Here is a 52,383-nt window from a genome sequence, read left to right on the forward strand (position 1 = left end):
ACGTCTTCGCGGGACACCAGCAGTTCGCCGGTGCCGGCGTCGAAGAGCCCCGCCGCATGCAGTCCGCCCGTACGGTCGAACACCGCCTGCTGCGCGCGCAGCGCGTCGGGAAACCCGACGAGTACCTCGGCATCGAGGCGGGCTTGGTCGTCGGCGACGGTGTGGCGCGACGCGGTGCGCACCGAGTCGATCGTCGCCTTGCCGCACAGCCCGCACGCACTCGTCGTGGCGAAAGCGCGTGTGAGGCTCGGATCGGGCGGCGCGACGCCGGGTGCCAGTGACACGTCGAGGACGTTGTAGGTGTTGAGTCCGTCGGCGGTCGCGCCGGCGCAGTAGCGGGCGGAGGCGAAGTCCTCCGAGGCGCCGATTACTCCCTCGGACACCAGAAACCCCGCGGCGAGCTCGACATCGTGGCCCGGCGTGCGCATGGTCACCGCGAGCGAGCGTCCGGCCACCCGGATCTCGAGGGGTTCTTCGACCGCGAGGAAGTCGGCGCGCTCGGATCGCGACCCCGGGCGGTCGGCACTGCCGACGGTGAGACGAGAGATTCTGCGGCGAGCCGTGATGCGGGACACACTTCCTGGGTAGCACCGACCGACCGCGCGGGCAATAGGATCGGCCGCATGCCTTCGATCCGACCTCGTGAGTGGCTGCTCGCCGGAGTCTTGTCGAGCACGGCCGGGTACCTGGATGCCGTGGGCTTCCTCAACCTGGGGGGCTATTTCGTGTCGTTCATGAGCGGCAACACGACCCGGATGTCCGCGGAGGCGACCAACGCCGACCTCGTCGGGGCCGGCAAGGCGCTCGGCCTGATCGGACTGTTCTTCGTCGGCTCCTTCTTCGGCGCGGTGGTGTCGCGGTACCGCGACGGTCGCGTCAGCGTGCTCGCGGCGACCTCGGTGCTCGTCGCGGCCGCGGTCGCAGCGTCGTACCTGAGCTGGTTCCCGGTCCCGTCGATCCTCATCGTCGTCGTGGCGATGGGCACGATGAACGCGACGTTCCTGCGCGACGGCGAGGTCGCGGTCGGGCTCACCTACATGACCGGCGCGGTGGTGAAGGCCGGACAGCGGCTGGCCGACGCCGTATTCGGCGGCCCCCGGTGGATGTGGCTGCGGCCGCTGGTGCTGTGGGCGTCACTCGCGCTCGGCGCGCTTCTGGGCGGCTGGGCGTACTCGGCGATGGGGCTGGCCGCCCTCTGGCCGGTTCTCATCCTGCTCGTCGGCACCACCGTTGCCACGTGGTCGGTGCGGCGCGCCGACGCTAAACCGTCACCGGCACGCGGGTGACCGCGGATTCGGCACGGCGGCACGCCAGTTCGACGACGGCCGGGTGCAGTCCCAGCGGAGCTGCCACGGCATCGGCCCCCGCCTCGTGGAGACGCCGGGCGAACAGACCGTCGGCCAGCAGGTAGGTCGCGATCGCGACGCGCGCCCCCGGTCGGCACTGCGACCGGAGTTCGGCGACCACGTCACCGACGGCCGGATAGCCGGAGCCGTCGTCGGCGGGGATGACGAAGCCGATGCGCACGGGCGCGCCGACGCGCTGGGCCAGCAACCTGCCCATGGTCGCGACGTCGGCCTGGGCACGCCGATCGCGTGATCCCGCCGCGGCTAACACCACCGCGTCGCCGGGGTGCCAGCCGGCGATGAGCAACCGGGACAGCAGCGCGTCGGCCAGTGCGGCGTCCGGGCCGAGCGCGGGTGCGAGGAGCGTGGGCCGCTGCGCTTGGCGCAGATAGACGGGGAGGTCGGATCGGACGTGGTAGCCGCTGGCCAGGAAGGCCGGAACCACCCGCACCGGGTCGGCGCCGCCGATCCCGTCGAGGGCCTCGGCGGGATCGGGGCCCAAGACGTCGACGAACGCGGACCGGACGTCGTCGTTCAGGCGCTTCGACATCGCTTGGGCGAGATCACCGATCATGGCGACGCCGTGCGGGTTGCGCGTGCCGTGGGCCACCAGCAGCGTGGTCATGACGCACTCGGCAGAGGTTTGCGGTAGCCGTCGGGCCGATAGCCGAACCGGATCTCCGGCGAGTTCGCGACGAAGACGGTGCCGTCGAGTCCGATCCTGGTGTCGTACACCGGAATCCGGACGCCCTCGACGTCGAGGCAGCGACCGTCGATGAGGCTGAAGGCCTGCTTCTTCAGTGGCGACTGTACGGTCGGGAAACCGTTGCGATCGCCGACGATCCCGCGCGACATCACGGCGGCGCGGCCGATCGGATCGATGTTGCCGATGGCGCGGATGCTGTCGTCGGCCAGCCGGAACAGCGCCACCTGGGCGTTGTCGGGCAGCAGCACGGCTACGCCGCGCAGCGGTTCCAGGCGGGAGAGCGGGCATGCCGCCGTCCAATCGCGGGTCCAGCGATGCAGGTCGAAGTTGAGGCTCATCGGATTCTCCGTTCAGGCGTTGGGCTCGGCCGCCGCGACCGGGGCGTTCGGCATGGGCGGTGTGCCGAGAAGCACCGGAACCTTGCGGCCGTTGTTCTCGGCGAAACTCACCGTCGGGTCGGGCGTGCCGGGGGCGTTGACGAAGGAGACGAAGCGCGACAGCTTGTCCGGGTCGTCGAGCACGCCCTTCCACTCGCATTCGTAACCCTCGACGTGGCGCGCCATATCCGCCTCGAAGTCGGCCGCCAGGCCCAGGCTGTCGTCCACCACGACGGCTCGCACATGGTCGAGGCCGCCCTCTATGCGCTCCATCCACGGTGCGGTGCGCTCCAGACGCTCCGCGGTGCGGATGTAGTACATGAGGTAGCGGTCGATGTACCGGATCAGCGTCTCGGTGTCGAGATCGCCGGCCAGCAGTTGCGCGTGGCGCGGGGTCATGCCGCCGTTGCCGCTGACGTAGAGATTCCAGCCTTTGTCGGTGGCGATGACGCCGACGTCCTTGCCGCGCGCCTCGGCGCATTCGCGGGCGCAACCCGAGACGCCCATCTTGATCTTGTGCGGCGAGCGCAAACCGCGGTAGCGCAGTTCGAGATCGATCGCCAGCTGCACGGAATCCTGCTGGCCGTACCTGCACCAATCCGAGCCGACACAGCTCTTCACCGTGCGCAGCGATTTCCCGTACGCCTGCCCGGACTCCATCCCGCCCTCGACGAGGCGCCGCCAGATCTCCGGCAGCTGGTCGACCGTCGCGCCGAACATGTCGATGCGCTGGCCGCCGGTGATCTTCGTGTACAGGCCGAAGTCGCGGGCGATCTCGCCGATCAGGATGAGGTGTTCGGGAGTGATATCGCCGCCGGGCACGCGAGGCACCACCGAATAGGTGCCGTTGCGCTGGATGTTCGCCAGGAAATGGTCGTTGCTGTCCTGCAGCGAGGCCTGCTCGCCGTCGAGGATGTGGTCGGAACTGGTGGAGGCCAGGATCGACGCGACGGTCGGCTTGCAGATGTCGCAGCCGGTGCCCGACCCGAATCGCTGGATCAGGCCGGAGAAGGTACGGATCCCGCTGGCTTGTACGAGCTCGAACAGCTCGGCCCGCGAGACGTCGAAGTGCTCGCACAGCGCGGTGCTCTGTTCGACCCCCGAATCGGCCAGCACCTGCGAGAGCAGCGGCACGCACGAGCCGCACGCCGTGCCGGCGCCGGTGCACTTCTTCAGGTCGGCGACCGTGCATGCGCCGTCGGCGATCGCCGAGCACAACGTGCCCTTGCTGACGTCGTTGCAGGAACAGATCTGCGCGTCGTCGCCCAGGGCGCCGACACCGATGGCCGCCGCACCGTCGGTGGCCGGCGAGATCAGGCTGACCGGGTCGCCGGGCAGCGTCTGGCCGACCAGGGGACGCAGCAGCCCGTATGAGCTGGCGTCACCCACGAGGACGCCGCCGAGCAGCGTTTGCGCATCGTCGGAGAGGACGAGCTTGGCGTAAGTGCCGTTGATCGGATCGCTGACCACCACGTTGAGTGCGCCATCGGTCTGACCGTGGGCGTCGCCGAAGCTGGCGACATCGACGCCGAGGAGCTTGAGCTTCGTCGATAGGTCGGCGCCGGGGAACTCCGCGTCGCCGCCCAGAAGCCGGTCGGCGACCACCTCGGCGGTGGCGTAGCCGGGCCCGACGAGGCCGTAGCAGCGGCCTTGCACGGCCGCGACCTCGCCGATCGCGAAGATCGCCGGGTCTGAGGTCGCGCAGCCGAGGTCGGTGAGGATTCCACCGCGTTCCGCGACGTCGAGCCCGGCGTCCCGGCCGAGCTCGTCGCGGGGGCGGACACCGGCCGCGAACACGAGCAGAGCGGCGTCGACGACGGTGTCCTCACCAAGCGTGACCCGGAGGCCACCGCCGTCGACGGTCTCGATGTTCGACGTGGCGACCCCCAGCGACACGTCGATCCCGAGCTCGCCCACCATGCGGGCAAGATGTTCGCCGCCGGCCTCGTCGACCTGCTGCGGCATGAGTCGCGGGTTGTACTCGACGACGTGGGGACGCAGGCCGAGCTGACGCAGCGCGTTGGCGGCCTCCAACCCAAGGAGACCGCCGCCGACGACGATGCCGACGGCATCGGGGTTGTTCGCCAACGCGCGCTGGGCGTCGTCGCGGATCGCGTCGAGGTCGTCGAGGGTGCGGTACACGTGGCAGGCGTCGGCGTCGTGGCCGGGAACGGGAGGGACGAAGGCGTAGGAGCCGGTGGCCAGCACCAGCGCGTCGTAGGCGACGGTCTGTCCGTCGGCGAGCGTGACGACGCGGGCATCGCGGTCGAGACCGGTGACCGCGTTGCCGAGGCGCAGCTCGACCTGCTCGTCGCTGCCGTAGTCGTTGCCGGTGAGGGCGAGCGCCGAGCGCTCCCACTCGCCGACGTAGCTGCTCAACCCGACGCGGTCATAGGCGGCGTCGGCCTCCTCGCCGAGGATGACGACGCGCCAGCGGTTGTCCTGGTCGCGGTTGCGGAGTGCTTCGACGAAGCGGTGGCCCACCATGCCGTGGCCGACGACGACCACGGTCCGTGGCTGCGCGGGGGGCTGGGGCTGTGCGGGCGCGGATGCCATGACGTTCCTCCTTGGGGCGTTGGGACCAAGGTAGGAATCGGGTGTTGCGCGAGTGTTGCCAAGACTGTTGCGCAGACATGACAAATATGGCTGCCGTGTTTCGGCCCCGTTCGCAATAGCGCACAGCCCGCCGACGGGTGCTGTGAGATGACGTCAGACGAGTCGGCGGACGGCGCCCTCGCCACCGGGCGGCAGCAGGGCGAGGGCGCGGGCCCCGACGAGAGATCGCAGCTCAGCGGTACTGGTGACGGTGTTCGCCGACCAGTGTCCGGCCCCGTCGGGATGTACCGGCACGATGCGCCACAACTCGTGATGAGCCACCGCGACCGCGTTGGTGACGGTGATTCGCTCGGCCGGGGCCGCGGTCGCGGCGAGCAGCGCATCCCGCAGCGCCGGAACGGTCAGCGCGGTGCCGGCGACCGCGGCGACCGGGTTGCCGCCGAGGCCCAGCAGAAGGCCGCCGTCGGGCAGCCGGGCGAGCAGCAACGAGCCGCCTGGCCGCACGGGCAGGCCGTCGAGCAACGTGGTCGCCCCGGCCTCGTCGAGCGCGGTACGCAGATGATCGGCGCTGCCGCGGCCGGTCGCGCCGATGATGACGACGAGTTCGCCCGGGCGCCGCCGGGAACCGAGCGCGTCAGCTATCGAAGAAGGAGAATCCGGGAGGTGCTCGCCTCGGCCGACCCGCACGCCGAGCCTGGCCAGGAGTGCGTGCACCGGCAGGGAGGCGGTGTCGGTGATCGCCGCCGATCCGGCGGCACCCACTTCGTCGCCCGACGTGTGCAGGGACGCCCGAAGGGGCCCGCGGACGTCGAGTCGAGTGATTCCGGCCGCGCGGGCGGTCCCGAGCAGCGCGGCATCGACGACGGCGCCCGTTGCGACCAAGCGGTCCCCGGTCTGCCATGAACTGCCCCGGCGTCGGGTGTCGTCGCGGCCGTCGGTCGTTTCGGTCACGCGGCCGTCGTCGAGCGTGGACGTTTCCTCGACGCGGATCGTGCGGTCGGCGCCGGGCGGCAGACGCGCGCCGGTGGCGATCGGCACCGCGGTACCGGGCTCGGCGAGCGGGTCGCCGTCGTGGCCGGCGCGTACCGCCGGTCCGACGACGCGCCACGGGCCCGGGCCGCGAACGGCGTAGCCGTCCATCGCCGCGGTGTCGAAAGCGGGAAACTCCGCGGCGGCGGCCAAGGGCCGCGCCAGCACGGAGTCGAGGCAACGATCGAGATCGTCGGCGGGGAGATCGCCGAGGTCGACGCTGTGCGGGTCGACGGGGGATATCGAGTGCAGTGATGCCGCGACGATGCCGACCGGTCCGGCGCGCTCCCGCGCGGCGGCCAGGTCCGCGGCGGTGTCGACATCGGCGATCCCGGCGATCGGCACGCCGAGCGCGCCGCCGGGGATCATCGACTTCATGGAGGCATCCGCGGTCCGTAGCGCCTGTCGCAGGGCATCGGCGCGCCACACGCCCACGAGATACTGAAGGCGTTCCGACTCGTCGAGGGCAAAGGCGGCCGGGGCGTTCGCGGACGTGCGGCGCTCGGCGAGTTCGGCGACGGCGGCGGCGGTCAGGAACGGCAGGTCGGCGGCGAGCACCGCGACGTTGCGGTCGTCGTCGAGGGGGCCGAGCGCGGCAAATCCGGCGGCGACGGCGGCCGCCGGCCCGGCGAACGGCGGCTCCTCCTGTACCTGGATCACACCGTCGCCGAGGTCGCGTTCCGGGCCGACGACGACGATCCGCCCGGCGCGCGATGCCGCGTGCAGCGCGATGTCGATCAAGCGCCTGCCGCCGACGCGGCTGGCCGGTTTATCGGCGCCCGCGAGCCGCCGGGCTCGGCCGCCGGCCAGGATCACGGCGTCGAAATCGATCGCTGCGCTCGACCCGTCCACCGCTCTACCGTACTAATACACATCCCGCACATATCGGTGTTCGGCGGCGAGGGCGGCGACGTAGGAGTCGGCCATGTGAGGGGACATGCGTCCCTGTTCGGCGACGATTTCGCGCAAGGCGTCGTCGACGTCGCGGGCCATCTGATCGGCGTCGCCGCACACGTAGACGTGCGCGCCGCGGTGGATCCAGCTCCACAGTTCTTCTGCGTTGGCCCGCATCCGGTCCTGGACGTAGACCTTCTCCTCCTGGTCGCGGGAGAACGCCAGATCGAGCTTGGTGAGCACGCCGGTCGAACGCATCTTCGCGAGCTCGTCGCGGTACAGGTAGTCCGTCGCCTCGTGGCGCTCGCCGAAGAACAACCAGTTCTGCCCGGTGGCCCCGGTGCGTTCGCGGTCGTGCAGGAAGCCGCGGAACGGGGCGACGCCGGTGCCCGGACCCACCATGATCATCGGCGCGCCACCGTCGTCGGGCGGGCCGAATTTGGCGTTGGGTGCCACGAAGATCCGCATCGGCGAGCCCGGTTCGGCATCGGCGAGGTAGGTCGAGCACACGCCGTGGCGTTGAGTGGCCGCCGGTCCGTCGGGCGTCGTGGGTGTGAAGCGAACGGCGGAGACCGTGATCTCCACGCGCGTGGGGTCGGCCAGCGGCGACGACGAGATCGAGTACAGGCGAGGCGTGAGCGGCTTCAGCACGGCGAGCCAGTCGTCGAACGGCGCGTTCACCGGGTGCTCCGCCAGCAGGTCCACCGCTTGGCGCCCCCACGACCACGCACGCAGGTCGGCGGGGTGTGCGGCGAGTTCGGCGAAACCCTCGTCGGGGTGGTGCCGATGGAGCCACCGCAAGAGATCCGGCGTGATCCGGGTGATGTCGAAGTGGTCGGTGAGGGCATCGACGAGCGGGCGGGTCTCGCCCTTGACGGTGACCGCCTGTTCGGCGTCGAGCCCGGTGCGCGCGAGCCATTCCTCGACTACGGCCGGCCTGTTCGTCGGCCATACGCCCAGCGCGTCGCCCGCGCTGTAGGTCAGTGTTCCCTCCGGGAGGGCGAAGGCGAATCGGCGCACGTCCTTGTCGGATTCCGGTCCGGTCAGCCGGGTGTTCTCGACGAGTTCGGTGGACAGCGGGTGTTTGCGGGAGAAGGTCGTCGGCACGGCGGCCGCGGGAAGGGCCGCGCCGGCGGTTGATGACTCGGCTTCGGGGCCGTCATCGCCCGCAACTGCCTCGTCGGCGCCCGCAAGTGCTTCGAGGACTCGCCGCTGCCAGGCGGCGGCATGGTCCTCGTAGTCGGGTTCGCAGGAGGCGCGGTCGACGACCCGGGTGGCGCCGAGGTCGTGCAGGCGCGCGTCGAGCTTGCGGGCGAATCCGCAGAAGTCGGCGTAGGAGGAGTCGCCGAAGCCGAGGACCGAATACCGCAGATCGGACAGTTCGTCGTCGGACTCGACGGACGCCAACGAATCCCACAGGGCCACACCGGAATCGGGTGCGTCGCCGTCGCCGGTGGACGCGACGACGAACAGTACGTCGCCGGTCAGAGCGTCGATCGACACCTGGTCCGCGCTCGACTCTCGCACCGCGAGACCTGCTTCGCCCAGGGCGGCCGTCAGGGTCGGAATGTACTCCTCGACCGTCCCGGTCTGCGACGCCCACACGACGCTGACGGTGCGCTGCGCGGGCCCGGGTGCTGCTTCCGCGCCGACCGGCGGTGTCGCGGCGCTCGGCCCCTCGGGCACGGGCACGCGGGAGAAGATTCCGGCGAGCACGCCGTCGATCCACGCACGGGAGGTGTCCGAAAGCGGGGCGTGCGCCGGGACGGCGGGCACCTGGCCGTCGGGCGGGCTGGTGCGCAGGCCGGCGAGCAGCCCGGTGAGGTAGGCGCGCTCGGCGACGGTCAGAGTCACCGGCTCGTCGGCGACCTGGGAGCCGAACGCGGAGGCGAGGAGGGCGGTGGTGTCGGTCAAGGGCTCTCCAGAGGCAGCAGCAGCGGGGAGGGGTGCAGGGGCCAGCGCGACCGCGCAGGCTTTGAACTCCGGTTGAAGGGAATCTGGGTCGACGGCGTCGTTGGTGACGGCGTTGATCGCCAGGTCGGCCCCGGTCGCGTCGGCGAAATGCATGGGGACGAAGCAGGTTCCAGCGGTGATCTTCTCGGTCACCACGGCCGGTGCGTAGGCGACCCCGCGCCGCGACCGGATTTCGACGCGGTCGCCGTCGGCGATGCCGAGGCGCTGCGCGTCGACAGGATGCACCTCCACAAAGGTCGACGGGTTGAGCTTCATGAGCTTGGCGACCTTGCGGGTCTTGGTCATGGTGTGCCACTGGTGCGGCAGGCGGCCGGTGGTCAGCGTCAGGGGGAAGTCGTCGTCGGGCATCTCGGCCGGCGGCAGATAGGGCCGTGCGAAGAACTGTGCACGACGCGACGGCGTGGCGAAGGCGAGTCGGGGAGTGTTGCCGTCCTCGTCGACGAACAACTCCTGGCTGACTCCGTCGTTGAGGTAGCGGATCGGATTGCGGTCGGGTCCGCCGGGTGCCGCCGGCCATTGGACGGGACCGCTGCGCAGTCGCGAATAGTCGACGCCGCGCAGGTCCCATCCGGTCCGCGGGTTGTGGAAGCCGGTGATCTCGTCGAATACGGCGGAGGCGTCGGGGAAGTCGAATCCCTCGTCGAAGCCCATCTCTTGAGCGATCCGGCAGATGATCTGCCAGTCGGGGAGAGCCTGGCCGGGGGCGTGCAGCAGTGGGGTGGTCAGCGTGAGGTTTCGCTCGGAGTTGATCATGACGCCCTCGGACTCCGACCACAGCGCGGCGGGCAGGACGACGTCGGCGTAGGAGGCGGTCTCGACGTCGGCGAAGGCATCCTGGACGACGACGAACTCGGCATTGGTCAACGCCTTGATGACCTTGTCGCGGTTCGCCATCGACGCGACCGGGTTGGTGCAGATGACCCACAGAGCCTTGATCTTGCCCTCGCCGAGTTCCTCGAAGAGGTCGACGGTGCCTCGTCCGAGGTTGGTGTGGAGCGTGCCCGGCGCGACGCCCCAGCGCTCCTCGACCTCGGTGCGCTGCGCCGGGTCGAGCACGGCGCGCTGGCCCGGCAGGCCCGGGCCCATGTAGCCCATCTCGCGCCCGCCCATCGCATTCGGCTGCCCGGTCAGCGAGAAGGGGCCACTGCCCGTGCGACAGATCGCGCCGGTGGCCAGATGCAGGTTGCACAGGGCGTTGGTGTGCCACGTGCCGTGCGTCGACTGGTTGAGGCCCATCGTCCACAGGCTCACCCAATTGCCGGCGGTGCCGATCCACTCGGCGGCCTGCCGCAGATCGGCCTCGGCGATCCCGGTGATCTCGGCCACCCGGTCGGCCGGGTAATCGGCCAGGTGCTCGGGCAGCGCGTCCCAGCCGTCGGTGAACTCGGCGATGAACTCCTCATCGGTGTGCCCGGCGTCGACGATCAGCCGCAGCAGCCCGTTGAGCAGCGCGAGGTCGGTACCGGGACGCACCGGCAGATACAGGTCGGCCTTCGCGGCCGTGGCGGTCCGGCGGGGATCGACGACGATGAGCTTCGCACCGGCCTTGACGCGGTCCATCATCCGCAGGAACAGGATCGGGTGGCAGTCGGCCATGTTGGCGCCGATGACCAGGAACACGTCGGCGTGGTCGAGGTCGTCGTAGCTGCCCGGCGGGCCGTCGGCACCCAGCGACTGCTTGTAGCCGGTCCCGGCGCTGGCCATGCAGAGTCGCGAGTTCGATTCGATGAGATTCGTGCGGAAGTAGCCCTTGCAGAGCTTGTTGGCGAGGTACTGCGCCTCCAGCGACATCTGGCCGGACACGTAGAACGCGACCGCGTCGTCGCCGTGTCGTTCGCGGAGTTCGACGAAGCGGCGCGCGACCTCGGTGATCGCGGCATCGACGTCGACGGGCACCTGCTCGTCGTCGCGGTCGGTGCGGTGCAGCGCCGTGGTGAGGCGGCCGGCGGCGTTGAGCATGTCCGCGGTCGTGTTGCCCTTGGTGCACAGTCGGCCGCGGTTGGCCGGGTGACTCGCCGTCCCTTTGGCGCTCGCGACCGTGCGGTCGGACCCTTCCTTCACCGTCAGTGTGAGTCCGCAACCCACGCCGCAATAGCCGCAGACGGTGTCCACGGTGGTCGGCAGCGGTGCGGTCCCCATGTGCGCCAATGGTCGTGTCGGCGTGTTTCGCCACCGTCCACGCCGTGTTACGCGCTGGTCAACTTGCCTAATGCGGCCCATCTCACACTTGCGGGCGCCGACGGTCGGCGGGGGAGGTGCGAGTGCTTGTCGACACCGTCGGCGGGTCTCGCCGGATGGACCGTGGCCGGGGTCAGCCGCCGCCGTTCGTCGCGGAGTAGACCATGAGGGCCGCTATCGACGCGAGTAGACCCAGTATGCCGCCGATGAGCGCGTCGGAGCGGTTCGTCGCGATGCCCCGATCCGCCCGGTCCCACCCGATGAAGCCGGCGACCACGGCGGCGATGCCCACCGCCGCCGTCACGATCTCGGTCGAGAACGGGATGAACACGAGCGCGACCGCGACGATACCCAGGGTCAGGGCTGCCAGGCCGACGCCGTTGCGCGGCGGTGGACCCTGATCACGGCTTGATGGCATAGCGTCGAGCCTATTCGCGTCGTCCCGGCGTCCCGCTGTCGGACGCCGCCAGAGGCGCCCCCGGCAGGAATCGAACCTGCGACCAGATCATTAGAAGTGAACTGCTCTATCCAACTGAGCTACGGAGGCTGGTGGCCGAGGGCCGCCTGAGAGTATATCCAGCGGCGGGTGCGGTTGGTCGGCTCACTAGGCTGTTGGGCATGACCAGCCACGACGAGATGGACGACCGCAGCCCGGTCGTCCGGGCGCTTTCCGCTGTCCTCGCGGCGGTCGCCGGCATCGTCGCCGTCGTGGCGTTCCTGCCCTCGGCGCCGACTGCCCGCGCGCTTCTCGGTCTGCGGGACCCGGGTGACGTCACGACGTTCGGCGTCCCCGCGATCACCGCGATCGGCTATGTGGCGGTCGCGCTCGCCGTCGGATCGGCGATGTTCGCGGCCTTCTTCGTTCCACCGCAGAAGGATCGGGTGCTCGACATCGGCGGCTACCGGGCACTGCGGTGGGCCGGCAAACTGTTCGGGGTCTGGGTGGTGTGCTCGATCGCCATGATCGCGCTGTCGGTGTCGAACCTGGTCGGCAAGTCCGTTTGGGAATTGGTGAGTTCAGGGGACTTCTTCACCGCCTATTCGACCGTGGCCGATGCGCGCACCTGGACGGTAACGGCGGCGTTCGCGCTGATCGCGATGGGTTTCGCGAAGTTCGGCATGCACTGGGGCTATGTCTTCGGTGCCCTGGGGTTCGGCGTGCTCTCGCTGATGCCGCTGGCACTGACCGGGCACTCGGCGGCGGGCGGCAACCATGACGTGGCCGCGAACAGCCTCATTCTGCACATCGTGGCAGCGGTCGCCTGGCTCGGCGGGCTGTTCGCCGTCGTGACATACGCGCTCGCGGGCGGGAGGTGGCGCGAACTCGCCGTACGCCGATTCTCGCGGACGGCCTTCTGGCTGATCCTCGTCGTCGGCGTTTCGGGAGTGATCAACGCGGCCGTGCGTGTCGGTCTCGCGGACCTGTTCACCAGCACCTACGGGCTCATCGTCGTCGCGAAAGTCGTGGCGCTGGTGGTACTCGGTGGTTTGGGGGCGCTGCATCGCCGCCGGACCATCGCGTCCCTCGACGACGAGAGCGATCCGCCGCGGTCGTTGTTCGTACGGTTCGGGCTCGTCGAGTTGCTCGTCTTCGCCATCACCTACGGCATCGCGGTGGCCCTGTCGCAGACTCCGCCGCCGGAGGGGAGCGTCCGGCCCGACATCACGCCGATGGAGGAAACCCTCGGCTACCGGCTCGACGGTCCGCCGACGCTGGCCAGGATGATGTTCGACTGGCGGTTCGACCTGATCTTCGGCACGGCCGCGATCGTGTTGTGCGTCGTCTACCTGCGCGGCGTGTGGCGCCTGCGACGACGCGGCGACGAGTGGCCGGTGGGTCGCACCGTCGCGTGGGTGCTCGGCTGTGTCGCGTTGTTGATCGCCACGTCGTCGGGGCTGGGCCGCTACGCGCCGGCGATGTTCTCGATCCACATGATCAACCACATGATGCTGTCCATGCTGGTGCCGGTTCTCTTGGTGCTCGGCGGGCCGATCACCCTCGCGTTGCGCGCGTTGCCCGTCGCGGGTCGGGGCAACCCGCCTGGGCCCCGCGAATGGGTGCAGTACGCGGTGAACAGCCCGGTCGCGAAGGTACTCGGACACCCGGCCGTCGCCATCGTCATGTTCGTCGGCAGCTTCTACGTGCTCTACCTCGGTGGCCTGTTCAGCGTCGTCGCGCGCTATCACGCGGCGCACCTGCTGATGAACTTCCACTTCCTCCTCGCCGGCTACCTTTTCTATTGGACGGTGATCGGCATCGACCACGCGCCCTACCGGCTCACCCCCCTCGGCAAGCTGGGCGTCGTGTGGGGAACACTGCCGTTGCACGCGTTCTTCGGCGTCGCCCTGATGATGACCTCCGCGGTCATCGCCGAGCAGTACTACCGCGGCTTGCTCTTGCCGTGGAACGCCGATCTTGAATCCGACCAGCGCGTCGGCGGCGGAATCGCCTGGGCGGCAGGCGAGATCCCGCTGGTGCTGGTGATGCTCGCGCTGCTGTTCCAGTGGAGGCGGGAGGACGCCAAGGAGGCCAGGCGCTACGACCGCAACGCCGAGCGCGACGACGACGCCGAGTTGCGTGAGTACAACGAGATGCTCGCGACGCTGCACCGCGACCGGTAGTTCTCCACAGGCGCCGGCGTTGTCCCCAGCTTCCGCGCACGGCCCTGGTGTTCCATCGGCCTGACGCGCGAGGGTGAACGGACCACTGTTTCTCGGCTGGGGAGGCCACCATGTTCGAAACGCCCATGACCGTCGTCGGCAATGTGATCAGCGAGCCGAAGGTGCGTGTGACGTCGGCCGGGGAGGTGGTGTCCTTCCGCATGGCGAGCAACTCGCGCCGCCGTGATCCCGACACCGGCGAATGGGTCAACGACAAGACGCTGTACCTCTCGGTGTCTTGCTGGCGCAAACTCGCCTCCGGTGTGGCGGCGTCGTTGGAGAAGGGGCGCCCGATCGTCGCCCATGGCACGGTCCGGACGTCGGAATACGTCACCGGTGAGGGCGAACACCGCTCCACACTGGAGATGACGGCCACCTCGGTCGGGCTCGACCTCAGTCGCTGCATCGTCAAGGTCGTCGGCTTCCCCAACGGCGGTGCAGCACCCGTGGTGGAGGTGGTCGATCCGGAGTCGCCGTCGTCGGACGGTGCCGCGCCGGCGGAGGTTGTCGCCGCGGTCGCCGGGAGCGAGGCAGGAGCCGACTAGAAGGAATGCAGTCCCTTGCTGAAGACCATGGCGCCGATGATCAACAGAATGACGACCATGATCACCGAGTTGTTGGCGATCAGCCAGGCTTTGGTCTTGGTGAGCGGCTGGCCCATCCGGTCCGGCGCCAACAGGTAGGCGCCCAGCAGGATGATCACCGATGAACTGGCGATGAGGACGTAGACGGCCGCCGGGACAACGAGATCGGCGCCCCCGAGTCCGGTCCTGTTCAGCGCGAGACCGGCCGCGATCGTGATGAACAACCCTTTCGGGTTGATCGCTGCGAGAGCGAAGCCGAGCACGGCCGACTTGGCCGGGGTCAACGCGTCCACCGAAGCCAGCCATCGCGGCATATGCGGTTCTTCACCGGCCCCCGGGCGGCTCTGCCACTGCTGGAACGCCAAGGCGATCAGTGCTACGCCGAGGATGAGCCGGATGACACCGATCGTCTTTCCCGGCTGGCCGTCGTCGCCGAGGCCGGTGGCTCCGGCGACCAGGATGATGGCGACGAGCGGGCCGATCACACCCACCAGCCAGCCGAGCGCGAAGGTGATGCCGGAGCCCCTCGGCTTCGGCGACAGCAGTGTCAGGATCATCCCCACGATGGGGAACGGGCTGATGCCTATCGCCAAAGCGAGCGGAAGAATGTCGCCTATCGCACTGATCATGGCGTCAGACTGCCATGTCGCCGTGAGTTTGGGCGCAGTGTCGCGCGGAACCTCACCCTGGACAGGTGGTGATCAATCGTCGGGGGCGTGCCGCGCCGACGGGATGAGCCGGTACCTGGCCAGGGTGACGGCGACCCGCACGTTCGTCGCCGACGCGAAGGCGCGCAACGCGGCCCGATCGGCGCCGGTCACCGTCACGTCGAGGAGTTCGGCCGCGCGCGGATGGAGCATCGCTCGGATGGCGGGCGCCGGCACTCTGTGCGGAAACCACGTCGGCGGATGAAGGGTTTCGTCACGGAGACGTTCGGCGTCCGCGGTCATCGACAGCTGAGTGGCGCAGAAGTCCTCGAAGTACTCGGCGAACTCGGTATAGGTGGACGGCTGCGCACGGTCGGAGATGTCGTACTTCGCGTACCAGCGGCGGCACTCCTGGTACAGCTGTTCCTTGTCGTCGGCATCGAGGGTGCCGTGAAAGACATCGATGGAGTGCAGGAGCGTGTCGACGTAGGTCGCGTGCTGGAAGAAGAACAGCTCCGGATTCAGCGAGTGGTACCGCGCGCCCCTGCCGTCGATGCCTTTGACGTGGGAGTGGGCGGTGCGCATCACCGACCGCAGGTCGCGGTTGCTGTAGGCGATGTAGACCATCTGTCCGACGGCCCGGCTCTTGTGGGCCCAGAGCCCGCCGTGCACGTGCTGGACCAGGCTGGCGGCGTTCCCTGGGTGCAGAATCTGCAGCGAGATCGCGCGGGGGAGGGTGTAGGCGAACCGCTTGTCGCCGAGGTAGCGGTAGACCATCGGCATCGGAACACGTCGGCGACCATCGCCGTCGGCGCGTTGCACGGTCGGAGTGGCCATGCCGCCAGCGTAATTCGGAGAACAGTCGTTGTCAGTTATCCGCCGACGCTGATTGCCAGGTCGGGACCTACGTCCTGGTGACGGCGGGCTCGAAGGCACGGGCCTGCGCGGGTAGCCTCCGGAAGCAGAGGCTGTGAGAACAGCATTGCCAACGAGGAAGGAGCGAAAGTGACCACCCAACTTGCCGATGCCTACCGCACCCGACTCCGCGAGCACGTCGACATCACGCCCCGGCCCGACCCCGTTGTGTGGGGTAGCGGCAACCCGGGGCCGCTGTCCTTCGGACAACTCGCGGACTATGACCGGCGCGGCTACCACACCGCCGAATCGGTCCTCAGCGACGACGACATCGAGACGTGCCGACGCGAGGTCGCAGTCATCACCGACCGGCTCGGCGACGACGAGCGCGTGATCCGCGAACGGTCCAACGGCGACGTCCGCTCGGTCTTCGCCGTGCACCGCCTCAGCGACGCGATCGCGCGGATCTGTGCCCGCGACGAGGTCGTCGGCGTCGCCCGGCAGATCCTCGATGACGACGTCTACATCCACCAAAGCCGCATCAACCTCAAGCCGGGGTTCGCCGGGGGGCCGTTCTACTGGCATTCGGATTTCGAGACCTGGCACGCCGAGGACGGCATGCCGGTGCCGCGAGCGTTGAGCGTGTCGTTGGCGCTGACGCCGAATTACAGCAGTAACGGGGCACTGATGATCATTCCCGGGTCGCACAAGTATTTCGTCGGGTGCGTAGGGGAGACGCCCGAGGCCTACCATCGCGAATCGCTGGTCTCCTATCGGCCTCCGGTCGGAACACCGGAGGAAAGCGATGTGACCAAGCTCGCGGACGAGTACGGGATCGACGTGATCACCGGGCCGGCCGGCTCGGCGCTGTATTTCGATTCCAACTGCATGCACGCGTCGTCGGGCAACATCAGCCCCTATCCGCGGAGCAACCTCTTCGTAGTGTTCAACGCGGTATCCAATGCGCTCGTCGACCCGTTCGCGGCGGGCCATCCCCGACCCGATCATCTGGCCCATCGCTGACCGAATGACACCGACCGACGATCTCCGCAACGCGCTTGGCGCGCTGTCGGAGGTGGTCGGTCGGATTCGGGGGAACGGCTGGACCATGGATACGCCGTGTGAATCATGGTCGGTGGCCGACGTGCTCGCTCACGTCGTGGTCGTCACGCGCAAGTTCACCGCCTTCGCCGCCGGGCACACCGACTCGCCGCGCGCACGTCCCTTGAAGTACCTCGACGCCGACCTTCCCGGTCTGCTCGAGCACGCGGCACTCGACAGTGCGCGGGCGTGGAAGGACTGCGACCTCGCCCGTATCTGTCACCTGCCGTTCGGTACCTTCACCGCCGGTGAGGCGGCGACGATCAATTCGATGGACGTGCTCGTGCACACGTGGGATATTGCGATCGCGACGGGCATTCCGTACGCAATGCCGCCGCAGTTGCTCGCACCCGCCGTCGAGATGGCTCGTCGGCTCGCCACCGCTGAAGCCGTGGCGGCGAAGCAGTTCGGCCCGCCCGTCCTCGTGGAGGACGACGGGCCGTCGGAAGCGATGCTGTTGGGCTTGACCGGGCGAGATCCGCGACGTTGAGGAGGCTGCGTGCTCGACCCGCGATGGGTGTTCGTAGCGGCGGCACTCAGTCTGATCGGGAGCATCACCTATGCCCGTGCCACGGCAATCGGTGCCGCGCGTCCGAATCTGGTCACTTGGACGTTATGGGCCGCCGTCCCCGCGGTGGCGTTCTTGGCTCAACTGGCTTCCGGTGTCGGTCTGCCGGCCGTCATGACTCTTTCGGCGGCCGTCGGTCCGGCGATAGTCGTCGCGATAGCGGTCACGACGCGGCACTCTCGCGTTCGGCTCGGCACGTTCGACTTCGCTTGCGCGGGCATCGCTGGCTGTGCCGTTCTCGTCTGGGGCGGTTTGGGGAAAGCGCCGGCGGCCGTGCTGCTCGCGATCGCCGCGGACGGCGTCGCGCTGCTCCCGACTTTGAAGAAGGCGTGGGCCGACCCGTCTTCGGAGCGCATCGAGTTCTTCGTGTTGGTGGCGATCGGCGCGGTCATCACGTTGCTGACCGTTGGGTCGTGGGCGATGCAGGAATGGGCGTTCGCCGCATATCAGTTCGTCGCATGTGCCGTCCTGATCGGTGTGGTGTTCGTGCGTCGTCGGCGGTCTCTACACTGGAGTGCTGTTGTGCCCAGGCGCTTGTGAGAAGAGGACTATCCGTTGGCTGGCGAATTCATCTACACCATGAAGAACGTGCGCAAAGCGCACGGTGACAAGGTCATTCTCGACAACGTCACGATGTCGTTCTACCCGGGCGCGAAGATCGGCGTCGTCGGTCCGAACGGCGCGGGTAAGTCGTCGATCCTCAAGATCATGGCCGGACTCGACCAGCCGAGCAACGGCGAGGCCTTCCTCGATCCGGACGCCACCGTCGGCATCCTTCTCCAGGAGCCGCCGCTCGACGAGGACAAGACCGTCAAAGAGAACGTCGAACAGGGCATGGGCGAGGTGATGGTCAAGCTCAAGCGTTACAACGAGGTCGCCGAGCTGATGGCCACCGACTACTCCGACGAGCTGATGGAGGAGATGGGCCAGCTGCAGGAGGCCCTCGACGCCGCCGACGCCTGGGATCTCGATTCCCAGCTCGAGCAGGCGATGGACGCGCTGCGCTGTCCGCCCGGCGACTCGCCGGTCACCCACCTCTCCGGGGGCGAGCGCCGCCGTGTCGCGCTGTGCAAGCTGCTGTTGAGCAAGCCCGACCTGCTGCTGCTCGACGAGCCCACCAACCACCTCGACGCCGAGTCGGTGCTGTGGCTGGAGCAGTTCCTCGCGAATTACCCCGGTGCCGTGCTCGCCGTGACGCACGACCGCTACTTCCTCGACCACGTCGCGCAGTGGATCTGCGAGGTCGACCGCGGCAAGCTGCATCCGTACGAGGGCAACTACTCGACCTACCTGGAGAAGAAGGCTGAGCGCCTGGAGGTCCAGGGCAAGAAGGATCAGAAGCTGCAGAAGCGACTGAAAGAGGAGCTGGCCTGGGTCCGTTCGGGCGCGAAGGCGCGGCAGACCAAGAACAAGGCGCGCCTGGCCCGCTACGAGGAGATGGCCGCGGAGGCCGAGAAGCACCGCAAGCTCGACTTCGAGGAGATCCAGATTCCGACGCCGCCCCGACTGGGCGACATCGTGGTCGAGGTCCACAACCTCGACAAGGGCTTCGATGGCCGGGTGCTGATCAAGGATCTGAGCTTCACGCTGCCGCGCAACGGCATCGTCGGCGTGATCGGCCCCAACGGTGTCGGTAAGACGACCCTGTTCAAGACCATCGTCGGGCTGGAGGAGCCGGATTCGGGCACGGTGAAGGTCGGCGACACGGTCAAGCTCTCCTACGTCGACCAGAACCGCGCCAACATCGACCCGAAGAAGTCGGTGTGGGAGGTCGTCTCCGACGGCCTGGACTACATCGAGGTGGGCCAGAACGAGATGCCGTCGCGCGCGTACGTCAGCGCGTTCGGCTTCAAGGGCGCCGACCAGCAGAAGCCGGCCGAAGTCCTCTCCGGAGGCGAGCGCAACCGACTGAATCTCGCGTTGACCCTCAAAGAGGGCGGCAATCTGATCCTGCTGGACGAGCCGACCAACGACCTCGACGTCGAGACGTTGTCGTCGCTGGAGAATGCGCTCGAGCAGTTCCCCGGCTGCGCCGTGGTCATCTCGCACGACCGCTGGTTCCTCGACCGCACCTGTACTCACATCCTGGCGTGGGAGGGCAACGTCGAAGAGGGCAAGTGGTTCTGGTTCGAGGGCAACTTCGAGGCCTACGAGGCCAACAAGGTCGAGCGGCTCGGGGCAGAGGCGGCGCGTCCGCACCGCGTCACGCACCGCAAGCTCACCCGCGACTGAACCACCGGCTATCCGAGCCGGGCGCGCAGGGTCCGGGCGAGGGCTCGGGCCGCGGCGCCCGGCGCGTTCCGCGTCACCAGCGACAGCGCGTTGGGTGCGGAGTCGGCCAGGCCGATAGCGGTCAAGCCCGCGTCGCTGTGAAGCATCGACGTCGAGAGAACGGCGACGCCGGCGCCGCGACGCGCCAGGGCGAGTGCGGTTTCGGGGGAGTGAACCTCCACGGCCGGACGACATTCGATTCCCGCTGCGGCGCAAGTCTTTTCCAGGGCGGAGCGAATTCCGGTTCCGGCCGGCAGGGTGATGACGTCGAACTCGGCGAGATCGTCGACGGTGATCGACGATCTGCTCGCGAGGGGATGTCCTGGCGCCGCGACGATGGCGAGCGGCTCGTCGACAAACGTGTACGCCTCCAGGCTGTCCGGGAGTGGGTCGGCGTGCGCCACCAGCGCGACGTCGAGATCGCCGGCGAGTAGTCCGTCGACGAGGTCCGCGGAGTTGCCCTCGACGGCCCGCACTTCGACCCCGGGATGCGCGGTGCGGAACTCGGCGAAGCCGGCGAGGTAGCCCGGGATGGTGCACCCGATGACCGTGCCGACACGGACCGCGCCGCGTGTGATGCCGGCGAGATCGTCGGCGACGGTACGGATGCGATCGACCGCCTCGAGCGCCCCCGAGATCGCCGTTAGCAGCGCAGCCCCTTCGGCAGTGGGAGTCGCCAGCCGGGGGTGCCGGTCGAACAGGCGGTGTCCAAGCTCGCGTTCGAGCTTCGCCACCTGCGCCGATACACCTGATTGACTGACGTGCAAGGCGGTGGCCGCCGCCGTGAAGGAACCCTGCCGTGCCACCTCGGCGGCGTAGCGCAGCTGATGCATTTCCATACGCACTAATGCTAGATGACATCGGAACTAGCTGTTGTACATATGGGTACTCCGGCCGGACGATGGACACATGACAACGACAACAGGCCCCACGATGACACCCCGCGAACTCCACGAGCGCTACTTCGCCTGCTGGGCCGCCGGCGACCCCGAGCCGCTGCGCGCGTACCTGGCACCCGACGTGACGTTCGACGGCGCGCTCGGCTCGACGCGCGGACCCGATGAATTCATCGACGGATTGGCCGGGATGTTCGCGGCGACAACGTCCAATGACGTCGAATTGCGGCTGGCCGACGACTCCGACGTCGTGACGTGGTCCACGCTGCGTATCGCCGACAAGGAACCCGTGCAGGTCGCCAATTGGACTCATGTCGTCGACGGCCGCATCGTCGCGGTTCGAGTCACCTTCGACCCGCGCCCGATCCTCGACGGCTGATCCGGCCCGGTTGCTCGGGCGTCGGTCGCACTGATCTCGTCGGTAACTCACTACCATCGGGTTGTGGCCGCGTCAGGGTTGGTTTCCGCCGATGTCCGAGCGGCGCTGCTCGCCACCGGCGCGCGGGTCGTCGAGAACGACCTGACCGATCTCGATGAGCAAGGCCGCCGCCGCCCCGATGGGGAACCGAAGATCGACGTCTCGGCGCGATCGGGCCAACTGACCGCGGTGGTCGTCAATGACGACATGCCGATGATCGTCGAGGCGGTGCTGGCCGCCGCCGACAGCGCCGGGGTGCGAGTCGAGTCCATCAACCATCCGGTTGTGTCGGTGAGCAGGGACGTCGACGGTGATCTGATCGCGATCGCGCCCCGCTCCGGTGCCGGCGACGAATCGTGGATCTGTCTGCGCGGGCGCACGACGGGAACGCCCGACGACGCGGAGGCCGGCACGGTGCTCCGCGATGCCATCATGACGTCGCTGGAACGCGTCGCCGCCGTCGATACGGACCGTGCTGCCATGATCACGGCACTCGGTCTGCTCGCCGACGAGTTCGACGACCCCGCAGTCCACGAGCCGGAGACAGCGGCATTGCTGCGCTGGCTGGCTGCGGGCAACTTCGTTCCGCTGGGCCAATGGGCCGGCAGCGAAGCCGAGGTGGACGTCCGCCGCGGGATCTGCCGTGCCGACACCGCCGACCGTGCCCAGATTCCCGCCGACCGTGCCCACAATCTCGCCGACCGTGCCCAGAATCTCGCCGACCGTGCCCAGGCGCCGATCCTCGCCCGGAGCTTCCTGCCGACCGGCGTCGTGCGCACCGACTTTCCGGTCGTGGTCAATCTCCGGACCGACGACGCGCTGCACTGTTTCGTCGGTCTGCTGAGCACGGCCGGTCTGAGTCAGTCCGTCCTCGACGTTCCCGTGGTGCGCCGAACCGTTAGCGAGGTATTCGACGACGCGGGCGTCGACGTGGACTCGTTCGTCGGCGAGGAGATGACGGCCTACCTGCAGGGATACCCGTTGGCGGAGCTGTTCGCGACGCCGAAGGACGAGTTAGACCGGCAGATGAGCGAGCTGGCCGACTCGTCGACGTCCACGACGCTGGATGTGTTCGTGCGGGTCAGCCCATCGACGCAGACCGCGGCCGCGCTCGTCTACCTGCCGCGCGAGCGCTACAACACCGCGACACGTCTGCGACTGCAGGAGGAGTTGGCCGCCGACCTCGGTGGATCCCAGGTGGAGTACACCGGGCACGTCGGCGAGGGTCCACGCGCGTTGCTCCACGTGCTGATGCGAATCGACCCCGATGATGTGGAGGCGGGCGCCTACGCCACCGGCGGAGCGCGTCGGCAAGCCCTGCAGGACCGTCTGGGCCGACTCATCCTGACGTGGGAGGAACGGCTCGCCGACCACGTCGCCGAGGGAGTCGACGCGGCCGACCTTCTCCGGTTCGCGTCGACCGTGCCTCTCGGCTATCAAGAGCTGCGCGATCCGGCGCGCGCGTACAGCGATCTCGTTCAGTGGCGATCCATGTCGCCTGGAGATGTGGCGGTTACCGCACCCGACGCCCACACCGTCGTGCTCTACCTGTGCGGCGGATCGGCGGATCTGACCGACCTTCTGCCGGTGTTCGACAGTCTCGGCGTTCGGGTGGCAGAGGAGCAGGCATTCCAGATCGAGCGGCCCGACGGTGTGACGTGCTGGGCCTACGAATTCGACGTCGACCTGCCCGCGAACGGATCCGACGATCCCGACGAGGCTCGCACGCAACGACTGATCGAGGCATTCGAGGCGATCTGGCGCGGCGACGCCGAGCTCGACGCCTTCAATGCCCTGGTGCTGAGTTCCGCCCTCACGTGGCGACAAGTGGTCGTGTTGCGCGTCTACCACCGGTATCTGCGTCAATGCGGATTCGCCTATCGGTCGGCCTATGTCGCCGAGGTTCTGGCCAAGCACCGCACGGTCACCGCTGCGTTGCTCGCGCTGTTCGAGGCGACCTTCGACCCCGACCGGGCCGACGACGAGCGCCGGGTATCGGCGGCCGACCGCCTCCACGCGGTGTCGGCCGAAGTGCTCAGTCTCGACGCGGACCGGGTGATCTCGGCGTTCCGGTCCGCGGTTCTCGCTACCCTCCGCACGAACGCGTATGTGACACATGACTATTCGCGCGATGTCCGGCGCGCACTGGTCTTGAAGCTCGCGCCGCCGCAGATCCCGTTGGCGCCGGCCCCGCGCCCCCGTTTCGAACTCTTCGTGTATTCGCCTCGCGTCGAGGGCGTCCACCTGCGGTTCGGCACGGTCGCGCGCGGCGGCCTGCGCTGGTCGGACCGGCGCGAGGACTACCGCACCGAGATTCTCGGGCTGGTGAAGGCGCAGTCGGTCAAGAACGCGGTCATCGTGCCGCTCGGCGCGAAGGGCGGCTTCGTCGTGAAAGAGGCGAGTGCCCCCGGCCGAGAGAGCGTGGTGGCGCGCTACCGCGAGTTCATCGCGGCGCTGCTCGACGTCACCGACAACGTCGATCCGACGACCGGCGACGTGCTCGCCCCTCCGCGCGTGGTGCGTCGCGACGGCGACGACCCGTATCTGGTGGTGGCCGCCGACAAAGGCACGGCGACCTTCTCCGACGACGCGAACGCGGTTGCCGCCGACTACGGTTTCTGGCTCGGCGACGCCTTCGCGTCCGGCGGTTCGGTGGGCTACGACCATAAAGCGATGGGCATCACCGCGCGGGGCGCCTGGATCTCGGTGCAGCGCCATTTCGCCGAGCAGGGCGTCGACCCCCAGCTCCACGACATTACCGTCGTCGGGATCGGCGACATGAGCGGTGACGTCTTCGGCAACGGCATGCTTCGGTCAGAACACATCCGTCTCGTCGGCGCCTTCGACCACCGCCACATCTTCCTCGACCCCGATCCCGATGCCGCCTCGTCCTTCGCCGAGCGGCAGCGGCTGTTCGAACTGCCCCGATCCTCGTGGGAGGACTACGACCGGTCCTTGATCAGTCCCGGTGGCGGTGTTTTCGGGCGTGACCGCAAGTCCATCCCGGTCACCGACGAGGTGCGTGCGGCGCTGGCGATCGACGACGGCATCACCGAGCTCTCGCCCCCCGAGCTGATCCGGGCCATCCTGCTGGCGCCCGTCGATCTGTTGTGGAACGGCGGGATCGGGACCTACGTCAAGGCCTCGACGCAGACGAACGCGGAGGTGGGCGACAAGGCGAATGACGCGGTGCGCGTCGATGCCAATCGGCTGCGGGTCACCGTGGTCGGCGAGGGCGGCAATCTTGGCGTCACCGAGCAGGGGCGCATCGAGGCCGACCTGCACGAGGTGGCGATCAACACCGACGCGCTGGACAACTCGGCCGGGGTCGACTGTTCCGATCACGAGGTCAACGTCAAGATCTTGCTGCAGGCGGCCGTAGCCTCCGGCGCGCTGGCCGCCAACGACCGAGCCGGACTACTCGCGTCGCTGACCGACGATGTCGCGGCCGCGGTCCTGGCCGACAATACCGCCCAGAACAACGAGCTCGGCTTCGAGCGGACGCAGGCCTCGCGCTACATCGACACGCATATGCGGATGCTCGACGACCTCGCGCAGCGCCGGCACATCGACCTCGCCCTCGAAGGTTTGCCGACTCCGGAGCAGCTACAGGCGCGTTTCGCGTCGACCGCGGCGGCCGGTCGTGCCCGTGCGCTGACCTCGCCGGAGCTAGCAACGCTGATGGCCCACGTGAAGCTGGGCCTCAAAGCGGACCTGCTGGAGTCCGACCTGCCCGACAACGACCTGTTCACCGGCCGGCTTCGCGACTACTTTCCATCGGCCGTGGTCGAACGGTTCCCCGAGGAACTCCACGGTCACCGCCTGCGGCGGGAGATCATCACGACGAGCATCGTCAACGACGTGGTCGACCTCGGCGGCCTGTCGCACGTGTTCCGCCTGGGTGAGGGCAGTGCGGCCGGGACGGTCGACGCGGTGCGCGCCTTCGTCGTCGTGACCGATGTGTTCGATCTGTTGCCGCTGTGGTTGCGCGCCGTGGCGTCGGCGGTACCAACGGCAGTCATCGACGACATGCTCTACTATTCCCGGCGCCTGCTGTTCCGGGCGTCGCGGTGGTTCCTCGCGACGCGTCCGCAGCCCCTCGCGCTCGCTGCGGAGGTGGCGCGCTACCGCGAGCGCGTTGCCGACCTTCGAGGCGAGTTGTACGGCTGGCTGGGAGCGGCGTCACGACACGACGTCGACGCGCGGTCGCGGCGGCTGGCCGAACACGGGGTGGAGCCCGGCCTGGCCCGTTCGGTGGCGCTGATCCTGCACAGCTTCGCCCTGCTCGACATCGTCGACGTCGCGGAGATCACCGACCGCGATCCCGAGGTCGTCGGACGCGTGTACTGGGCATTGTGCGAACGACTCGCCGTCGAACAGCTGCTGACGGCGGTTACCGAACTGAGCGCTCGAGACCGATGGCAGGTGATGGCGCGCCTGGCCATCCGTGACGACCTGCACGGTGTGCTGCGGACCCTGACGCAGACCATCCTCGCCCACGGCGATCCGGACGAGTCGCCGCAGGGGCAGATCGCCGACTGGGAGTTGCGCAACGCTGCTCGGCTGGCTCGCGTGCAGACCACCGTCGCGCAGGTGCGGGAGCTGGGCGAGGTCGACTTCGCTTCGCTATCCGTGGCGGCCCGTGCGCTGCGCAGCATCGCCGTCTAGCCGCCGATCGTGCCCACATTCCCGCCGACCGTGCCCAGAATTTCGCCGAGCGTGCCCAGTGCGACAATGGCCACGGAACGAGTGAGTCGAAACGAGAGGCATGCGCGATGGCGATTCCCGAGGAGGGAACCAGGACCGACCGGGGCTACGTGGTCAAGGTTCCGGTGCGATGGTCGGACATGGACGTGTTCCAGCACATCAACCACGCGCGCATGGTGACTCTTCTCGAAGAGGCGAGGATCCCGTGGTTGTTCTACGACGAGCGGCCGACCGCCCAGTTGCGCGAAGGTTGCGTCGTCGTCGACCTGCATGTGAAGTACCAGGGCCAGCTTCGGCACGACCAGTCGCCGATCGAGGTCACGATGTTCGTCGAGAAGTTGCGGTCCGTCGACTTCGTCGTCGGGTACGAGGTGCGTCCGGCCGGGGCGGATCCCGAGTCCAAGCCCTCGGTCGTCGCGACGACGCACCTGGCGTCATTCAGCATCGACTCCCAACGGCCGCGGCGGATGACCGACGAGGAGAAGGACTACCTGCGCGAGTTCCTTCGCGAGGCGTGAGATGGGCGACAGGGAGCTGACCCTCGCCTCGGCGTCGGATGCCGCCGATGTCGCTGCCTTCACCGCGCGCCTGCTGCGGCTGGACGAGGCGGCCGTAGTGCGGCTGCAGCAACGCGACGACGGGCTCGTGGGTCTATGGGGCACAACGGGATTCGAAGTGCTGGCGACTCGGGCGGTATTCGGATCGCTCACGCCGGGTGACGTCGTGTGCGATGCCCGCACGCTCGGCGGCGCGGCCGGGTCGGGCGCGCTGAGTATTGATCCGGGCTTCGCGCTCGACAGTGCGTGGCGCGGCGCTCTGCCGCCGCAGTCGGGTTACCGTCAGGTCGACGACGTGCCGCTGCGCACCATCGTCGATCTGGCCCAGCGCGGTGCCGCGCTGGCCAAAGAACCGATCGGCGGGCACGGTCCGGCGACGTCGCTGCTCGACCAGGTGGTTCTCGAGGTTGCCGATCATTCCGGCGATACCTCCGTCGGAGTCGCGCTCCGGTCGTTGTTCGCGCTGACCGGAATGGGATTCGCCCGCGACCGCAACGGGCGCGCGATCAGCGAGTCATCGACGTTGGACGACATCGACGACGACGAGCCGGTGCGCGTCCGGGCCAGTGGCACGTGGATTCGGCTCGATGCCCGCTTCGGTGCCGTCTACCAGCGTCGCGGCGATCAGTTCGCCGTGACGGTCCTCTAGTGGATTCCACCGCCGGACCGGCTCCAGTCGATCAGTTCGAGGTATCGGTCGGCGGTCCAACACACCAGGCGCCCCTTGGGGTCTTTCACGCGCTTGAGGATCCCGGCGTCGGCCAGTCCGGTGAGCGCCCGGTGTGCTGCTGCCGGCGAGCCGCCGAACCGCGCGGTGGCCAGTTCCGCGGTCAGCTCCGGATTCGCGGCGAGACCGGAGAGGATCTTCAGGATCAGTGAGTCGGCACGAGGCGCAGCAGGCGAGGTGCCGAGTTCGCGACGGTGATCGACCACCTCGGCCAGGCAACGCTGGTCCAGTTCGGCGATCTGGGCAGCGAGTCGGATGGCGTCGCCTGCTGCGACCTCCGCGGCATGCGCGAACCCGATAACCCACTCGTCGAGATCGCCTTCGCGGAATGCGGTCAGTCCCGCGATGTAGCTGTCGGGATCGGCGGCGAAGACCCCGCTGATCGGAATCAGCGTGTTACGCACCGCGTCGGCGCGACGCAGGATCGGATGAATCAGTGCCCGGCCGGTCCGGCCGTTGCCGTCGATGAACGGGTGGATCGTCTCGAACTGGGCGTGGGCGATCGCCGCCCGGACCACCGGATTGCCCGACGTCGCACTGGCGAAGCCGGTCACGTCGTCGACCAGGCGACGCACCTCGGTCTCTGGCGGCGGGACGAAGTCGGCCCGCAACGGACTCCATCCCGGACCTCCGACCCAGTTCTGCTCGGTCCGCAGCCCGGCGGGGAGACGGGGTTCGATGACGTGCTGGAGGTGCTCGATGTCCGCGGTGACGATGGGGCGTCCCGGGTCGGACAATCCGATGATGGCCTCTTCGGTTGCGCGCACATTCGCCACGACATCCAGCGCGGTCCGACTGCCCTGGTTCAGCACTTCGGCAACGGCCAGCCGCTTGGGGCTGATGCGGTTGCCCTCGATCCACGACGACGAGATGCTCTCCGAGCGCACCAGCAGGTGGTTGAGATAGCCCCCGACACCGATCCGTTCGTCGGCGCGCGCCAGAACGGCGAGTGCGTCGGCCGCCGCGTCGGCTGCCCGGATGCCGAGCGCGGGCAGTTCCCGGCCGAGTTCGTCGGGGACGAACGCCCGATATCGGCCCGGCTGGCGGTCGCGGCGGGACAGGCCGCCGGTATCGGCCGGTTGCCAGGACCGTTCAACGTAGGTGACCATGGCGCACCTCCTATTTCTACTTTATCGCATTTAAGTGAGAAATAGGATTTCAGGACAGTTTGCCGGCGTCAGCGGTGCGCCACCAGCCATGCCGCAGAGTCGCCCGGCAACCGACCGTCGACGAGCGGCTTGCTGACCAGCAGCACTTCGCCCGGCGGCAGGGACACGGGATCGGTACCCGTGTTGAGGGCGCAGACCAGGTGCCCCTCCGCTCGCCGGAAAGCTAGACAGCCCTTGGGGGCGCCGTACCACTCGATGGTGTCACCGCGGAATTCCCGCCGGTGGTAGCGCAGTTCGATGGCCCGCCGGTAGAGGGCGAGGGTCGAGTACACGTCCTCGAGCTGCTTCTCGACGGTCAGATCGGCCCAGTCGGACGGCATCGGTAACCACGTGTCCGGGTTGCTGCTGAACCCGAAGGGCGGGGCGTCGCCCTCCCACGGGATCGGGATGCGGCATCCGTCCCGGCCGCGCGCGGTCCGACCGGAGCGCTCCCAGACGGGATCCTGCAGTGCTTCGTCGGGAAGATCGACGTTGGGCAAACCCAGCTCGGCGCCGTTGTAGATGAAGGTCGTGCCCGGCAGGGCGAGTGCGACGAGCAGCATCGCGCGTGCCCGGTCGACGCCCGTAGCGATACCGGCGGGGGAGTCGTCCGGAGCGTAGCGGGTGACCTCCCGGAACACGTCGTGGTTGGACAGCGCCCAGGTCGGGGGTGCGCCGACGGCGGCGACGGCGGTCAGCGAGTTCTCGATCGCACCACGGATCTCGTCGACGGTGAACGCGGCCATGGCCAGTCGGAAGTTGAATCCGAGGTGCAGTTCGTCGGGACGGAGATAGGCGGAGAACTGTGCGTTGTCGTCGACCCAGATCTCGCCAACGGTGAAGGCACCGGGGTATTCGTCGACGACGGCACGGATCCGACGGTGAATCGGATGGACCTGAGGGTTGTTGAACCGCGGGTCGGCGTCGGTGTGCCGCAGGACCTGCGCGGCGTCGAGATCCATATCCGGCAGGCCGGGCGCCTTGGCCAAACCGTGGGCCACATCGATCCGGAATCCGTCCACGCCGCGGTCGAGCCAGAAGCGCAGCGTCCGTTCGAGATCCTCGACGACCTCGGGGTTCTCGAAGTTCAGATCGGGCTGCTCGGGCGCGAACAGGTGCAGGTACCACTGTCCGGGTGTCCCGTCGGGCTCCGTGATACGCGACCATGCGGGTCCGCCGAACACGCTCACCCAGTTGTTGGGCGGCTGCGAGCCGTCGGCGCCGCGACCGTCGCGGAACAGATACCTCGAACGCTCGGGACTGCCCGGAGCGGCCGATAGCGCCTCGATGAACCACGGGTGCTCGACGCTGGTGTGGTTGGGCACCAGATCCATCGCCACGCGGATATCGCGGGCGTGAGCCTCGGTGACCAGGCGGTCGAAGGTGGCGATGTCCCCGAACATCGGGTCGATAGCGCGAGGATCCGACACGTCGTAGCCGTGGTCGGCCATCGGGGAGCGCATCACCGGCGACAGCCAGATCGCGTCGACGCCGAGTAGTTCGAGATGGCCGATCTTGTTGATGATCCCGCCCAGATCGCCGACCCCGTCGCCGTCGGAGTCGGCGAAGGACCTCGGATAGATCTGGTAGACGACGGCGTGGCGCCACCAGTCCAGATCGTCGGGGGCCAGCTGAGTGTTGGGCCGGGTCGTCGACGCGCGGGTGGAACGAACGATGTTCGGTGTGGGGCTGGCAGCAGCCGACCGCACGACATTGCGCGTCTGGCTCATCGTTACAGCGGATCCCTTCGGTTAGAACGCGGCGTTCACCAGCGAGTTCGCTGCCATGTTCAGGTAATCGAGCAGCGCCTTGCGATGATTGTCGTCGAGCACGTCGGAGGGAATGTCTGCGACGGCCGTTTCCATGCAGCGTAGCCACGCGTCTCGTTCGATGGGCCCGATGTGGTACGGGACGTGACGCATTCGCAACCGTGGATGGCCGCGTTCGTCGGAGTAGGCGTGCGGGCCGCCCCAATACTGTTCGAGAAACATGCGCAGACGCCGTTCCGCCGGGCCGAGGTCTTCCTCGGGGTACATCGGGCGCAATACCTCGTCGCGCGCGACCTCCTCGTAGAACCGTCTGGTGATCGCCTCGAAGGTGGCGTGGCCACCCACTTCGTCATAGAAACTGGGCACGCGTCCATTGTCCACGTTCCCCGTCGCCACGCTCTGGTCGGGCGGCGTTCACCCGTTGTACCTGCGGCGACACGCGACAATTGGTGTGCGAGAACGCTCGGTCCATGGTTGTCTGGTCTCTGTGATCGGTATCTCTTGGCAACGGCAGCGGGTGCTGCTGTTGAACGCCACCTACGAGCCGCTCACCGTCGTCTCGACGCGAAGGGCCATCGTCCTGACGATCACCGGCCGCGCCGAGACCGTGCACGAGGATGAGGACCACGCGATCGCGCACTCCGAGCAGCTCGCGGTTCCCGTGCCGTCGGTGATCCGGTTGCGCCACTTCGTGCGCGTGCCGTATCGCGCGCAGATCCCGATGACGCGGGCGGCACTCATGCGTCGAGATGCGTCGCGCTGCGTCTACTGCGGTTCACGCGCGACGACGATCGACCACGTGGTGCCGCGCAGCCGCGGCGGCCAGAACACCTGGGACAACTGCGTGGCGTGCTGCGCGCCGTGCAATCGGCGGAAGGCCGACCGGATGCTCCACGAACTGGGGTGGTCGCTGAATCGTCAGCCGGTGGCTCCGAAGGGCCGACACTGGCGGTTGCTCGCGACCGTCTCCGACATCGATCCGGTGTGGGAGCAGTACCTGGCGGCTTGACCTTGGGTCCGGCGCGGGAATCAAGACGTCTGCTGGCGATCCGATCGGGTGATGAGCAGTGCGACGACGAGCCATGCTGTCGAGATGGCGAGAAAGACGAAGTCGACGACTCCGACCCAGTAGGGGTCGGCCTGACCGATGTCCCACAGGTGGTTGAGCGTGTGCATCCCGAACCGGGCGGCCGTGAACACGAGGGCTGCCGTTCGCCATGAGTGCCACCGCAGCGCCCCCAGCAATAGGACCGCGTTGGCGAGCTCGAAGGTGGCCGCGTCCCGGATGTAGTGGTCGTTGCGTCCGCCGAACGGCCCGACCAGTTCGAAGAAGCTCCCGGGCGAGATGATCTGCCAGGCGCCGAGAACGGCGCAGTAGACGCCGAACACCCACAGCACGGTCGGGACAAGGACGCTTCTGGCGGTGGTTCTCATCGTCATGTCGCCAAGTACACCGCACATCGGCTCGCCAAGGCATCCGTCCCGGGGAGGAGATCAGCCCGATGGCGGCGCAAGGTGTCGTCGCAGAAAGGCGATCTGGTGCTCCGCGCAGCGGTCGAACCAGTTGGTTCCGTCGACGTCCGCGAACACGTCGAAATGATCGCACGGGTAGTGCCGTACTTCGGCCCGGGCGGCGAACGCCGCTTTCGCGGCCGACTGCGGTGGCGCGCCCTGGTCGAGGTCGGCGATCTGGACGAGCATCGGAGCCGTGATCTGGCCGGCGTACTTCGCCGGCCGGTAGGACGCGAGCTCGGTTCCGATGGTGGCGTCGACCTCGTTGCGCCAGGATGGCCCGGCCATTGCCGTGGCCGCCTCGAAATAGCCCGCGGCGGTGAGCGCGCCGAACTCGCCGGGTCGGGCGACGATGGGAATCGTCGCGGGTTCCTTTCCCGCGAGCTGCCGGGCCGAACTGCGCCAACCGGTCGCCGTCGAGCGCAGCAGACTCCTAGCGGAATGGTGGGGAAGGGCGTGCCTGGCCGCGGCGAGCCCGTTGACCATCGGGACGAGGGCGATCACCGCGACCACGTCGTTGCGACTCGCCGCCACCTCGAACACGTGGCCGCCGGACTGCGAGACGCCCCACAGCACAATCGATCTCGGGTCGGCGCCGGGCTGTCGTGCGGCGGCTTCGCAGGCCGCGTGGTAGTCGGCGATCTGGTTCCTCATCGAAACCCGTTGCCGGGGCTGGCCTTCCGATTCGCCGAAGCACCGGTAGTCGAACGCGAACACGGCGAACCCGGCTGCCTGCAGTGCTCTCGCGTACGGGTCGAGACCGGAATCCTTCGTCCCTCCGATCCCGTGACCCATGACGACGACGGGGCCGGGCCCGCCATCGACCGGATACCACCATGCTGCGCACTTCACGCCTCCGCTGACGAACGCGACGTCGGCCCGTTCGCCCTCCGCCGCCGCCGAATCGTCGCGTTGCCCGGTTTGTGACGGGCTCACGCGGTCGCCTCCACGCCAGGCGCCGTGCCAGCGACGCCGGCCCACGCCGGCGGACCGTGCTGTCTCGCGCGCGCTCGACCGTCGGGAATCTCCTTGGTTCGCATGTTGTGTTCGTAGAGGAAGTAGTCGAGTTGCTGGGTGTGACGCGGCCGGTCGAGCATGTGCCCCGTGTACAGCTCCATGTCCTCGACGATCACCCGGCGCATCTCGTCGATCGAGGGGAGTCGGTAGTTGCCGGCCGCGTAGGCCCCGATGAGGCGGGCCTGCGCCTCCACGAACGGAAACAGCGTCGGCGTGGCCTGGGCGAAGCCGTGGAACACCAGATCGTCGATGCCGGGGTAGAACATCCGCTTGTACAGGTCGATGCGATTGTCCGGGGCCGAGATGAACTGCTCGTCGAAGAACGGGAAGGTGATGTTGTAGCCGGTGGCGTAGATGATGATGTCGAACTCGTCGGACGTGCCGTCGTCGAAGTGCACGGTGTCGCCGTCGAGCCGGCTGATGTTCGGTTTGGGGATCACGTCGCCCGACCCGAGGCGCAGCGGCAGGTCGATCGACTGCGTCGGGTGGGCCTCGAAGAACTTGTGGTTGGGCGTAGGCAGCCCGAACTTCTCCGGTCGTCCGGCCATCGGGATCATCATCTGCAGGAACTTGCGCTGCCACTTGAGCGGGATGTGCGGTGAGGTTCGGTAGAACTTGTCCGCCGGAGTGCCGCCGTAGTACTTCGGCACGATCCACGCGCCCGAGCGCGTCGAGAGCGTGAGGGTGTTCTGCAGGGCTTTGGACGACAGCTCGACGGCGATGTCGGCCGCGCTGTTGCCCAATCCGACGACGAGGATGCGCTTGCCGGTGAAGTCGTGCGGCGTCGTGATGTCGATGTAGTGGTGCGCGTGCATCTCGATGCCGTCGAACTCGCCGGGAAAGTCCGGATAGCGGGGATCCCAGTGGTGGCCGTTGGCGACGACGAGGAGGTCGAAGCGGCGTCTGCCGGTCTTCTCGGTGTCGAGTTCCCAGCCGCCCCCGGGCAGTCGCTGCGCGTGAACGACGCCGTTGCGGAACTCGATGTTGTCCTTGAGGTCGAAGGCGTGCGCATAGTCCTCGAGGTACTGCTTGATCTGCGTGTGGTGCGGGAAGTCGGGGTAGTCCTCCGGCATCGGAAAATCCCGGAAGGACAGTTGGTGCTTGGACGTGTCGATGTGCAACGACCGGTACGCGCTGGAGTGCCCGTTCGGATTTCCGAACGCCCAGTTGCCGCCGATGCGGTCCGAGGATTCGAACACCGTCTGCTCGATGTCGTAGTCGGTGAGCATCTTCGACGAGGTCAGGCCGCTGATCCCGGCGCCGATCACCGCCACGGTAGGTGTACCCATGCGCCGAGAGTACACAGATTCAAGATTGTGTCTACCCGCTTGCCGGAAAGTGGGCGGGCATCCGAAGTGATGCCGCCATGTAAACCAGGTACGAAAACCATGTATGCAAGGTCGTCAAAACCCTATTCTGCCAACAGGGTTGATGCGTGCCCGCCTCACCTGTCGAACGTGCGCTAGCCAAGCGCCTCGGCGTGGAAGTCCAACGGCGGCGTATCGAATCGAAGCTCAGCCAAGAGCAATTGGCCAACGCGGTGGGGATCAGCAAGAACCACCTGCAACTGCTGGAAAGCGGATTGAGCGACCGGAAGAAGGGCACACCGGCGAACCCTCGGCTGGGCACGCTCATCGCACTCGGTCGCGAGCTGGGGGTCGACGTCACTGATTTGCTTCGCGCGGCGCGTTCGGCATCCTGAGCCGAGCCGTCTAGCCTGACGCCATGACCCGCACCGACGCCGAGACGACACGTGCGCGGTTGCTCGACGTCGCCGACGAGTTGCTCGCGGCCAAAGGCATCCGGGCGACCACGATGAGCACCGTCGCGGAACGGGCGGCGGTTTCACGTGCGTGGCTGTACCGGCTCTTCCCCGATAAGAACGCCCTCGTTGGCGCCTCCTTGATCCGCATGGTCGAGACGAGCTGGGAGCGAAACCACGCTGAACTCGCCGCGATCGACGGCTTCGAGAACCGGTTGGTGGCGGGAGTGCAGATCGGCCGGCGCGCCTACGACGATCCCGGCGCCACCCTGATGCGACTGCGAACGGCCGAACCCGAGGAGTTCGCGGCCGCGATCGGAGTGGGTGTCGCCGGGCTGGTCCCCGACCTCGCGGCCTTCTGGCGCCGCTATCTCGTGGCTGCTGTCGACGACGGGGAGATCCACCCCGACACGGATATCGACGAGGCCGCCGAATGGGTGGCCCGGGTGCTAATCAGCCTTGGAAGCATTCCGGGCAACCGCATCGACGCCGACGACCCCGAGTCGGTTCGGCGACATTTCCGGCGCTATGTTCTCCCCGCGCTACGGTCGCGGCCCGCGCACTGATAAATTCAAGCCACAGCCAACCGAACAGAGAGGGCAGACGTGGAGAGCCTCATCGTCCCCATCGGGATTCCGGTAGTCGTCCTGGTGGTCATTTCGGTGCTCCTGTGCGTGCTCGCGATGGTGTACCTGACGTTCTTCGGCGTGACCAAGTACAAGGACACCGAGTACTACACGCTCGATCAGCCCTGGGAGCACGAACCGATTCTCTTCTCCGCCACCGAGGTGCCGAATATGGCGCTGCCGGCGCACGCGGAGGAGTCCGATACCGCAGGAGGTGCCGCTCATGGCAAGTGGTGATCAGGTAGTGCCGGCGAGCCCGGTCGGCGATCTGCCCGTGGGCACCGTGGTGACCAACAGCGGGCGCGTGTCGGCGGTCCGGTTCCCCGACGCGGAGGTGCCGGGTTTCCCGTTCACCCCGGACCAGCTGATGACCCTGGACGAGGCGCTCAAGGACTGCTCCGAGAGTGCGCGCGTGCGCTTCTCGGTCTACCTCGGCGACCTCGGATCGGACCCGGTCGCGAGCGCCCGCGAGGTGCTGCTCAAGGCCCCCGAGCCGGCCCACGGCACGCTGATCGCGGTCTCGCCGAACTCGAAGGACATCGCGATCGTCTCCGGCAGCGCCGTCGCAGGCCGTGTCAACGACCGCGTCGCCGCCCTAGGAGTCACCGCCGCGGCCGGCTCGTTCCGCCGTGGCGACCTGATCGACGGCCTGGTCTCGGCACTGCGCGTGATGGCCACCGCCGCGGTCGCGCCGTAACCGCATCGAACCGCAACAGAAGACGCCCCCGGATGAGGGGGCGTCTTCTGTCGTTCAGGTCCTAGTGTTCGCGGTTGTGCCGGCCTGACTCAGCTCGAACGGGATCTCGCCCCGCAACACGCGGTCGGCCCGGTCGGTGTCGAGGGTCTGCGTCCACTTGCCGATCAACAGCGTGCCGACCGCGTTGCCGCTGAAGTTGGTCAGGGCCCGCGCCTCCGACATGAACCGGTCGACGCCGACGACCACCGCGACACCGTCGAGCAGGTCGGGACGATGTGCCTGGAGGCCGCCGGCGAGCGTCGCCAAACCCGCTCCGGTCACGCCGGCCGCACCCTTGGACGCGATGATCATGAACAGCAACAGACCCAGTTGCTCGCCGAAGGACATCGGGTCCCCGGCGGCGTCGGCGACGAAGAGCGACGCCATCGTCAGGTAGATGGCCGTGCCGTCGAGGTTGAAGGAGTATCCCGTCGGCACCACGATCCCGACGGTGGAGGTGTTGACCCCCATGTGCTCCATCTTCGCGATCAGCGAGGGGAGTGCGGGTTCGGAGGAGGACGTCGCGACGATCAGCAGGTATTCGCGGGCCAGATACCGGGCGAGCCGGAACACCGAGAACCCGGTGACGAAGCGCAACAGTAGGCCTAGTACGACGAACACGAACACGATGCACGTCGCATAGAAGGCGAGGACGAAGACGGCGAGTTCGCGCACCGCCGACCACCCGGTCTGGGAGACGACTCCGGCGATCGCGCCGAAGGCACCGATCGGGGCCGTCCACAGCACCATGGCCAGCACCTTGAAGACCAGTTTCTGGAAATAGCTGACGGCGGTCAGGATCGGCTCGCCGTCCTTGCCGAGCGCCTGGATCGCGAAACCGACGAGAAGGGCGACGAACAGCGCTTGCAGCACCTGTCCCGACGTCAAGGCGGAAACCAGCGTGTCCGGGATGATCCCCTGCAAGAAGTCGATGGTGCCGCCCGACTCGTGGGCTTTGTCCGCCAGCTCGGCGCCCTTGCCCGGATCCGGCTTGAAATCCAGTCCGGTTCCCGGCTTCAGCAGGTTTCCGACCAGCAGGCCGATGGCGAGTGCGGCCGTCGACATCGCCAAGAAGTAAACGAAAGCCAAGCCGCCGACCTTGCCGACGGTGGCCGCTTTGCGGACCGATCCGATGCCGATCACGATCGTGCAGAAGATCACCGGGGCGATCATCATCTTGATCAGACTGACGAACATCGAGCCGAGGAAGGCCACTTCTTTCCCGAATGCCGGCGCGAGCAACCCGACCGCGATCCCGGCGAACACACCGATGATGACCAGGATGTAAAGCCAATGCGTGCGATTGCGCGGCGGCTTGGACGGAGTCGGCGGCAAGTGCTCGATGTCGGTGGCCATTGGTCTCCTGGGCTTCGAGTAGTCCGGGGCCGACCACTGGGGCCGACGCGTGTGAAGCTACTGCGATCCGCGGTCGAACCGCTGCGCTCGCAGCGCCCGGGCGACGCTGTCGCGGCCCTCGAGGATGAGCCGCCGCAGCGCCGGCGGGTGCTCCTCGTCGAGGAAGGCATCCGCACGGGCGAGTCCATCGTCGCTGATGTCCCAGCCAGGGTAGAGCCCGACGACCACGGTTTGGGCGACTTCGCTCGAACGTCGTGCCCAGACGTCGGCGACCGTCGCGAAGTACTGGTCGGCGTAGGGCGCGAGCAGTTCCGCCTGTCCCGGGCGGACGAACCCCTCGGCGATGGACCGCACGGTGATGTTGGGCAACGAGTCGTCGGTCATCGCGGCAGTCCATGCTGCGGCCTTAGCCTCCGCGGTGGGCCGTGCGGCGCGGGCCGCCTCCGCGTTGCGGCGACCGGCGGCAGTCGAGTCGCGCTCCAACTCCGCGTCGATCTCGGTCGCGTCGACGGCCCCCGCGGTGGCCAGCGCCTTCACGATCCGCCACCGGAGGTCGGTGTCGACGGCCAGGCCGGCTAGGCCGTGCGACGCGGGATCGTCCCCGTCGAGCAGACCGCGCAGCAACGCCTTCTGATCGTCGGCGATCACCCCGGTCAGCAGCGTGTTGAGGAAGCCGAGCTGATGGTCGGAGCCGGGTTCGGCGGTCCTCGCCAACTCCAGCAGCCGCGCCGCGAAGGACGGCCAGCCCTGGGTTCTCGCCCACTCCGGATCGGCGTACGAGTCGAGCGCCGTGGTCGCCTGCAGCAGCACGCGCTGCACGACACCGATCTCTGACTCCTCGGCGATCCCGCGTGACACGAGGTCCACGAAGTCGCGCGCGGTCATCTCGGCCTGGCGGGTCATCTCCCAGGCCGCCGACCAGATCAGCGTGCGAGGCATCGGATCGGCGATGTCACCGATGCGGTCGATCGCCACCCGCAGCGACGCCGGGTCCAGCCGGATGGACGCGTAGGTGAGGTCGTCGTCGTTGAGCAGGACCAGTTCACCCGCATCGACGCCCACCAAGTCGCCGACGTCGGTGCGCGGGCCTTCGACGTCGAGTTCCACCACGGACCGGCGCACCAGCTTGCCGCGCTCGTCGGAGCCGTAGACGCCGACCTTCATCCGGTGCACGCGGGTCTCGCCCGCGCCGGGTGCCGCCCCTTCCTGCACGACGGTGAAGCGGGTGAACTTGCCGTCGGCGATCTCGAAGTCGGGACGCATGACGTTCAGGCCGGTCGTCTTCAGCCACTGGGCACCCCAGTCCGACAGGTCCCGGCCCGAGGAGCGCTCCAACGCGGCCAGCAGGTCGTCGAAGGTGGCGTTGGCGAACTTGTGGGCGGCGAAATAGTCGCGCAGCCCGGCCAGGAACGGCTCCAGCCCCACATAGGCGACGAGCTGCTTGAGCACCGACGCGCCCTTGGCGTAGGTGATGCCGTCGAAGTTGACCTCCACGGCGGCGATGTCGGGGATGTCGGCCGCGACGGGATGCGTCGAGGGCAACTGGTCCTGGCGGTACGCCCACGACTTCTCGACGTTGGCGAAGGTGGTCCACGCCCCGGTGTACTCGGTCGCCTCGGCCTGGCAGAGTACCGACGCGAATGTCGCGAAGGACTCATTGAGCCACAGGTCGTCCCACCAGCGCATGGTGACCAGGTCGCCGAACCACATGTGGGCCATCTCGTGCAGCACGGTCTCCGCGCGGCGCTCGTACAGGTAGTTGGTGACACGCGAGCGGAAGACGTAGTCCTCCAGGAAGGTCACCGCGCCGGCGTTCTCCATGGCCCCAGCGTTGAACTCGGGGACGAACAATTGGTCGTACTTGCCGAAGGCGTAGGGGATCCCGAAGTTGCGGTGGTAGAACGCGAATCCCTGCTTCGTCTCGGCGAACAGCCGGTCGGCGTCCATGTGCTCGGCGAGTGACTCGCGGCAGAACAGCCCGAGGTCGATGGTGCCGTGCTCGTCGGTGTAGGCGTCCGTCCACCGGTGGTACGGCCCGGCGATCAGGGCGACGAGGTAGGTGCTCAGCAGGGGAGTCGCGGCGAAGGTATGGGTGGCGCTGCCGTCGGCGTTGTCGGTCACCGTCGCCGTCGCGCCGTTCGACACGACCTGCCAGCCGGCCGGCGCGGTGACGGTGACGTCGAAGACGGCCTTCACGTCCGGCTGGTCGAAGCAGGCGAACATCCGCTTGGCGTCGGCGGTCTCGAACTGCGAGTAGAGGTACACCGCGTCGTCGGTGGGGTCGACGAATCGGTGCAATCCTTCGCCGGTGTTGGAGTAGGCGCAATCGGCGACGACGGCGAGTTCGTTGTGCTCGGCAAGGCCGGGCAGGGCGAGGCCGACCTCCTCGTCGTATCCGTCGACGTCGAGCTGCGTGCCGTTCAGCGTCGCCGAGATCAGTTGTGGCGCAACAAGGTCGATGAACGTCTCCGACCCCGGGCGAGCGCCGAACGTGATCGTCGTCGTCGAGCGGAAGGTCTGCTCGCCGGGTTTGCCGGAACCGTCGGTGAGGTCGAGGTCGATCCGGTAGGCGACGTCGGTCAGAACATCGCGGCGAGCGGCGGCTTGGTCACGGGTGAGGTTCGGCGCAGTCACGCGTTACAGACTAACGACGATGGCAAGAGCAGCACCTGGTGCGTGCTGTTCGGCGGGGGAGTACAACGGACCCATGACCAATCGTGTTGATTTCTGGTTCGATCCGCTGTGCCCGTGGTGCTGGATCACGTCCCGTTGGATTCTGGAAGCCGAGAAGGTACGTCCCATCGATGTGAACTTCCACATCATGAGCCTGGCGGTCCTCAACGAGGGCAAAGACATCCCCGAGGAATACCGCGAGGCCCTCAAGAACGCCTGGCAACCGGTTCGGGTGCTCGCTGCCGCGGCAGCGGACCGCGGAGACGAGGTTCTGGCCCCGCTATACACGGCGATGGGGACCCGGATCCACAACCAGGGGGACCAGGACTTCGGATCGGTGATCGCCGGAGCCCTCGCCGACGTCGGGTTGCCCGCCGAACTCGCGTCGGCCGCCGACTCCACGGAGTTCGACGAGGCCATCCGCACGAGCCATCACGCGGGCATGGACAAGGTCGGCGACGACGTCGGCACCCCGACAATCCACGTCAACGACGTCGCCTTCTTCGGACCGGTGCTGTCGCGGATCCCGCGCGGCGAGGATGCCGGCACCCTCTGGGACGGTGTTGTCGCCGTCGCGTCGAATCCGCATTTCTTCGAACTCAAGCGAACGCGGACCGAGGACCCCGCCTTCGACTGAGCCCGGCGTCGGCTAGGGCCGGGTTTGCGAGACCATCCCGTTGGGAAGGTAGCCGTCGGGAACCGCGGCCGGATGTAGCGGCTGCGGGGCGATCGGGACGGCGTTTCCGCTCCCCGCGCCGCGCACGACCGCCGACGGCCGCAACCACATGGCGCCGGACTTGGTCCGGTCGCGAAGCGCGGCCGCCCGCCAGGTCAGAACGGGATGGCTTGCCAGCGCGTTCACCAGATGGACGAACGGGCCGCGTTCCTGCGTCGCCCGGTCGGCGAACTGGTCGAAGTCGACCGCGCGGAGCATGTACTTGCCGATGGCGAGCACGCCCATCGCCCCCGGGGCACCCGACGGCTGGGTGTAGTAGCCGTAGTTGTCGGCGGTGAACTCCTGCGCGCGCGACAACGCACTGCCGAGGATGGGGATGGGCATGCCGAACGCCGTGCTCAGCTGCCGCCAGTACGACGTGTGGCCGGCCGCGATGTGTCCGACCTCGTGGCCGATGATGAAACGCAGCGCCTCCGGGTCGCGGGCCTGGCCGCCGATTTCGAACAGGTCGCTGTTGATGATCACGAACCGGCGGAACCCGTGGCCGGACGCGCCCGCGTTGATGACTCCGTTCCCGTTGACCACGTAGGCGTCGGGAATGTACTCGAGGCCGAACCGAGCGGCCGCGTCGGCGACCATCGCGTACGCCTCGCCGAACTGCGTCGGCGTGATCTGGACGCCGTTGACCCGTGGGCGCGCATAAGTCATGCCGCGGCCGATGGCGAGTAGCGCGGGCAGCAGCAGCAGCGAGAGGAAGGTCGCGCTCAAGTTGCTCAACATGACGTTGACGATCACGGCCAGATAGGCGACCAGGGTGAACACGATGACCACCACCAGCATGGGAATCTCCCACGGGTGGCGCTGCGGAACGTTCGCGTAGCGCGCGGGCGGCAGCCAATGCGCGTCGGCGGGCAGTTCTTTGGGCTCGGGCGCCGGTCCCGCGGGGATCCCGGGGACCGACGGAATCGGGGACGAGAGGCCAGGGGTCGTTTCTGGATTCACCACGACACCAAACTATAGTGGCGCCATGCGTGTCTACTTGGGTGCTGACCATGCCGGATTCGAATTGAAGAACCGCATCGCCGACCATCTGCGGTCCGCGGGCCACGAAGTCGTCGACTGTGGCGCCCACGAGTACGACGCGCTCGACGACTATCCGGCGTTCTGCATCGCCGCCGCCGCGCGGACGGTCGCCGATCCGGGCAGCCTTGGAATCGTGCTCGGCGGTAGCGGCAACGGCGAGCAGATCGCCGCGAACAAGGTTCCCGGCGCACGGTGCGCCCTGGCTTGGAGCGTCGAGACCGCCGAACTCGCGCGCCAGCACAACAATGCTCAGCTGATCGGCATCGGCGGCCGGATGCACACCGAAGCCGAGGCCCTGGCCATCGTCGACGCCTTCCTCGCGACCCCGTGGTCGGAGGAAGAGCGCCATCAGCGCCGCATCGACATCCTCGCCGAGTACGAGCGCACCGGCGTCGCGCCCGCCGTGCCCGGTGCCTGAGGGACACACCCTCCATCGGCTCGCCCGGCGCCAGCGGCGCCTCTTCGGCGGGCAGCGGGTGGCGCTGAGCAGCCCGCAAGGACGCTTCGCCGACGAGGCGGCGCTACTCGACGGGTGGGTGTTCCACCGCGCACAGGCCTGGGGCAAACACCTGGTTCAGGAGTATCGGCCGCCGGAGTCGACGCCGCGGTCGGGTCCGCGCCGACTGGTCCACGTGCACCTCGGGATCTACGGGGCCTTCCACGAACTGCCCGTCCCGCCCGGACCGCCGGTCGGTCAGGTGCGGTTGCGGATAGTGGGTGAGACCGCCGCCGTCGACCTGCGCGGACCGAACGCCTGTGAGATCTACACGCCGGAAGACCTCGACGATCTGATCGCCCGGCTCGGTCCGGACCCGCTGCGGCCCGACGCGGATCCGCTGCGGGCGCGCGCGGCCATCCAGCGCTCGAAGCGTCCGATCGGGGCCCTGCTCATGGACCAGAAGGTGATCGCCGGCGTCGGCAACGTGTATCGCGCCGAGGTGCTCTTCCGCGTGGGTATCAACCCGCATCGACCGGGGGTCTCGATCTCCGACGACGAGTTCGATGACCTGTGGTCTGATCTGCTCCTGCTGATGCCGGTCGGCGTCCGGCGGGGTCAGATGCACGTCATTCGCCCGGAGGACGATCATGGCGCGCCGTCCTACCGGCCCGACCGTCCGCGCACCTACGTGTACCGGCGAGCCGGCGAGCCGTGCCGTGTGTGCGGCACGCCGATCGCCCACGAGGTCATGGAAGGCCGGAATCTGTTCTGGTGCCCGCGATGCCAGCCTGGATGAGCGGGCGTCAGGCCTTGGGCGGCTTGCCCCAGCAGTACCGCTCACCGTCGGCGATCGCGCAGGCGAAGGCGATACCCGTGGCCACCGCGGTCACCTTCGAGAGGCCGGGCACCTTCGTCGGTACGTAGTACTCCCCGGGCGGAAGCCCGAGGCGCCCACTGTGCGTCACATCGTCGCCCCAGCAGTAGGCCGAACCATCGGCAGCGGCGCAGAAGTAGCCCATGTTGCCTGCGATGGATGTCGGATTGGCCAGTCCGTCGACTCGCGTCGGGCTGAACGGACCGGCGGCTGACCTTCCATTGCCGACGAGCCCGTTGACGCCGTTGCCCCAGCAGTAGACGCTGTCCGCGGTGGTGGCGCACCACGTCGATCCCATATCCGCGTACGCGAGGCCGGTGACCTTCGTCGGGCCGGCGATCTGCACATACGACTCGAAGTCCGCCTTGTTGTCGATAACTGCGCCGGTGGCCGTCAGGCCGTGGCAGTAGACCGATCCCGACCTCGATTCGACGACACACGTCGCACGGGAGGCGGTCACGATCGTGCTGGCATTGGGGAAGCCCTTGATGTCGGTGGCTCGTCGTGACGGAGGCTTCTTCTCTCCGTACGGGTGGATGAGGTCGCTGGTCGCGCCCCAGCACTGCACGTCGCCGTTGCCGAGCGCGGCACACGCCCGGTATGGCGCGGCGCTGACGCTCACGGCATCCAGAATCGGTCCCTGCTTGTCGTTCTTGTCTTTCTCGTCCCGGACGTCGAGCGGCCCGGTGCCCCAGCAGGACACCTGTTTCTTCGGGCCGGCGATGGCACACGAATAGTCACCGGTGACGGAGATCGCCGTCGCGACGTAGTCGTCCTTCTGCCCGGCGACCATCGACGTGCCGTTCGGCGGCTTGTCGCCGCCGTTGCCGAGTTGGAAGCGTGAATTGTCCGTGCCCCAGCAGTACACCTTTCCGGCGGCGATTCCGCAGACGGTCGTACCTTTGGTCTGCAGCCCGAAGTCGGCAGCCGTAGCGATATGGGTCCACGACCCCTGAGCCAGGCCCGGTGGGTTGGGCACATGCCACTCGGGCTGTTGGATCGGGTGTTGTGAGCGGTGCCAGAGCACCGCGGAAGCCGTGGCCGCGACCGCGAGCACCGCTACCGCCGCGAGGATGAGGAGCTTTCGGCGTGCGTTCGGTTTGCCCGGCAGGCCGGTGGAGTCTGCGACATCACCGGTGGGGACGAGCGTCTCGCGCGACTGGTCGGCCAGTGCGCCTGCGAGGGCGGCGGCGAATTCGCCACAGGTCGAGTAGCGCTCAGCGGCGTCTTTGGCCATCGCCCGTCGCAGGACCGGGTCGGCCGCGGCGAGATCCGGGCGGTGGCGGGTGATCGACGGCGGCGCCTCCGAGGCGTGTGCCGCCATGAGTTCGCCGGTCGTGCCGCTGTAGGGAGTGTGGCCGGTCAGCGCTTGATACGCGCTCACCGCCAGCGAGTACTGGTCGGATGCCGGGGAGGCCTGCTCGCCCCGAATGATCTCCGGTGCCATGTACGGCGGCGAGCCCAACGGGGCGAACGGTTGCGTCAGGTGCGTTGCGTCGGTGACGTTCTTGGCGATGCCGAAGTCGACGACGACCACCCGCTCGATCCGCCCGTCGTCACCGCGCGTGAGGATGATGTTGGCGGGCTTGACGTCGCGATGCACGACGTTGCGCGCGTGGGCGTAGTCCAGCGCCGACGCGACACGGGCGATCGACTCGGCGATCTCTCCGACCGGTAGCTGTCCCGCGACCTTCGCGAGGTCGTCGCCGTCGAGGTACTCCATGGTGTACCAGGGCATGTCACCGTCGACCCCGTACTCGTGGATGGTGACGATGCCGGGGTGGTGGAGGTTGGCTGCGGCCTTGGCCTCGCGGCGGAAGCGTTCGCCGGCGTCCTCGATCCCCGGTGCCGGTGTGATTGTCTTGAGCGCCTCGTCGCGATCCAGCCGGGGGTGAGCTACTCGGTATACGGTCCCCATCCCGCCGGAGCCCAGGACATCGGTGATCCGGTATCCGGCGAAGACGTCGCCCGGCGCTAACGCCATCCTGTCCTCCGATACGTCATCGCGCCGGCGTTGGCGCACGTGAAAACAATACGAGGTGGGTGATTGCCGGACGCAATAAGCCGGATCCCCCGCAGGGGACCCGGCTTATGTTTGCGTTCGGCGTTGGCGTTCAGTCGCGCGGAGTGCGCCAGTTGCCGCCGCCGACGGTGCCGCGGACGACGATCGGCGTGCCGCGAGGAATGGTGTCAAAGACCCACTTCGCGTTGCCCATGTTGATGTTGATGCAGCCGTGGCTCACGTTGGAGCGGCCCTGCTGGGCCACCGACCACGGTGCGCCGTGGATGAAGATCCCGTTCCAGTCCATGCGCGTCGCGTACTCGACGAAGGTGCGGTAGCCCTCGGGGGACTTCACCGGCACACCGTAGGTGGACGAGTCCATCCACATCGAGCGCCGGCGCTCCTTGGTGTAGTACGTGCCGTTGGGCGTCGGGTGCTTGTTGGAGCCCATCGAGATGGGCATCGAGCGGTTCCACACGCCGTGTCGCCACCAGTGGATGGTGTGCGTCGAATCGTCGGCCAGCGCGACCCAGCCGGTACGGCTGGCCACAGCGGGCATCGCCGGCACGCGAGGTCCGGCCTGGGGCTTCGGCTTGGGCTTCGGCTTCGGCGGGGCCGGCACTCCGGGGATCTCGATCGGGGGGAGGCCCGGGATGATCGTGACGGGTGCGGCGGCCGCGGAGGCCGGCAGCGCCAGCCCAACGGCGAGCGCGCCGGCGACGGCGGCGATAACGCCCTTCGCAGCGCTGCGCCGAGCATGCTTGGTAGTGCTAAGCATTCTCTTGAAGTCCTTACATTTCATTGACGTCGGGCTTGGTCGTGCCGCGGGAACCACACCTTGCGGTTGGTCCCAGCTCAGGTTTTTCATCGTTAATCGTTGCACAAACGTTTCATTACAGCCACTTCCCAAGCGGTATGCACCAGCGGTGAGCAGCGTCGACATCAGTGGAAAGTAAGGCTGTCCTGCGGATTCGCGGCATGTGAACTTTCCCACTGTGTGCGTGCAGTTCAGTGAAGTGCCCCGATTTCGAGGACGGGGCGCCACGATGTACAGTCGTTCATCGCACGCGGCGATTCTGGTGATCCCAGGACGCTGCATGCACGCGGGTGTAGCTCAATGGTAGAGCCCTAGTCTTCCAAACTAGCTACGCGGGTTCGATTCCCGTCACCCGCTCTGCGACGATAGATTGGCCGGGACCTGCGGTGACACGCCGCGCGGGCGCAACCGGTGCCGGCCGTCCGGTTCGGCGGACCACGGGATGTGGCGCAGCTTGGTAGCGCATCCGCTTTGGGAGCGGAGGGTCGCAGGTTCAAATCCTGTCATCCCGACAGCACGGACAACCATCCACAAGCCATAAGGAGAACGCGCGTGAAGACCAGCGTGGAGCAGCTCAGCCCGACCCGGGTCAAGCTGAACGTCGAGATCCCCTTCGAGGAACTCTCGTCCGAGTTCGACCGGGCCTACGCGACGCTTGCCCAGCAGGTCCGCATCCCCGGGTTCCGCCCCGGCAAGGCCCCGGCGAAGCTGATCGAGGCCCGTGTCGGCCGCGACGCCGTCCTCGCCCAGGTCGTCAACGACGCGCTGCCGGCCAAGTACGCCGAGGCGATCGAGGAGGCCGACGTCAAGGCGATCACCCAGCCCGACATCGAGCTCGGGGAACTCGTCGACGGCCAGCCGGTAACCTTCACCGCCGAGGTCGACGTGCGGCCCGAGATCACGCTGCCGGACTACTCCACATTGTCGGTCACCGTCGACGCGCTCAAGGAGGACGACGAGGCCGTCGCCGAGCAGCTCGAAGGTTTGCGGGAGCGTTTCGGGACGCTCAAGGCCGTCGAGCGCGGCGCCCAGACCGGCGATCACGTCACCATCGACCTCGAGGCCTCCGTCGACGGCAAGCCGGTGCCCGACGCGACGACCGAAGGCCTCACGCACGAGGTCGGCTCCGGCCAGCTGATCGACGGACTCGACGAAGCGGTCGTGGGGCTGAAAGCCGGCGAAGAGGCCGAGTTCACGACCAAGCTGGTCGCCGGTGAGTTCGCCGACTCCGATGCCGACGTGACCGTCAAGGTCGGCGCCGTCAAGGAGCGCGAGCTGCCCGAACTCGACGACGAGTTCGCCCAGATGGCCAGTGAGTTCGACACCGTCGACGAGCTGCGCGCGTCGGTACGCGAGCGCGTCGAGCAGTCGCAGAAGATCGAGCAGGCCAATTCGATCCGCGACAAGGTGCTCGACGAACTGCTCACGAAGGTCGAGTTCCCGCTGCCGGAGAAGGTCATCTCCGAAGAGGTCGACGCGCAGCTGGAACAGGTGCTGCACAGCATCGGCCACGACGAGGCGATGCTCGAGCGTTTGCTGGAGGCCCAGGGCACCACGCGCGAGGAGTTCGAGAGCAACGCCCGAGAGCAGGCCGAGCGTTCGGTGCGCACTCAGCTGCTGCTCGATGCGATCGCCGACCAGCGGAACACCGAGATCAGCCAGGAGGAGCTGACGCAGCAGATCATCTTCTCCGCGCAGCGCTACGGCATGGCCCCGCAGGAGTTCGTCAACCAGCTGCAGCAGGCCAACCAGATCGGCGCCGTGTACGCCGACGCCCGGCGCGGCAAGGCGCTGGCGTCGATCGTCAACGACGTCACCGTGACCGACGACAAGGGCGCCACCGTCGATACCGCCGAGTTCTTCGGCGAGGCGCAGCAGGCCGGCGCCGACGAGGAGTAGCCGCCACCGCACGACCACACGAACCGGGCCGAGGACATCCTCGGCCCGGTTCGTCGGCATTGGGCCCGGTGGTGGTGAACGGACGCCGTCGGCCGGGTCGTTGGTCGGCCGTTGGTCGGCCGTTTAGCTGTAAGCGAATCCCCGTGTCAATGGGAAGGGTTGGGCCCGGCCATTGGTTAGGGTCGAGGCAAGCACTTCAACGATTCACCGCTGGGGACGTCCAGCGAAATCAGATTTCGAAGGTAGGAACCGTGAGCACTTCGTCGATCCACACGCCCGCCATGTCGTCAGGCTTGTCCGGCTTGACCTTGAACGACTCGGTGTACGAGCGGCTGTTGCGGGAGCGCATCATCTTCCTCGGCACCCAGGTCGACGACGAGATCGCCAACCGCCTGTGCGCGCAGATCCTCCTGCTCACCGCGGAGGCGCCCGATAAGGACATCCAGTTCTACATCAACTCGCCGGGCGGATCGGTCACCGCGGGCATGGCGATCTTCGACACCATGCAGCTCTCGCCCTGCGACATCGCGACCTACGCGATGGGCATGGCCGCGTCGATGGGGCAGTTCCTGCTGACCGCGGGAACCAAGGGCAAGCGCCACGCCCTCCCGCATGCGCGGATCATGATGCACCAGCCGTCGGCGGGGATCGGCGGTACCGCGGCCGACATCGCGATCCAGGCCGAGCAGTTCTCGGCCACCAAGAAGGAGATGAACCTCCTCAACTCCGAGCACACCGGTCAGCCGCTGGAGAAGATCGAGGCCGACTCCGACCGCGACAAGTGGTTCCGTGCCGAGGAGGCCAAGGAGTACGGCCTCGTCGACCACGTCGTCACGTCGCTCTAAGACTCCGACCGGCCCCGTTCCTTATCCCGACTTTCGAAAAGAGCATCCATGAGCATCCACGGGAACCTCCCCGCCGAGAGTGCCGGCACGGCCGCGCAGGCCTACCGGGACTTGCAGGCCCGCTACATCCTGCCGAGCTTCATCGAGCAGACGCCGACCGGGCACCGTCAGTACGACCCGTACGCCAAGTTGTTCGAAGAGCGCATCGTGTTCGTCGGCACCCCGATCGACCAGACGGTCGCCAACGACGTCATGGCGCAGCTTCTGGTCCTGGAAAGCCAGGATCCAGACCGCGACATCACCATGTACATCAATTCGCCCGGAGGCAGCGTGCCGGACATGCTCGCCATCTACGACACGATGCAGTACGTGCACTGCGACATCATGACCGTCTGCCTCGGTGAGGCGGCGTCGGCAGCGGCGATCCTGCTGGCCGGCGGAACGCCCGGCAAGCGCGCCGCGCTGCCCAACGCGACGATCCTGATCCACCAGCCGCGCACCGGAGGCGCCTACCAGGGCCAGGTGTCCGACCTGGAGATCCAGGCAGCCGAGATCGAGCGGATCCGCAAGCGCCTCGACGAGATCCTGGCCGGCCACACCGGCCAGACGCCGGAGAAGATCCGCGTCGACACCGACCGCGACAACATCCTCACCGCCGAGCAGGCGAAGGAGTACGGGATCATCGACGAGGTGTTCGGATACCGGAAGAAGTCGATGAAGAAGTAGCGGCACAAGTCGCGACATTCGCCCCAAGTAGCTCGAAGTTGCCACGGGACGCGGGTACCGTCTCCAGTACCGGCGGTGGCAAAACCCAACGTGGCACCCGCAGGTGCGGGAGACGCCGCACCGGTCAGCAGGAAGTAGGTAAGTATCCATGGCGCGAATCGGAGACGGTGGCGACCTGCTGAAATGCTCGTTCTGCGGGAAGAGTCAGAAGCAGGTCAAGAAGCTCATCGCCGGACCAGGCGTGTACATCTGCGATGAGTGCATCGACCTGTGCAACGAGATCATCGAGGAAGAGCTCGCCGAGAACAGCGACGTCAAACTCGACGAGCTGCCCAAGCCCGTAGAGATCCGCGACTTCCTGGACAACTACGTCATCGGCCAGGACAACGCCAAGCGCACGCTGGCCGTCGCGGTCTACAACCACTACAAGCGGATCCAGGCCGGCGAGAAGAAGGACGTCAAGACGGGCGAAACCGTCGAGCTCGCGAAGTCGAACATTCTGATGCTCGGCCCGACCGGCTGCGGCAAGACCTACTTGGCTCAGACGCTGGCGAAGATGCTGAACGTCCCGTTCGCGATCGCCGACGCCACCGCGCTGACCGAGGCCGGGTACGTCGGCGAGGATGTGGAGAACATCCTGTTGAAGCTGATTCAGGCCGCCGACTATGACGTGAAGCGCGCCGAGACCGGCATCATCTACATCGACGAGGTCGACAAGATCGCCCGCAAGAGCGAGAACCCGTCGATCACTCGCGACGTGTCCGGCGAGGGAGTGCAGCAGGCGCTGCTGAAGATCCTCGAAGGAACACAGGCTTCGGTGCCGCCGCAGGGCGGCCGCAAGCACCCGCATCAGGAGTTCATCCAGATCGACACGACGAACGTGCTGTTCATCGTGGCGGGCGCCTTCGCCGGCTTGGAGAAGATCGTGTCCGACCGCGTCGGCAAGCGCGGCATCGGCTTCGGCAACGAGGTCGCCACCAAAGACGAGGTCGACACGACCGATCACTTCGCCGAGGTGATGCCGGAGGACCTGATCAAGTTCGGGCTGATCCCGGAGTTCATCGGTCGCCTGCCCATCGTCGCCTCGGTGACGAACCTCGACAAGCAGTCGCTGGTCAACATTCTGGCCGAGCCCAAGAACGCGCTGGTCAAGCAGTACACCAAGCTGTTCGAGATGGACAACGTAGAGCTGGAGTTCGGCGACGACGCCCTTGAGGCCATCGCCGATCAGGCGATCCATCGCGGTACGGGCGCGCGAGGTCTGCGCGCGATCATGGAAGAGGTTCTGCTTCCGGTGATGTACGACATCCCCAGTCGCGACGATGTCGAGAAGGTCGTCGTTACCGGGGAAACCGTTCGCGACAACGTGTTGCCGACGGTCGTGCCGCGCAAGAACCGTCGCTCCGAGCCGCGCGACAAGAGCGCATAGTCCCACCAGTCAAGCGTCATTTCGCCGAGCCCGCATCGATCGATGCGGGCTCGACGAAATTGTGAGGGATCAGCGGGCTGGGGCCCGGTTCGGGCCGCCGGGCAGCGGCTGCAGGCACCAGGTCTGCGTTGGCTCGCCGAGCTGGCCGTTCTTCACCTTGCGCCACTGGTACATGCGGTTGCCGGGCGCGCAGCTGTGGTTGGTGCGGGAGCTGCTCAGCATCTTGTACTCCGCTTCGGGTGAACCGCAATCGATCTTGTAGGGCACCGGCCGCTGATCGATGTTGGTTTTGTCGTGAGGCGCACGGAACGCGATGCAGTCTCCCGGTCCGGGTGCCGCCTCTTCCAGAGCGCGTATCGCGAAGCATCCCCCGCCGATCAGTGCGAGCCCGAGGAGCGCAGCGACCAGCAACAACCAGCGCCTGCTTTTCTTCTTCCGCGGCGGCTGACCCGGCGGAATCGGCGCGCCGGGACTGGCCTGAGGACCAGCGGGGTGCGGTTGATCGGGTGGGGGAGGGATCGTCATGGTCTCACCTCGGTCGGACGGTTGTGACGGCTGCATCGTACAAACCGCACCCCTGCGCGCCACCTGCTTGGTCATCCTTAGAATTGACACCGTGACTACCCCCGACGCGACTAGCTCGCTGCCCGCTGCCTGGAATCCTGCCGATCACGAGCAGGAGCTGTACCAAGGCTGGGTAGACGCGGGGTACTTCACCGCGGACGCGTCGAGCGACAAGCCGCCGTTCTCCATCGTGATCCCGCCGCCCAACGTTAACGGGTCTCTGCACATGGGACACGCCTACGAGCACGTCCTGATGGATGCCCTGAGCCGCCGCCGCCGGATGCAGGGCTACGAGGTGCTGTGGCTGCCGGGCATGGACCACGCCGCGATCGCGATGCAGACGATGGTCGAGCGCAAGATCGCCGAAGAAGGCAAGACCCGCGACGACCTCGGGCGCGAAGCATTCATCGAGCGCGTATGGCAGGAGAAGAAGAACATCTCCGGCACCATCGGCGACCAGATGCGCCGGCTCGGCGACAGCGTCGACTGGTCGCGCGAGCGGTTCACCATGGACGAGGGTCTCTCCCGTGCGGTCCACACGATCTTCAAGCAGCTCTTCGACGACGGCCTGATCTACCAGGCGGAGCGGCTGGTGAACTGGTCGCCCACGTTGCAGACCGCGGTCAGCGACATCGAGGTCAAGTACTCCGACGTCGACGGCGAGCTCGTCTCCTTCCGCTATGGCTCGATGAACGACGACGAGCCGCACATCGTCGTCGCCACCACACGGTTGGAGACGATGCTCGGCGACACGGCGATCGCCGTGCATCCCGACGATGAGCGGTACGCGCATCTGGTCGGCACCGAACTCGAGCACCCCTTCCTCGACCGCGCCATCCCGGTCATCGCCGACGACTACGTCGACCCCGAATTCGGCTCCGGCGCGGTGAAGATCACCCCGGCGCACGATCCCAACGACTTCGCCATCGGACAGCGCCACGACCTGCCGATGCCGACGATCCTCGACGAGCAGGCCCGGGTTGTCGACACCGGCACCCAGTTCGACGGCATGGATCGCTTCGAGGCGCGCAAGGCCGTCTGCGAGGCGCTGCGCGAGCAGGGGCGCATCGTCAAGGAGGTCCGCCCGTACCAGCACAGCGTCGGTCACTCCGAGCGCACCGGCGAGCCGATCGAGCCGCGCCTGTCCATGCAGTGGTGGGTGGCGGTCGAGTCGCTGGCCAAGCGTGCGGGCGACGCGGTGCGGGGCGGCGAGACTGCGATTCACCCGCGGTCGATGGAGCCGCGCTGGTTCGCCTGGGTCGACGACATGCACGACTGGTGTATTTCGCGCCAGCTGTGGTGGGGACACCGGATCCCGATCTGGTACGGCCCCGACGGCGAGGTGGTCTGCCCGGCACCGGGGGAGGAGCCGCCTGCC

The 52,383-nt window shown here is 67.7% G+C and carries 46 protein-coding genes and 3 tRNA genes (1 of these 49 running past the window's edge); 26 read left to right on the forward strand and 23 right to left on the reverse strand.

Going from position 1 to position 52,383, the window contains the following annotated elements; all coding sequences use genetic code 11:
• Positions 1–575 carry the 5' portion of a formate dehydrogenase accessory sulfurtransferase FdhD gene (gene fdhD, locus GOARA_RS07095; RefSeq protein WP_007321656.1) on the reverse strand. Its footprint begins 307 nt before the window's first position, so 575 of the gene's 882 nt are visible here — the first part of the coding sequence; it begins with the start codon at positions 573–575; its stop codon lies beyond the left edge, outside the window.
• Between the two features lie 48 nt (positions 576–623).
• On the opposite strand from fdhD, the gene GOARA_RS07100 reads away from it, so the two are divergent.
• Entirely contained in the window at positions 624–1,286 is a 663-nt protein-coding gene (locus GOARA_RS07100) for a YoaK family protein (RefSeq protein ID WP_007321657.1), read from the forward strand.
• Here GOARA_RS07100 and GOARA_RS07105 read toward each other — a convergent pair.
• The 7 genes from GOARA_RS07105 to GOARA_RS07135 all read right to left on the reverse strand — a co-directional run bounded on the left by GOARA_RS07105 (position 1,261) and on the right by GOARA_RS07135 (position 11,607).
• The gene (locus GOARA_RS07105) at positions 1,261–1,971 is read right to left on the reverse strand and encodes a sirohydrochlorin chelatase (RefSeq protein ID WP_007321658.1); all 711 of its coding nucleotides are present in this window, start codon (positions 1,969–1,971) and stop codon (positions 1,261–1,263) included. The two genes, GOARA_RS07100 and GOARA_RS07105, sit on opposite strands and share 26 nt — an antisense overlap.
• Positions 1,968–2,390: a nitrite reductase small subunit NirD gene (gene nirD, locus GOARA_RS07110; protein ID WP_007321659.1), complete on the reverse strand. Its 423-nt coding sequence runs from the start codon at positions 2,388–2,390 to the stop codon at positions 1,968–1,970. The genes GOARA_RS07105 and nirD overlap by 4 nt, the downstream gene beginning before the upstream one ends.
• 12 nt (positions 2,391–2,402) lie before the next feature.
• Entirely contained in the window at positions 2,403–4,985 is a 2,583-nt protein-coding gene (gene nirB, locus GOARA_RS07115) for a nitrite reductase large subunit NirB (RefSeq protein WP_007321660.1), read from the reverse strand.
• A gap of 153 nt (positions 4,986–5,138) precedes the next feature.
• A complete protein-coding gene (locus tag GOARA_RS07120; RefSeq protein WP_007321661.1) occupies positions 5,139–6,866 on the reverse strand; it encodes an NTP transferase domain-containing protein in 1,728 nt (575 codons plus the stop codon).
• Positions 6,867–6,878: 12 nt separating this feature from the next.
• The gene (locus GOARA_RS07125; protein ID WP_007321662.1) at positions 6,879–11,021 is read right to left on the reverse strand and encodes a bifunctional nitrate reductase/sulfite reductase flavoprotein subunit alpha; all 4,143 of its coding nucleotides are present in this window, start codon (positions 11,019–11,021) and stop codon (positions 6,879–6,881) included.
• Between the two features lie 172 nt (positions 11,022–11,193).
• Positions 11,194–11,478 carry a hypothetical protein gene (locus tag GOARA_RS07130; protein WP_007321663.1) on the reverse strand — a complete coding sequence of 95 codons (285 nt, stop codon included), beginning with the start codon at positions 11,476–11,478 and terminating at the stop codon, positions 11,194–11,196.
• A 55-nt stretch (positions 11,479–11,533) separates the two neighbouring features.
• Positions 11,534–11,607: transfer RNA gene (locus GOARA_RS07135), tRNA-Arg, on the reverse strand.
• A gap of 71 nt (positions 11,608–11,678) precedes the next feature.
• On the opposite strand from GOARA_RS07135, the gene GOARA_RS07140 reads away from it, so the two are divergent.
• Both GOARA_RS07140 and ssb read left to right on the forward strand, forming a co-directional pair.
• Positions 11,679–13,682, forward strand: coding sequence for a bifunctional copper resistance protein CopD/cytochrome c oxidase assembly protein (locus tag GOARA_RS07140; RefSeq protein ID WP_040522115.1), 2,004 nt, complete (start codon positions 11,679–11,681; stop codon positions 13,680–13,682).
• Between the two features lie 110 nt (positions 13,683–13,792).
• Complete coding sequence (gene ssb / locus GOARA_RS07145; protein ID WP_007321665.1) at positions 13,793–14,266, forward strand: single-stranded DNA-binding protein; 474 nt, start codon at positions 13,793–13,795, stop codon at positions 14,264–14,266.
• On the opposite strand, the gene GOARA_RS07150 is transcribed toward ssb, so the two are convergent.
• Entirely contained in the window at positions 14,263–14,934 is a 672-nt protein-coding gene (locus GOARA_RS07150; RefSeq protein ID WP_007321666.1) for a GAP family protein, read from the reverse strand. The two genes, ssb and GOARA_RS07150, sit on opposite strands and share 4 nt — an antisense overlap.
• Positions 14,935–15,006: 72 nt before the next feature.
• Positions 15,007–15,789 (reverse strand): oxygenase MpaB family protein, encoded by a 783-nt coding sequence (locus GOARA_RS07155; RefSeq protein WP_138947585.1) that lies wholly within the window; start codon positions 15,787–15,789, stop codon positions 15,007–15,009.
• Between the two features lie 168 nt (positions 15,790–15,957).
• On the opposite strand from GOARA_RS07155, the gene thpD reads away from it, so the two are divergent.
• The 4 genes from thpD to ettA are packed head-to-tail and all read left to right on the forward strand — an operon-like array spanning position 15,958 to position 19,708.
• A complete protein-coding gene (gene thpD / locus GOARA_RS07160; RefSeq protein ID WP_007321668.1) occupies positions 15,958–16,830 on the forward strand; it encodes an ectoine hydroxylase in 873 nt (290 codons plus the stop codon).
• 4 nt (positions 16,831–16,834) lie between these two features.
• On the forward strand, positions 16,835–17,398 hold the full coding sequence (locus tag GOARA_RS07165; protein ID WP_007321669.1) for a TIGR03086 family metal-binding protein: 564 nt from the start codon (positions 16,835–16,837) through the stop codon (positions 17,396–17,398).
• A gap of 9 nt (positions 17,399–17,407) precedes the next feature.
• The gene (locus GOARA_RS07170) at positions 17,408–18,016 is read left to right on the forward strand and encodes a hypothetical protein (RefSeq protein ID WP_007321670.1); all 609 of its coding nucleotides are present in this window, start codon (positions 17,408–17,410) and stop codon (positions 18,014–18,016) included.
• 15 nt (positions 18,017–18,031) lie between these two features.
• Positions 18,032–19,708 carry an energy-dependent translational throttle protein EttA gene (ettA, locus tag GOARA_RS07175; protein ID WP_007321671.1) on the forward strand — a complete coding sequence of 559 codons (1,677 nt, stop codon included), beginning with the start codon at positions 18,032–18,034 and terminating at the stop codon, positions 19,706–19,708.
• An 8-nt stretch (positions 19,709–19,716) separates the two neighbouring features.
• On the opposite strand, the gene GOARA_RS07180 is transcribed toward ettA, so the two are convergent.
• The gene (locus GOARA_RS07180) at positions 19,717–20,586 is read right to left on the reverse strand and encodes a LysR family transcriptional regulator (protein WP_007321672.1); all 870 of its coding nucleotides are present in this window, start codon (positions 20,584–20,586) and stop codon (positions 19,717–19,719) included.
• A gap of 70 nt (positions 20,587–20,656) precedes the next feature.
• Between GOARA_RS07180 and GOARA_RS07185 the strand changes: the two genes are divergently transcribed.
• From GOARA_RS07185 to GOARA_RS07200, 4 genes are all read left to right on the forward strand, one after another.
• The gene (locus tag GOARA_RS07185; RefSeq protein ID WP_040522118.1) at positions 20,657–21,022 is read left to right on the forward strand and encodes a nuclear transport factor 2 family protein; all 366 of its coding nucleotides are present in this window, start codon (positions 20,657–20,659) and stop codon (positions 21,020–21,022) included.
• Between the two features lie 63 nt (positions 21,023–21,085).
• Complete coding sequence (locus tag GOARA_RS07190) at positions 21,086–25,729, forward strand: NAD-glutamate dehydrogenase (RefSeq protein WP_007321674.1); 4,644 nt, start codon at positions 21,086–21,088, stop codon at positions 25,727–25,729.
• A 107-nt stretch (positions 25,730–25,836) separates the two neighbouring features.
• Positions 25,837–26,286 (forward strand): acyl-CoA thioesterase, encoded by a 450-nt coding sequence (locus GOARA_RS07195; RefSeq protein WP_007321675.1) that lies wholly within the window; start codon positions 25,837–25,839, stop codon positions 26,284–26,286.
• Position 26,287: 1 nt separating this feature from the next.
• On the forward strand, positions 26,288–26,974 hold the full coding sequence (locus GOARA_RS07200) for a DUF8185 domain-containing protein (RefSeq protein ID WP_007321676.1): 687 nt from the start codon (positions 26,288–26,290) through the stop codon (positions 26,972–26,974).
• On the opposite strand, the gene GOARA_RS07205 is transcribed toward GOARA_RS07200, so the two are convergent.
• From GOARA_RS07205 to GOARA_RS07215, 3 genes are all read right to left on the reverse strand, one after another.
• The gene (locus GOARA_RS07205) at positions 26,971–28,161 is read right to left on the reverse strand and encodes a Fic family protein (RefSeq protein ID WP_007321677.1); all 1,191 of its coding nucleotides are present in this window, start codon (positions 28,159–28,161) and stop codon (positions 26,971–26,973) included. The genes GOARA_RS07200 and GOARA_RS07205 overlap by 4 nt on opposite strands.
• A gap of 68 nt (positions 28,162–28,229) precedes the next feature.
• Entirely contained in the window at positions 28,230–29,930 is a 1,701-nt protein-coding gene (locus tag GOARA_RS07210) for a glycoside hydrolase family 13 protein (RefSeq protein ID WP_007321678.1), read from the reverse strand.
• A 21-nt stretch (positions 29,931–29,951) separates the two neighbouring features.
• Complete coding sequence (locus GOARA_RS07215) at positions 29,952–30,335, reverse strand: globin (RefSeq protein ID WP_007321679.1); 384 nt, start codon at positions 30,333–30,335, stop codon at positions 29,952–29,954.
• 85 nt (positions 30,336–30,420) lie between these two features.
• Between GOARA_RS07215 and GOARA_RS07220 the strand changes: the two genes are divergently transcribed.
• Entirely contained in the window at positions 30,421–30,978 is a 558-nt protein-coding gene (locus GOARA_RS07220) for an HNH endonuclease (protein WP_245548379.1), read from the forward strand.
• Positions 30,979–30,998: 20 nt separating this feature from the next.
• Here the strand turns inward: GOARA_RS07220 and GOARA_RS07225 are convergent, their stop codons facing one another.
• The 3 genes from GOARA_RS07225 to GOARA_RS07235 are packed head-to-tail and all read right to left on the reverse strand — an operon-like array spanning position 30,999 to position 33,787.
• The gene (locus tag GOARA_RS07225) at positions 30,999–31,409 is read right to left on the reverse strand and encodes a hypothetical protein (protein WP_138947586.1); all 411 of its coding nucleotides are present in this window, start codon (positions 31,407–31,409) and stop codon (positions 30,999–31,001) included.
• A 54-nt stretch (positions 31,410–31,463) separates the two neighbouring features.
• Positions 31,464–32,417, reverse strand: coding sequence for an alpha/beta hydrolase (locus GOARA_RS07230; protein WP_007321682.1), 954 nt, complete (start codon positions 32,415–32,417; stop codon positions 31,464–31,466).
• Positions 32,414–33,787 carry a flavin-containing monooxygenase gene (locus GOARA_RS07235; protein WP_040522120.1) on the reverse strand — a complete coding sequence of 458 codons (1,374 nt, stop codon included), beginning with the start codon at positions 33,785–33,787 and terminating at the stop codon, positions 32,414–32,416. The genes GOARA_RS07230 and GOARA_RS07235 overlap by 4 nt, the downstream gene beginning before the upstream one ends.
• Positions 33,788–33,933: 146 nt before the next feature.
• Between GOARA_RS07235 and GOARA_RS07240 the strand changes: the two genes are divergently transcribed.
• From GOARA_RS07240 to GOARA_RS07255, 4 genes are read left to right on the forward strand one after another with little or no spacing between them, the layout of a single operon-like run.
• The gene (locus GOARA_RS07240; RefSeq protein ID WP_007321684.1) at positions 33,934–34,200 is read left to right on the forward strand and encodes a helix-turn-helix domain-containing protein; all 267 of its coding nucleotides are present in this window, start codon (positions 33,934–33,936) and stop codon (positions 34,198–34,200) included.
• A 23-nt stretch (positions 34,201–34,223) separates the two neighbouring features.
• Positions 34,224–34,826, forward strand: coding sequence for a TetR/AcrR family transcriptional regulator (locus GOARA_RS07245; protein ID WP_007321685.1), 603 nt, complete (start codon positions 34,224–34,226; stop codon positions 34,824–34,826).
• A 39-nt stretch (positions 34,827–34,865) separates the two neighbouring features.
• The gene (gene ctaJ, locus GOARA_RS07250) at positions 34,866–35,123 is read left to right on the forward strand and encodes an aa3-type cytochrome oxidase subunit CtaJ (protein WP_007321686.1); all 258 of its coding nucleotides are present in this window, start codon (positions 34,866–34,868) and stop codon (positions 35,121–35,123) included.
• Complete coding sequence (locus GOARA_RS07255; protein WP_040522123.1) at positions 35,110–35,583, forward strand: DUF5130 family protein; 474 nt, start codon at positions 35,110–35,112, stop codon at positions 35,581–35,583. Before ctaJ ends, GOARA_RS07255 begins: the two co-directional genes overlap by 14 nt.
• Positions 35,584–35,637: 54 nt before the next feature.
• Here GOARA_RS07255 and GOARA_RS07260 read toward each other — a convergent pair whose 3' ends face one another.
• The gene (locus tag GOARA_RS07260) at positions 35,638–36,978 is read right to left on the reverse strand and encodes a C4-dicarboxylate transporter DctA (RefSeq protein WP_007321688.1); all 1,341 of its coding nucleotides are present in this window, start codon (positions 36,976–36,978) and stop codon (positions 35,638–35,640) included.
• Positions 36,979–37,035: 57 nt separating this feature from the next.
• A complete protein-coding gene (pepN, locus tag GOARA_RS07265; protein WP_007321689.1) occupies positions 37,036–39,612 on the reverse strand; it encodes an aminopeptidase N in 2,577 nt (858 codons plus the stop codon).
• 73 nt (positions 39,613–39,685) lie between these two features.
• Here pepN and GOARA_RS07270 point away from each other — a divergent pair, with 73 nt between their 5' ends.
• On the forward strand, positions 39,686–40,288 hold the full coding sequence (locus GOARA_RS07270) for a DsbA family oxidoreductase (protein WP_007321690.1): 603 nt from the start codon (positions 39,686–39,688) through the stop codon (positions 40,286–40,288).
• A gap of 12 nt (positions 40,289–40,300) precedes the next feature.
• Here GOARA_RS07270 and GOARA_RS07275 read toward each other — a convergent pair whose 3' ends face one another.
• The gene (locus GOARA_RS07275) at positions 40,301–41,332 is read right to left on the reverse strand and encodes a M48 family metallopeptidase (RefSeq protein ID WP_007321691.1); all 1,032 of its coding nucleotides are present in this window, start codon (positions 41,330–41,332) and stop codon (positions 40,301–40,303) included.
• A 22-nt stretch (positions 41,333–41,354) separates the two neighbouring features.
• Here GOARA_RS07275 and GOARA_RS07280 point away from each other — a divergent pair, with 22 nt between their 5' ends.
• Together GOARA_RS07280 and GOARA_RS07285 are read left to right on the forward strand one after the other, a co-directional pair.
• A complete protein-coding gene (locus tag GOARA_RS07280; protein ID WP_007321692.1) occupies positions 41,355–41,828 on the forward strand; it encodes a ribose-5-phosphate isomerase in 474 nt (157 codons plus the stop codon).
• Complete coding sequence (locus GOARA_RS07285; protein WP_007321693.1) at positions 41,821–42,645, forward strand: Fpg/Nei family DNA glycosylase; 825 nt, start codon at positions 41,821–41,823, stop codon at positions 42,643–42,645. Before GOARA_RS07280 ends, GOARA_RS07285 begins: the two co-directional genes overlap by 8 nt.
• 7 nt (positions 42,646–42,652) lie before the next feature.
• Here the strand turns inward: GOARA_RS07285 and GOARA_RS07290 are convergent, their stop codons facing one another.
• Entirely contained in the window at positions 42,653–44,707 is a 2,055-nt protein-coding gene (locus tag GOARA_RS07290; protein WP_007321694.1) for a protein kinase domain-containing protein, read from the reverse strand.
• A 130-nt stretch (positions 44,708–44,837) separates the two neighbouring features.
• Positions 44,838–45,503 carry a L,D-transpeptidase gene (locus GOARA_RS07295; RefSeq protein WP_007321695.1) on the reverse strand — a complete coding sequence of 222 codons (666 nt, stop codon included), beginning with the start codon at positions 45,501–45,503 and terminating at the stop codon, positions 44,838–44,840.
• 325 nt (positions 45,504–45,828) lie between these two features.
• Between GOARA_RS07295 and GOARA_RS07300 the strand changes: the two genes are divergently transcribed.
• The 6 genes from GOARA_RS07300 to clpX all read left to right on the forward strand — a co-directional run bounded on the left by GOARA_RS07300 (position 45,829) and on the right by clpX (position 50,441).
• Positions 45,829–45,899: transfer RNA gene (locus GOARA_RS07300), tRNA-Gly, on the forward strand.
• A gap of 81 nt (positions 45,900–45,980) precedes the next feature.
• Positions 45,981–46,054: transfer RNA gene (locus GOARA_RS07305), tRNA-Pro, on the forward strand.
• A 40-nt stretch (positions 46,055–46,094) separates the two neighbouring features.
• Positions 46,095–47,441 carry a trigger factor gene (gene tig / locus GOARA_RS07310; protein ID WP_007321696.1) on the forward strand — a complete coding sequence of 449 codons (1,347 nt, stop codon included), beginning with the start codon at positions 46,095–46,097 and terminating at the stop codon, positions 47,439–47,441.
• 251 nt (positions 47,442–47,692) lie between these two features.
• Positions 47,693–48,286 carry an ATP-dependent Clp protease proteolytic subunit gene (locus GOARA_RS07315; RefSeq protein WP_083834810.1) on the forward strand — a complete coding sequence of 198 codons (594 nt, stop codon included), beginning with the start codon at positions 47,693–47,695 and terminating at the stop codon, positions 48,284–48,286.
• 48 nt (positions 48,287–48,334) lie between these two features.
• On the forward strand, positions 48,335–49,012 hold the full coding sequence (locus GOARA_RS07320) for an ATP-dependent Clp protease proteolytic subunit (protein WP_007321698.1): 678 nt from the start codon (positions 48,335–48,337) through the stop codon (positions 49,010–49,012).
• A 148-nt stretch (positions 49,013–49,160) separates the two neighbouring features.
• On the forward strand, positions 49,161–50,441 hold the full coding sequence (gene clpX / locus GOARA_RS07325) for an ATP-dependent Clp protease ATP-binding subunit ClpX (RefSeq protein WP_007321699.1): 1,281 nt from the start codon (positions 49,161–49,163) through the stop codon (positions 50,439–50,441).
• 69 nt (positions 50,442–50,510) lie between these two features.
• On the opposite strand, the gene GOARA_RS07330 is transcribed toward clpX, so the two are convergent.
• Positions 50,511–50,966, reverse strand: a complete 456-nt coding sequence (locus GOARA_RS07330) for an LppU/SCO3897 family protein (protein ID WP_138947587.1) — start codon at positions 50,964–50,966, stop codon at positions 50,511–50,513.
• Positions 50,967–51,057: 91 nt separating this feature from the next.
• Between GOARA_RS07330 and GOARA_RS07335 the strand changes: the two genes are divergently transcribed.
• On the forward strand, positions 51,058–52,383 hold a 1,326-nt coding region (locus tag GOARA_RS07335; RefSeq protein WP_007321701.1), incomplete at its 3' end, for a class I tRNA ligase family protein.

Origin of the sequence: Gordonia araii NBRC 100433, from assembly GCF_000241265.1 — a bacterium.
GTDB classification, from domain to species: Bacteria; Actinomycetota; Actinomycetes; order Mycobacteriales; family Mycobacteriaceae; genus Gordonia; species Gordonia araii.

Coding starts and splice junctions, on each gene's coding strand:
- GOARA_RS07100 (WP_007321657.1), top strand. CDS start 624: ATGCCTTCGATCCGACCTCGTGAGTGGCTGCTCGCCGGAGTCTTGTCG.
- GOARA_RS07105 (WP_007321658.1), bottom strand. CDS start 1,971: ATGACCACGCTGCTGGTGGCCCACGGCACGCGCAACCCGCACGGCGTC.
- nirD (WP_007321659.1), bottom strand. CDS start 2,390: ATGAGCCTCAACTTCGACCTGCATCGCTGGACCCGCGATTGGACGGCG.
- nirB (WP_007321660.1), bottom strand. CDS start 4,985: ATGGCATCCGCGCCCGCACAGCCCCAGCCCCCCGCGCAGCCACGGACC.
- GOARA_RS07125 (WP_007321662.1), bottom strand. CDS start 11,021: ATGGGGACCGCACCGCTGCCGACCACCGTGGACACCGTCTGCGGCTAT.
- GOARA_RS07130 (WP_007321663.1), bottom strand. CDS start 11,478: ATGCCATCAAGCCGTGATCAGGGTCCACCGCCGCGCAACGGCGTCGGC.
- GOARA_RS07140 (WP_040522115.1), top strand. CDS start 11,679: ATGACCAGCCACGACGAGATGGACGACCGCAGCCCGGTCGTCCGGGCG.
- ssb (WP_007321665.1), top strand. CDS start 13,793: ATGTTCGAAACGCCCATGACCGTCGTCGGCAATGTGATCAGCGAGCCG.
- GOARA_RS07150 (WP_007321666.1), bottom strand. CDS start 14,934: ATGATCAGTGCGATAGGCGACATTCTTCCGCTCGCTTTGGCGATAGGC.
- GOARA_RS07155 (WP_138947585.1), bottom strand. CDS start 15,789: ATGGCCACTCCGACCGTGCAACGCGCCGACGGCGATGGTCGCCGACGT.
- GOARA_RS07165 (WP_007321669.1), top strand. CDS start 16,835: ATGACACCGACCGACGATCTCCGCAACGCGCTTGGCGCGCTGTCGGAG.
- GOARA_RS07180 (WP_007321672.1), bottom strand. CDS start 20,586: ATGGAAATGCATCAGCTGCGCTACGCCGCCGAGGTGGCACGGCAGGGT.
- GOARA_RS07185 (WP_040522118.1), top strand. CDS start 20,657: ATGACAACGACAACAGGCCCCACGATGACACCCCGCGAACTCCACGAG.
- GOARA_RS07195 (WP_007321675.1), top strand. CDS start 25,837: ATGGCGATTCCCGAGGAGGGAACCAGGACCGACCGGGGCTACGTGGTC.
- GOARA_RS07200 (WP_007321676.1), top strand. CDS start 26,288: ATGGGCGACAGGGAGCTGACCCTCGCCTCGGCGTCGGATGCCGCCGAT.
- GOARA_RS07205 (WP_007321677.1), bottom strand. CDS start 28,161: ATGGTCACCTACGTTGAACGGTCCTGGCAACCGGCCGATACCGGCGGC.
- GOARA_RS07210 (WP_007321678.1), bottom strand. CDS start 29,930: ATGAGCCAGACGCGCAATGTCGTGCGGTCGGCTGCTGCCAGCCCCACA.
- GOARA_RS07225 (WP_138947586.1), bottom strand. CDS start 31,409: ATGACGATGAGAACCACCGCCAGAAGCGTCCTTGTCCCGACCGTGCTG.
- GOARA_RS07235 (WP_040522120.1), bottom strand. CDS start 33,787: ATGGGTACACCTACCGTGGCGGTGATCGGCGCCGGGATCAGCGGCCTG.
- GOARA_RS07245 (WP_007321685.1), top strand. CDS start 34,224: ATGACCCGCACCGACGCCGAGACGACACGTGCGCGGTTGCTCGACGTC.
- GOARA_RS07255 (WP_040522123.1), top strand. CDS start 35,110: ATGGCAAGTGGTGATCAGGTAGTGCCGGCGAGCCCGGTCGGCGATCTG.
- GOARA_RS07260 (WP_007321688.1), bottom strand. CDS start 36,978: ATGGCCACCGACATCGAGCACTTGCCGCCGACTCCGTCCAAGCCGCCG.
- GOARA_RS07270 (WP_007321690.1), top strand. CDS start 39,686: ATGACCAATCGTGTTGATTTCTGGTTCGATCCGCTGTGCCCGTGGTGC.
- GOARA_RS07280 (WP_007321692.1), top strand. CDS start 41,355: ATGCGTGTCTACTTGGGTGCTGACCATGCCGGATTCGAATTGAAGAAC.
- GOARA_RS07290 (WP_007321694.1), bottom strand. CDS start 44,707: ATGGCGTTAGCGCCGGGCGACGTCTTCGCCGGATACCGGATCACCGAT.
- GOARA_RS07295 (WP_007321695.1), bottom strand. CDS start 45,503: ATGCTTAGCACTACCAAGCATGCTCGGCGCAGCGCTGCGAAGGGCGTT.
- GOARA_RS07320 (WP_007321698.1), top strand. CDS start 48,335: ATGAGCATCCACGGGAACCTCCCCGCCGAGAGTGCCGGCACGGCCGCG.
- clpX (WP_007321699.1), top strand. CDS start 49,161: ATGGCGCGAATCGGAGACGGTGGCGACCTGCTGAAATGCTCGTTCTGC.
- GOARA_RS07330 (WP_138947587.1), bottom strand. CDS start 50,966: ATGACGATCCCTCCCCCACCCGATCAACCGCACCCCGCTGGTCCTCAG.